The 56,790-nt window shown below is 62.7% G+C and carries 53 protein-coding genes (1 of these 53 running past the window's edge); 38 read left to right on the plus strand and 15 right to left on the minus strand.

All coding sequences use genetic code 11. The features are described 5' to 3' along the window. Positions 1-33: 33 nt before the first annotated feature. The 6 genes from QMY55_RS10890 to QMY55_RS10915 all read left to right on the plus strand — a co-directional run bounded on the left by QMY55_RS10890 (position 34) and on the right by QMY55_RS10915 (position 5,602). Positions 34-1,023: an MBL fold metallo-hydrolase gene (locus QMY55_RS10890; protein ID WP_283488605.1), complete on the plus strand. Its 990-nt coding sequence runs from the start codon at positions 34-36 to the stop codon at positions 1,021-1,023. 30 nt (positions 1,024-1,053) lie between these two features. Further along, positions 1,054-1,971, plus strand: coding sequence for an amidohydrolase family protein (locus QMY55_RS10895; protein ID WP_283488606.1), 918 nt, complete (start codon positions 1,054-1,056; stop codon positions 1,969-1,971). Positions 1,972-2,053: 82 nt separating this feature from the next. Beyond that, on the plus strand, positions 2,054-2,512 hold the full coding sequence (gene ligA / locus QMY55_RS10900) for a protocatechuate 4,5-dioxygenase subunit alpha (RefSeq protein ID WP_283488607.1): 459 nt from the start codon (positions 2,054-2,056) through the stop codon (positions 2,510-2,512). A gap of 3 nt (positions 2,513-2,515) precedes the next feature. Next, a complete protein-coding gene (locus QMY55_RS10905) occupies positions 2,516-3,385 on the plus strand; it encodes a class III extradiol dioxygenase subunit beta (RefSeq protein WP_003075873.1) in 870 nt (289 codons plus the stop codon). Between the two features lie 88 nt (positions 3,386-3,473). Beyond that, complete coding sequence (locus QMY55_RS10910) at positions 3,474-4,430, plus strand: Gfo/Idh/MocA family oxidoreductase (RefSeq protein WP_283488608.1); 957 nt, start codon at positions 3,474-3,476, stop codon at positions 4,428-4,430. A 149-nt stretch (positions 4,431-4,579) separates the two neighbouring features. After that, positions 4,580-5,602, plus strand: a complete 1,023-nt coding sequence (locus QMY55_RS10915) for an aldo/keto reductase (protein WP_283488609.1) — start codon at positions 4,580-4,582, stop codon at positions 5,600-5,602. 26 nt (positions 5,603-5,628) lie between these two features. Here the strand turns inward: QMY55_RS10915 and QMY55_RS10920 are convergent, their stop codons facing one another. Continuing rightward, a complete protein-coding gene (locus QMY55_RS10920; RefSeq protein WP_283488610.1) occupies positions 5,629-6,519 on the minus strand; it encodes a CaiB/BaiF CoA-transferase family protein in 891 nt (296 codons plus the stop codon). 286 nt (positions 6,520-6,805) lie between these two features. Here QMY55_RS10920 and ygiD point away from each other — a divergent pair, with 286 nt between their 5' ends. After that, positions 6,806-7,732: a 4,5-DOPA-extradiol-dioxygenase gene (ygiD, locus tag QMY55_RS10925; RefSeq protein ID WP_283488932.1), complete on the plus strand. Its 927-nt coding sequence runs from the start codon at positions 6,806-6,808 to the stop codon at positions 7,730-7,732. A 191-nt stretch (positions 7,733-7,923) separates the two neighbouring features. Here the strand turns inward: ygiD and QMY55_RS10930 are convergent, their stop codons facing one another. Further along, positions 7,924-9,120, minus strand: coding sequence for an amino acid aminotransferase (locus QMY55_RS10930; RefSeq protein WP_283488611.1), 1,197 nt, complete (start codon positions 9,118-9,120; stop codon positions 7,924-7,926). 175 nt (positions 9,121-9,295) lie between these two features. On the opposite strand from QMY55_RS10930, the gene uvrB reads away from it, so the two are divergent. The 10 genes from uvrB (at position 9,296) to QMY55_RS10980 (ending at position 18,988) form a co-directional block, all read left to right on the plus strand. Continuing rightward, a complete protein-coding gene (gene uvrB / locus QMY55_RS10935; RefSeq protein WP_283488612.1) occupies positions 9,296-11,362 on the plus strand; it encodes an excinuclease ABC subunit UvrB in 2,067 nt (688 codons plus the stop codon). 228 nt (positions 11,363-11,590) lie between these two features. Then, the gene (gene iscR / locus QMY55_RS10940) at positions 11,591-12,127 is read left to right on the plus strand and encodes a Fe-S cluster assembly transcriptional regulator IscR (protein WP_066481443.1); all 537 of its coding nucleotides are present in this window, start codon (positions 11,591-11,593) and stop codon (positions 12,125-12,127) included. A 168-nt stretch (positions 12,128-12,295) separates the two neighbouring features. After that, a complete protein-coding gene (locus tag QMY55_RS10945; RefSeq protein ID WP_283488613.1) occupies positions 12,296-13,516 on the plus strand; it encodes an IscS subfamily cysteine desulfurase in 1,221 nt (406 codons plus the stop codon). Positions 13,517-13,550: 34 nt separating this feature from the next. After that, a complete protein-coding gene (gene iscU, locus QMY55_RS10950; protein ID WP_283488614.1) occupies positions 13,551-13,946 on the plus strand; it encodes a Fe-S cluster assembly scaffold IscU in 396 nt (131 codons plus the stop codon). Between the two features lie 4 nt (positions 13,947-13,950). Further along, the gene (gene iscA / locus QMY55_RS10955) at positions 13,951-14,274 is read left to right on the plus strand and encodes an iron-sulfur cluster assembly protein IscA (RefSeq protein WP_283488615.1); all 324 of its coding nucleotides are present in this window, start codon (positions 13,951-13,953) and stop codon (positions 14,272-14,274) included. 146 nt (positions 14,275-14,420) lie between these two features. Then, positions 14,421-14,939, plus strand: coding sequence for a Fe-S protein assembly co-chaperone HscB (gene hscB, locus QMY55_RS10960; RefSeq protein WP_283488616.1), 519 nt, complete (start codon positions 14,421-14,423; stop codon positions 14,937-14,939). A 94-nt stretch (positions 14,940-15,033) separates the two neighbouring features. Then, the gene (gene hscA, locus QMY55_RS10965; RefSeq protein WP_283488617.1) at positions 15,034-16,896 is read left to right on the plus strand and encodes a Fe-S protein assembly chaperone HscA; all 1,863 of its coding nucleotides are present in this window, start codon (positions 15,034-15,036) and stop codon (positions 16,894-16,896) included. 15 nt (positions 16,897-16,911) lie between these two features. Continuing rightward, positions 16,912-17,250 carry an ISC system 2Fe-2S type ferredoxin gene (gene fdx / locus QMY55_RS10970; RefSeq protein WP_283488618.1) on the plus strand — a complete coding sequence of 113 codons (339 nt, stop codon included), beginning with the start codon at positions 16,912-16,914 and terminating at the stop codon, positions 17,248-17,250. A gap of 173 nt (positions 17,251-17,423) precedes the next feature. Next, a complete protein-coding gene (gene dnaQ, locus QMY55_RS10975) occupies positions 17,424-18,152 on the plus strand; it encodes a DNA polymerase III subunit epsilon (RefSeq protein WP_283488619.1) in 729 nt (242 codons plus the stop codon). Positions 18,153-18,532: 380 nt separating this feature from the next. Next, on the plus strand, positions 18,533-18,988 hold the full coding sequence (locus QMY55_RS10980) for an Lrp/AsnC family transcriptional regulator (protein ID WP_283488620.1): 456 nt from the start codon (positions 18,533-18,535) through the stop codon (positions 18,986-18,988). A gap of 176 nt (positions 18,989-19,164) precedes the next feature. Here the strand turns inward: QMY55_RS10980 and QMY55_RS10985 are convergent, their stop codons facing one another. From QMY55_RS10985 to QMY55_RS10995, 3 genes are all read right to left on the minus strand, one after another. After that, positions 19,165-20,535, minus strand: a complete 1,371-nt coding sequence (locus tag QMY55_RS10985; RefSeq protein WP_283488621.1) for a DUF1329 domain-containing protein — start codon at positions 20,533-20,535, stop codon at positions 19,165-19,167. Between the two features lie 170 nt (positions 20,536-20,705). Next, positions 20,706-22,175, minus strand: coding sequence for an amino acid permease (locus tag QMY55_RS10990; protein WP_283488622.1), 1,470 nt, complete (start codon positions 22,173-22,175; stop codon positions 20,706-20,708). Positions 22,176-22,620: 445 nt separating this feature from the next. Beyond that, positions 22,621-23,535 carry a LysR family transcriptional regulator gene (locus QMY55_RS10995; protein ID WP_283488623.1) on the minus strand — a complete coding sequence of 305 codons (915 nt, stop codon included), beginning with the start codon at positions 23,533-23,535 and terminating at the stop codon, positions 22,621-22,623. A 113-nt stretch (positions 23,536-23,648) separates the two neighbouring features. Here QMY55_RS10995 and QMY55_RS11000 point away from each other — a divergent pair, with 113 nt between their 5' ends. The 13 genes from QMY55_RS11000 to QMY55_RS11060 all read left to right on the plus strand — a co-directional run bounded on the left by QMY55_RS11000 (position 23,649) and on the right by QMY55_RS11060 (position 35,778). Then, a complete protein-coding gene (locus QMY55_RS11000; protein ID WP_283488624.1) occupies positions 23,649-24,812 on the plus strand; it encodes an MFS transporter in 1,164 nt (387 codons plus the stop codon). 281 nt (positions 24,813-25,093) lie between these two features. Next, a complete protein-coding gene (gene dkgB / locus QMY55_RS11005) occupies positions 25,094-25,900 on the plus strand; it encodes a 2,5-didehydrogluconate reductase DkgB (RefSeq protein ID WP_283488625.1) in 807 nt (268 codons plus the stop codon). Positions 25,901-25,913: 13 nt separating this feature from the next. Next, on the plus strand, positions 25,914-26,894 hold the full coding sequence (locus QMY55_RS11010; protein ID WP_283488626.1) for an LLM class oxidoreductase: 981 nt from the start codon (positions 25,914-25,916) through the stop codon (positions 26,892-26,894). Then, complete coding sequence (locus QMY55_RS11015) at positions 26,887-28,011, plus strand: alkene reductase (protein WP_283488627.1); 1,125 nt, start codon at positions 26,887-26,889, stop codon at positions 28,009-28,011. Before QMY55_RS11010 ends, QMY55_RS11015 begins: the two co-directional genes overlap by 8 nt. Positions 28,012-28,014: 3 nt before the next feature. Continuing rightward, entirely contained in the window at positions 28,015-29,040 is a 1,026-nt protein-coding gene (locus QMY55_RS11020) for an aldo/keto reductase (RefSeq protein WP_283488628.1), read from the plus strand. A 68-nt stretch (positions 29,041-29,108) separates the two neighbouring features. Next, positions 29,109-29,444: a MoaF-related domain-containing protein gene (locus QMY55_RS11025; RefSeq protein WP_283488629.1), complete on the plus strand. Its 336-nt coding sequence runs from the start codon at positions 29,109-29,111 to the stop codon at positions 29,442-29,444. A gap of 299 nt (positions 29,445-29,743) precedes the next feature. Further along, the gene (locus QMY55_RS11030) at positions 29,744-30,751 is read left to right on the plus strand and encodes a thiamine pyrophosphate-dependent dehydrogenase E1 component subunit alpha (protein WP_283488630.1); all 1,008 of its coding nucleotides are present in this window, start codon (positions 29,744-29,746) and stop codon (positions 30,749-30,751) included. Between the two features lie 26 nt (positions 30,752-30,777). Further along, the gene (locus tag QMY55_RS11035; RefSeq protein WP_283488631.1) at positions 30,778-31,815 is read left to right on the plus strand and encodes an alpha-ketoacid dehydrogenase subunit beta; all 1,038 of its coding nucleotides are present in this window, start codon (positions 30,778-30,780) and stop codon (positions 31,813-31,815) included. Beyond that, positions 31,812-32,057, plus strand: coding sequence for a lipoyl domain-containing protein (locus tag QMY55_RS11040; protein ID WP_283488632.1), 246 nt, complete (start codon positions 31,812-31,814; stop codon positions 32,055-32,057). Before QMY55_RS11035 ends, QMY55_RS11040 begins: the two co-directional genes overlap by 4 nt. Further along, a complete protein-coding gene (locus QMY55_RS11045) occupies positions 32,054-32,776 on the plus strand; it encodes a dihydrolipoamide acetyltransferase family protein (RefSeq protein ID WP_283488633.1) in 723 nt (240 codons plus the stop codon). The genes QMY55_RS11040 and QMY55_RS11045 overlap by 4 nt, the downstream gene beginning before the upstream one ends. An 8-nt stretch (positions 32,777-32,784) precedes the next feature. Beyond that, a complete protein-coding gene (locus QMY55_RS11050; protein ID WP_283488634.1) occupies positions 32,785-33,498 on the plus strand; it encodes a lipoate--protein ligase family protein in 714 nt (237 codons plus the stop codon). An 86-nt stretch (positions 33,499-33,584) separates the two neighbouring features. Then, positions 33,585-34,166 (plus strand): gluconate 2-dehydrogenase subunit 3 family protein, encoded by a 582-nt coding sequence (locus QMY55_RS11055; RefSeq protein ID WP_283488635.1) that lies wholly within the window; start codon positions 33,585-33,587, stop codon positions 34,164-34,166. Between the two features lie 31 nt (positions 34,167-34,197). After that, positions 34,198-35,778 carry a GMC family oxidoreductase gene (locus QMY55_RS11060; RefSeq protein WP_283488636.1) on the plus strand — a complete coding sequence of 527 codons (1,581 nt, stop codon included), beginning with the start codon at positions 34,198-34,200 and terminating at the stop codon, positions 35,776-35,778. 22 nt (positions 35,779-35,800) lie between these two features. On the opposite strand, the gene QMY55_RS11065 is transcribed toward QMY55_RS11060, so the two are convergent. After that, a complete protein-coding gene (locus tag QMY55_RS11065; protein ID WP_283489066.1) occupies positions 35,801-35,971 on the minus strand; it encodes a hypothetical protein in 171 nt (56 codons plus the stop codon). Between QMY55_RS11065 and QMY55_RS11070 the strand changes: the two genes are divergently transcribed. Beyond that, positions 35,900-36,664, plus strand: a complete 765-nt coding sequence (locus tag QMY55_RS11070) for an alpha/beta fold hydrolase (protein WP_283488933.1) — start codon at positions 35,900-35,902, stop codon at positions 36,662-36,664. The genes QMY55_RS11065 and QMY55_RS11070 overlap by 72 nt on opposite strands. On the opposite strand, the gene QMY55_RS11075 is transcribed toward QMY55_RS11070, so the two are convergent. Beyond that, positions 36,606-37,625 (minus strand): NAD(+)/NADH kinase, encoded by a 1,020-nt coding sequence (locus QMY55_RS11075; protein WP_283488637.1) that lies wholly within the window; start codon positions 37,623-37,625, stop codon positions 36,606-36,608. The two genes, QMY55_RS11070 and QMY55_RS11075, sit on opposite strands and share 59 nt — an antisense overlap. A gap of 193 nt (positions 37,626-37,818) precedes the next feature. On the opposite strand from QMY55_RS11075, the gene QMY55_RS11080 reads away from it, so the two are divergent. Together QMY55_RS11080 and QMY55_RS11085 are read left to right on the plus strand one after the other, a co-directional pair. Next, positions 37,819-39,777, plus strand: coding sequence for a sigma-54-dependent Fis family transcriptional regulator (locus QMY55_RS11080; RefSeq protein WP_283488638.1), 1,959 nt, complete (start codon positions 37,819-37,821; stop codon positions 39,775-39,777). Between the two features lie 163 nt (positions 39,778-39,940). Further along, positions 39,941-40,852, plus strand: coding sequence for a tyrosine-protein phosphatase (locus QMY55_RS11085; RefSeq protein WP_283488639.1), 912 nt, complete (start codon positions 39,941-39,943; stop codon positions 40,850-40,852). A 151-nt stretch (positions 40,853-41,003) separates the two neighbouring features. On the opposite strand, the gene QMY55_RS11090 is transcribed toward QMY55_RS11085, so the two are convergent. The 4 genes from QMY55_RS11090 to QMY55_RS11105 all read right to left on the minus strand — a co-directional run bounded on the left by QMY55_RS11090 (position 41,004) and on the right by QMY55_RS11105 (position 46,136). Then, entirely contained in the window at positions 41,004-41,798 is a 795-nt protein-coding gene (locus QMY55_RS11090) for an ABC transporter ATP-binding protein (RefSeq protein ID WP_283488640.1), read from the minus strand. Positions 41,799-41,819: 21 nt separating this feature from the next. After that, the gene (locus QMY55_RS11095) at positions 41,820-42,704 is read right to left on the minus strand and encodes an ABC transporter permease (RefSeq protein ID WP_283488641.1); all 885 of its coding nucleotides are present in this window, start codon (positions 42,702-42,704) and stop codon (positions 41,820-41,822) included. A gap of 115 nt (positions 42,705-42,819) precedes the next feature. Further along, on the minus strand, positions 42,820-43,788 hold the full coding sequence (locus QMY55_RS11100; protein ID WP_283488642.1) for an ABC transporter substrate-binding protein: 969 nt from the start codon (positions 43,786-43,788) through the stop codon (positions 42,820-42,822). A gap of 644 nt (positions 43,789-44,432) precedes the next feature. Beyond that, a complete protein-coding gene (locus tag QMY55_RS11105) occupies positions 44,433-46,136 on the minus strand; it encodes an electron transfer flavoprotein-ubiquinone oxidoreductase (protein ID WP_283488643.1) in 1,704 nt (567 codons plus the stop codon). A 262-nt stretch (positions 46,137-46,398) separates the two neighbouring features. Between QMY55_RS11105 and QMY55_RS11110 the strand changes: the two genes are divergently transcribed. From QMY55_RS11110 to QMY55_RS11120, 3 genes are read left to right on the plus strand one after another with little or no spacing between them, the layout of a single operon-like run. Beyond that, the gene (locus QMY55_RS11110; RefSeq protein ID WP_283488644.1) at positions 46,399-46,821 is read left to right on the plus strand and encodes an acyl-CoA thioesterase; all 423 of its coding nucleotides are present in this window, start codon (positions 46,399-46,401) and stop codon (positions 46,819-46,821) included. A gap of 42 nt (positions 46,822-46,863) precedes the next feature. Then, positions 46,864-48,723, plus strand: coding sequence for an ATP-binding protein (locus QMY55_RS11115; protein WP_283488645.1), 1,860 nt, complete (start codon positions 46,864-46,866; stop codon positions 48,721-48,723). Then, positions 48,720-49,880: a sigma-54-dependent transcriptional regulator gene (locus tag QMY55_RS11120; RefSeq protein WP_283488646.1), complete on the plus strand. Its 1,161-nt coding sequence runs from the start codon at positions 48,720-48,722 to the stop codon at positions 49,878-49,880. The genes QMY55_RS11115 and QMY55_RS11120 overlap by 4 nt, the downstream gene beginning before the upstream one ends. A gap of 80 nt (positions 49,881-49,960) precedes the next feature. On the opposite strand, the gene QMY55_RS11125 is transcribed toward QMY55_RS11120, so the two are convergent. Beyond that, positions 49,961-50,521 carry a hypothetical protein gene (locus QMY55_RS11125; RefSeq protein ID WP_283488647.1) on the minus strand — a complete coding sequence of 187 codons (561 nt, stop codon included), beginning with the start codon at positions 50,519-50,521 and terminating at the stop codon, positions 49,961-49,963. Positions 50,522-50,671: 150 nt separating this feature from the next. Between QMY55_RS11125 and QMY55_RS11130 the strand changes: the two genes are divergently transcribed. Further along, on the plus strand, positions 50,672-52,075 hold the full coding sequence (locus QMY55_RS11130) for an RtcB family protein (protein WP_283488648.1): 1,404 nt from the start codon (positions 50,672-50,674) through the stop codon (positions 52,073-52,075). A 64-nt stretch (positions 52,076-52,139) separates the two neighbouring features. Here the strand turns inward: QMY55_RS11130 and QMY55_RS11135 are convergent, their stop codons facing one another. After that, the gene (locus QMY55_RS11135) at positions 52,140-52,736 is read right to left on the minus strand and encodes a hypothetical protein (protein ID WP_283488649.1); all 597 of its coding nucleotides are present in this window, start codon (positions 52,734-52,736) and stop codon (positions 52,140-52,142) included. 93 nt (positions 52,737-52,829) lie between these two features. Continuing rightward, positions 52,830-55,211 (minus strand): 5-methyltetrahydropteroyltriglutamate--homocysteine S-methyltransferase, encoded by a 2,382-nt coding sequence (gene metE, locus QMY55_RS11140; RefSeq protein WP_283488650.1) that lies wholly within the window; start codon positions 55,209-55,211, stop codon positions 52,830-52,832. 101 nt (positions 55,212-55,312) lie between these two features. Here metE and QMY55_RS11145 point away from each other — a divergent pair, with 101 nt between their 5' ends. Then, the gene (locus tag QMY55_RS11145; RefSeq protein ID WP_283488651.1) at positions 55,313-56,203 is read left to right on the plus strand and encodes a LysR family transcriptional regulator; all 891 of its coding nucleotides are present in this window, start codon (positions 55,313-55,315) and stop codon (positions 56,201-56,203) included. A 94-nt stretch (positions 56,204-56,297) separates the two neighbouring features. Here the strand turns inward: QMY55_RS11145 and QMY55_RS11150 are convergent, their stop codons facing one another. Then, positions 56,298-56,790: the final stretch of a DEAD/DEAH box helicase family protein gene (locus QMY55_RS11150; RefSeq protein ID WP_283488652.1), read on the minus strand. It continues 3,011 nt past the right edge of the window; 493 of the gene's 3,504 nt are visible here — the last part of the coding sequence; its start codon lies off the right edge, out of view; the stop codon is at positions 56,298-56,300.

Genomic DNA, 56,790 nt, shown 5'->3' on the forward strand with positions numbered 1-56,790 from the left:
GTCCTCAAAAATCATTACAACAGGAGCAACCGCATGTTCTCTTCCTTCAAATCCTCCGTGAACCTCTCGCGCCGCCACTGCCTCGCCGCTGCGGCCAGCCTGGCCGGTGTCGGCGCACTGGGTCTGGGCACTGCCGGCAATGCGCTGGCGCAGGCCGTCAAGGCCGCTGCCGGGAACAAGGGCACGCAACTCGTGCTGCTGGGCACCAAGGGCGGCCCGCGCGTGGGCGGCGAGCGCTCCAACCCGGCCAGCGTGCTGCTGATCGACGGCGAGCCATTTGTCGTCGATTGCGCCTATGGCGTGGCGGCCCAGCTGGTCAAGGCCGGCATTGCGCTGCCGCGTCTGAGCAAGGTGTTCATCACCCATATGCACTCGGACCACAACCTGGAATACGGCCCCTTGCTGTATTCGGCCTGGGCTGCCGGCCTGCGCAATCAGGTCGATGTCTGGGGGCCGCCGACGCTGGATGCGATGACCAAGGCCTTCATGGAATCCATGAAGTTCGACATCGATATCCGCATCCCCGACGAGAGCAAGCCCGATCTGCGCAAGATGGTGAACACGCACGAGTTCTCCAAACCCGGCGTGATTCTGGAGAACGACAAGGTCAAGGTGACGGCGGTGCGCAATATTCATCCGCCCATCGCGGACTCGTTTGCGCTGCGCTTCGACACCAAGGACCGCTCGGTCGTCTTCTCGGGCGACACGACCTACTGCCCGGCCGTGGCCGAGCTGGCCAAGGGCGCCGATGTGCTGGTGCACGAGGTGATCTATGTGCCCGCCGTGGACGCCATGGTCAAGCGCGTGCCCAATGCCGCCACGCTCAAGGAGCATCTGCTGGCCTGCCACACCACCTCGGTGGATGTGGGGCGCATCGCTGCGGCCGCCGGCGTCAAGAAGCTGGTGCTCTCGCACATCGTGCCGGGCGACGACCCCAGCATCACCGACGAAATGCTGCTGTCCGATGTGCGCCAGCACTTCAAGGGCGAGGCCGTGGTGGGCAAGGATTTGATGGTGATCTGATCACTCTTTCAAGATAAGGACTGGATTGATATGAGCCAATTTGAAAAGACCCCCGGCTGGCTGGACTGGTATGCCAACCCCAGCAAGCCCCAGTTCAAGCTGCCTGCCGGCGCTGTGGATGCGCACTGCCATGTGTTCGGTCCCGGCAACGAGTTCCCCTTCGCCCCCGAGCGCAAGTACACCCCCTGCGACGCCAGCAAGGCCCAGCTGTATGCGCTGCGCGACCACCTGGGTTTTGCGCGCAATGTGGTGGTGCAGGCCACCTGCCACGGTGCGGACAACCGCGCCATGGTCGATGCCTGCAAGTCCTCGGGCGGCAAGGCCCGCGGCGTGGCCACGGTCAGGCGCTCCATCAGCGATGCCGAACTGCAGGAGCTGCACGACGCCGGCGTGCGCGGTGTGCGCTTCAACTTCGTCAAGCGTCTGGTGGACTTCACGCCCAAGGACGAGCTGATGGAGATCGCCGGCCGCATCGCCAAGCTGGGCTGGCATGTGGTGATCTATTTCGAAGCCGTGGATCTGCCCGAGCTGTGGGACTTCTTCACCGCGCTGCCCACCACCGTGGTGGTCGACCACATGGGCCGCCCCGACGTCACCAAGGGCGTGGACAGCGAAGAGTTCGCCCTGTTCCTGAAGTTCATGCGCGAGCACCAGAACGTCTGGAGCAAGGTTTCCTGCCCCGAGCGCCTGTCCGTCACCGGCCCCAAGGCGCTGAATGGCGAGCAGAACGCCTACCAGGACGTGGTGCCGTTCGCGCGCCGCGTGGTCGAGGAGTTCCCCGATCGCGTGCTCTGGGGCACGGACTGGCCGCACCCCAACCTGAAGGACCACATGCCTGACGACGGCCTGCTGGTGGACTTCATTCCCCATATCGCTCCCACAGCAGAGCTGCAGCAAAAGCTGCTGGTGGACAACCCCATGCGTCTGTACTGGCCCGAAGAGGTCTGACGGAGTTCCGGCGACACATACACCCGGAAACAGGCCGCAGCCTTGTCGCATGGGCTGCGCCATCCGTAAACGAGGAGAATTTATGGCTTTGGAAAAACCGTATCTGGACGTGCCCGGCACCATCATTTTCGATGCCGAGCAGTCCCGCAAGGGCTACTGGCTCAACCAGTTCTGTATGAGCCTGATGAAGGCAGAGAACCGCGAGCGCTTTCGCGCCAACGAACGTGCCTATCTCGACGAGTGGGCGATGACCGAGGAGCAAAAGCAGGCCGTGCTGGCGCGCGACCTGAACTGGTGCATGCGCACGGGCGGCAATATCTACTTCCTGGCCAAGATCGGCGCCACCGACGGCAAGAGCTTCCAGCAGATGGCCGGCTCCATGACCGGCATGACCGAAGAAGAGTACCGCGCCATGATGATGGGCGGCGGCCGCTCTGCCGAAGGCAATCGCTACGTGGGCGAGGACGGTGATGCGCAGGCACACCATCAGCCACAAGGCAGTGCTCGCAGCGCAGGCAACCAGAACAAGGAAGGCAACTAAGACATGGCACGCATCACCGCATCCGTTTTCACCTCGCACGTGCCTGCCATCGGCGCCGCCATGGACATGGGCAAGACCCAGGAAGCCTACTGGGCGCCCCTGTTCAAGGGTTATGACTTCTCGCGCCAGTGGATGAAGGACAACAAGCCCGACGTGGTCTTCCTGGTCTACAACGACCACGCCACGGCCTTCAGCCTGGACTGCATTCCCACCTTCGCCATCGGCACGGCTGCGGAATTCCAGCCCGCCGACGAAGGCTGGGGCCCGCGCCCCGTGCCCAAGGTGGTCGGCCATCCCGACCTGGCCAGCCACATTGCCCAGTCCGTGATCCAGCAGGACTTCGACCTGACCATCGTCAACAAGATGGACGTGGACCATGGCCTCACGGTCCCGCTGTCGCTGATGTGCGGCGAGCAGGACCCCAAGACCGGCTCCTGGCCCTGCCCGGTGATCCCCTTCGCCGTGAACGTGGTGCAGTATCCCGTGCCCACCGGCCAGCGCTGCTTCAACCTGGGCCGCGCCATCCGCAAGGCCGTGGAGAGCTACGACCAGGACATCAACGTCCATATCTGGGGCACGGGCGGCATGAGCCACCAGCTGCAGGGCGCGCGCGCGGGCCTGATCAACAAGGAATGGGACAACCAGTTCCTGGATCTGCTGATCGAGAACCCCCACGGTCTGGCGCAGATGCCCCATATCGACTATGTGCGCGAAGCCGGCTCGGAAGGCATCGAGCTGGTGATGTGGCTGATTGCGCGCGGCGCCATGTCCGATGTGGACGGCCCCGCACCGCTGCCCAAGGTGGCGCACCGCTTCTACCATGTGCCCGCATCGAACACCGCAGTGGGCCATCTGATCCTCGAGAATCAGTAAACGTTTCACCACGTTCGCTGCTTCGCGTATTCACTGCCCCCTGTGGGGGGCTTCGCCTCCTTGAGGCGGCTCTACGGAGATCCCAATCATGAGCAAGACCATCAAAGTAGCGCTGGCTGGCGCAGGTGCCTTCGGCATCAAGCACCTGGACGGCATCAAGAACATCGACGGCGTGGAAGTCGTCTCCCTGGTCGGTCGCCGTTTTGACCAGACCAAGGAAGTGGCCGATAAATACGGCATCAAGCATGTGGCAACCGATCTGGCCGAAAGCCTGGCGCTGCCCGAAGTCGATGCCGTGATCCTGTGCACGCCCACGCAGATGCACGCCGAGCAGGCCATTGCCTGCATGAAGGCCGGCAAGCATGTGCAGGTCGAGATCCCTCTGGCCGATGCCCTGAAGGACGCCCAGGAAGTGGCCGAGCTGCAAAAGCAGACCGGTCTGGTGGCCATGGTGGGTCATACCCGCCGCTTCAACCCCAGCCACCAGTGGGTGCACAAGAAGATAGCTGCCGGCGAGTTCAACATCCAGCAGATGGATGTGCAAACCTACTTTTTCCGCCGCACCAATATGAACGCGCTGGGCCAGGCTCGCAGCTGGACCGACCACCTGCTGTGGCACCATGCCGCCCACACTGTGGACCTGTTCGCCTACCAGGCTGGCAGCCCCATCGTCAAGGCCAACGCCGTGCAAGGCCCCATCCACAAGGATCTGGGCATCGCCATGGACATGAGCATCCAGCTCAAGGCCGCCAACGGTGCAATCTGCACTTTGAGCCTGTCGTTCAACAATGACGGTCCTCTGGGCACCTTCTTCCGCTACATCGGCGACACCGGCACCTACCTGGCCCGTTACGACGATCTGTACACCGGCAAGGACGAGAAGATCGACGTGTCCCAGGTCGACGTGTCCATGAACGGCATCGAGCTGCAGGACCGCGAATTCTTCGCCGCCATCCGTGAAGGCCGCGAACCCAACTCCAGCGTGCAGCAGGTGTTCAACTGCTACAAGGTCTTGCACGATCTGGAGCAGCAACTCAACGCCTAATAAGTTCCGGTGATCGATTGAGACAGACAAAGGCCGGGGCATGCTCCGGCCTTTGCTGGTTTTGCTTTGAAATTTATAGCTGTAAACGCTCTGTTCATATGGGCTATAGGCTATAAATGCCTTAAATTTGCCATCCTCAAGGAGCATCCGTGCAAAACCGACCACTAGGCCCATTCAGCGTCGCCAATGTCGCGCTGGGCTGCATGAATTTCTGCCATGCCTACGGCAACCCCGTCTCTACCGAGCAATCGCACGCCGTGCTGCATGCGGCACTGGACGCGGGCGTCACGCTGTTCGACACTGCCGCGCTCTATGGCTTTGGCGCCAGCGAATCGCTGATCGGACCCGTGCTCAAGCCCCACCGCAATCAGATCACCCTGGCCAGCAAATGCGGCATGGCGGGCGTGCGCGGCGAAGACGGCGTGATGCGCCGCGTCATCGACGGTCGTCCCAAAACCCTGCGCCAGAACTGCGAAGACAGTCTCAGGCGCCTGGGCACCGATGTGATCGATCTCTACTATCTGCATCGCTGGGACAGGAACGTGCCCATCGAGGAGTCGGTGGGCGAGATGGCGCGCCTGAAGGAAGAGGGCAAGGTTCGCGCACTGGGCCTGTCGGAAGTGGGCGTCGATGCGCTGCGCCGCGCGCACAAGGAGCACCCGATTGCCGCGCTGCAAAGCGAATATTCGCTGTGGTCGCGCAATGCGGAGCTGGGCACGCTCGCCGCCTGCAAGGAGCTGGGCATTGCCTATGTGGCCTTCAGCCCCATGGGCCGGGCCTTCTTCAGCGGCAAGCTGCAGCAGGTGGACAACCTGGTCAAGGGCGATATCCGCGCCACCATGCCGCGTTTTGCCGGCGATGCCTATGCGCAGAACCTGCGCCTGCTGACGCCCATGCAGGCCGTGGCGGAAAAGGCTGGCTGCACGCTGGCCGAGCTGGCCATCGCCTGGGTGTTGCACCAGGGCGAGCATGTGATCGCCTTGCCCGGCACCACCAGCGTGGAGCATCTGCACGAAGACATTCGCGGCGGCAGCGTCAGGCTCGACGCCGGGCTGCTGGCCGAGCTCGATGACATCTTTAAGCCCGAAGCCATTGCGGGCGACCGCTATGCGCTGCAAGGCCAGGGCGAGGTCGATACCGAGAAGTTCGCGTTTGAACAGCGCCCCGCCTGAGGCGGATGGCTGATCGCTCTGGTGGCTTAGGCGGGCAGGGCGTGCAGCGGAATGTCCCTGTCCTGCGCCAGCTGCATCAGCTGCGCGCAGTTGCGGGCGGCCAGAAACCGGGCCACGCCCTGATGGATCTCGGGCTTGCGCATGTCGGTTGGGTGGCTGAACAGAAGGTCTGCCGCTTCGCACAGGCGCTGTGCAAAGTGAGGCTCCAGCGCGGCCACGGCCACGATGCCGTCGGCACACGGGTAGATGCGGTAGCCCGCATGGGCGCCGCCGACATCGCCCGCGGGCTGGGTCAGGCCCCAGTGCCAGGGCAGGGCCAGCCATTGCGCGGCCTGGGCCAGACCGACCTCGCGCACTATGCCGTGCCCGCTGCGGCTGCTGACAAGCACGGCCTGGAGCACGGCTTCGCTGGCCATCAGCGCCCCCGCCATATCGGCAAACAGGCTGGGGGGCAGGGCGGTGCTGTGCACGAGGCCCGCTTCGGCCTGATAGGTGAGGTCGTGGCCGGGGACATCGGCCAGCTCGCCCGCGCTGCCGACCACGCGCACCAGCGACAGCCTGGGGTAGCGCTGCTGCAGGGCTTCCCAGCCCAGGCCCAGCTTGCTCAGGGCCGATGGACGGAACGAGGTCAGCAGCACATCGGTTTGCGCTAGTTGCTCATGCAGACTGGCCTGGCCTTCGGCGGTCTTGAGATCGGCCTGCAGGGTCTGCACCTTGTCATGCATCTGCGCGTAGGCATCGGGGCAGTAGAGGCCCATGGGGTCGGCGCTGCGGCCTGAACCGGGGGCCAGAGGCTCGAGCTTGCGGCAATCGGCTCCCATGCCGGCGCAGCGCCACAGTGCGGCGGGGCCGGGCAGGTTCAGAGCCAGGCTGAGTATGCGAATTCCTTGCAGGGGTTGAATGGCGGTGCTGGGCATGAGTGGGAGTATTCCTTGTCTGGACTTGTGCAAGCCAGGGTGGCATCAGGATGGCTTGCTTGAAGCGAAGCCCTTGCCTGAGCCTGATTGGCGTGAGTCGTGCTTGCTCAACTGCTTGCGCAACTGCGGTTGTAGTGCAAGCCGGGCCCCAGCCCTGGCACTTTCAGGACAGTCTGTTGCGCTGACGATGCTTTCATGCTCTGTTGCGCTGTGGCAAGCTTGCCCTATCTGTAAAAAACGCCCCTTGGGGCGTGTTCGATCGACCGAGATGCGTAGACGTACGCTTTTGTCCCTGGGCGCAGCCTCCGTGCTGGCCGCCGGCGGGGGCTGGAAGGCTTTTTCCATGAACTCCACTTCTTCTTCCCTGTTGCCCGAGCAACTGTTGCAGCAACTCAAGCCTTCGCCACGCATGCCGGTGATGTTCCTGGGCCATGGCAGTCCCATGAATGTGATCGAAGACACGCACTGGCGCCAGAGCTGGAAGGCCCTGGGCCAGGAACTGACGGCCAAGGGCATTGCGCCGCAGCTGATTCTCTGCGTTTCGGCCCACTGGCTGACCGAGTCCGACTGGGCGCTGACCGGCATGGCCCAGCCGCGCACGATTCATGACTTCGGCGGCTTTCCGCAAGAGCTGTTCGATCAGCAATATCCGGCCCCCGGCGCGCCCGAGGTAGCCAGGCAGCTGGCGGCCGAGCTGCATTCGCCGCTGGACGGGTCAGCCCTGCTGCTGGACCAGAAATGGGGTTTTGACCACGGCACCTGGTCGGTGCTGCTGCCCATGTTCCCCGAGGCGAAGATTCCCGTCATGCAGCTGAGCATGCCCTATGGGCTGGCGCCCGAAAAGCATTTCGAGATGGGCCGCCAGCTGCGTGCGCTGCGCGACCGCGGCGTGCTGATCGTGGGCAGCGGCAATATCGTGCACAACCTGCGCGCCATGCAGCGCGGTGCCAGCGACAACCAGGCCTATGACTGGACGATCCAGTTCGACACCGAAGTGCAGCAGCGCCTGGACAGCGGCAATCTGGCCGATCTGAGCACCTTCCTGGACTGGGGCCCGCAGGCCCGTCTGGCCCATCCGACACATGACCACTATCTGCCCCTGCTGTATGCGGCAGGGGCCGTGCAGGAGGGCGAAGCGCCGCGCGTGTTCAACACGGCCTACCAGTATGCGGCGCTGTCCATGCGCTCGGCCATTTGGGGATTGAGCACCTGATCAAGATTTTGATAGCTTGCTACGCTTGTTGTACAAAGTTTTCAGATGCTTTTCTGCCTGAAAACGATATGGGTGATGCGCTAGCAGCTATCAAATATTGAACAGGCAATGAAGCAGCCATAAAAAAAGAGCAACGGATTAAAAGTCCGTTGCTCTTTTTGCTTTCAGGGATCAGGCCCTGAATCGTGAACTTAGATCACGGCGGCGATGGCCTTGCAGACATAGTCGATGTTCTTGCTGTTCAGCGCAGCCACGCACATGCGGCCGGTGTCGGTACCGTACACGCCGAACTCGGAGCGCAGGCGCACCATCTGGTCCTTGGACAGGCCGGAGTACGAGAACATGCCGATCTGGGTGGTGATAAAGGACATGTCTTGCTGCACGCCGGCAGCCTTCAGGCCGTCAACCAGCTTCTGGCGCATGGCCTTGATGCGCACGCGCATCTCGCCCAGCTCCTTTTCCCACAGAGCGTGCAGCTCGGGGTTGTTCAGCACGGCTGCCACCACGGCACCGCCATGGGTGGGAGGGTTGGAGTAGTTGGTGCGGATGACGATCTTCAGCTGCGACAGCACGCGAGCGGCTTCTTCCTTGTCGGAGGCCACCACGGACAGGGCGCCCACGCGCTCGCCGTACAGGCTGAAGCTCTTGGAGAAGGAAGTCGAGACAAAGATGTCCAGGCCGGCGGCCACGAACTTGCCGATCACGGCGCCGTCTTCGGCGATGCCGTGGCCAAAGCCCTGGTAGGCCATGTCCAGGAAGGGGATCAGGCCCTTGGCCTTGACGACGGCAATCACTTCATCCCACTGGGCGGCAGTGATGTCGTAGCCGGTGGGGTTGTGGCAGCAGGCGTGCAGCACGACCACGGTGCCGGCAGCGGCCGCATTCAGGTCGGCCAGCATGCCGGCGAAGTCGATGGAGCGGGTGGCTGCGTCGTAGTAAGCGTAGGTGCCGACTTCAAAACCTGCGTTGGTGAAGATGGCCTTGTGGTTTTCCCAGCTGGGGTTGGAGATCAGGACCTTGGCGTTGGGGTTGAGCTTCTTGAGGAAGTCGGCGCCGATCTTCAGGCCGCCGGTGCCGCCGATGGCTTGCACGGTGGCCACGCGGCCGGACTTGACCACGTCGGACTCGGCACCGAACACCAGGGCCTTGACGCCGTTGTCATAGGCGGCGATACCGTCGATGGGCAGATAGCCACGGGCGGTGGGCTTTTCCATCATGGCCTTCTCGGCGGCCTGCACGCACTCCAGCAGGGGCAGCTTGCCGTTGTCGTCGAAGTACACGCCCACGCCCAGATTCACTTTGTTGGGGTTTGCGTCAGCAGCAAATTGCTCGTTCAGACCCAGGATGGGGTCGCGGGGGGCCATTTCGACGGCGGTAAACAGAGACATGAAAAAATCCTTGAGGGATGGAAATAAGTCAGGTCACCCCCAGCTATTGCTCCGAGCGCGTTAGACGGGCAGGGCATTGCCCGGTGCTCGAAAAAACGCATCAGCCTAGGTTAGGCTTGAGGGTTGGGCTGCCATTCTACTCCGCGCTTACCCTATGCGTCATGGACATGAGATCATGCAAGAACAAAATATGAATGCCGAGCCGCAAGGCCGTTTCGTGCAATACCCTGACTCGCCGTTCGAGCTGTTCCAGCCCTATCCACCGGCGGGCGATCAGCCTGTGGCCATCGAAAAACTGGTTGAAGGCGTCAATGACGGCGAGTCTTTTCAAACGCTGCTGGGCGTGACCGGTTCGGGCAAGACCTTCACCATGGCCAACGTGATCGCGCGTCTGGGCAGGCCCGCCATCGTGTTTGCGCCCAACAAGACTTTGGCGGCACAGTTGTACTCCGAGTTCAGAGAGTTTTTCCCAAAAAATGCGGTCGAGTACTTCGTCAGCTACTACGACTACTACCAGCCCGAAGCCTATGTGCCCCAGCGCGACCTGTTCATCGAAAAGGACAGCGCCATCAACGAGCACATCGAGCAGATGCGCCTGTCCTGCACCAAGAGCATCATGGAGCGGCGCGATGTGGTGATCGTGGCCACGGTCTCGGCCATCTACGGTATCGGCGAGCCCGAGAGCTACCACCGCATGATTATGACGCTGCGCGCGGGCGACACGCTCAACCAGCGCGACGCGATCGCGCAGTTGATCCGCATGCAGTACCAGCGCAACGACCAGGATTTCTCGCGCGGCACCTTTCGCGTGCGCGGCGACACCATCGATGTGTTCCCCGCCGAGCATTCGGAGCTGGCCGTGCGCATCGAGCTGTTCGACGACGAGGTCGAGAGCCTGCAGCTGTTCGATCCGCTCACGGGTCGGGTGCGCCAGAACATTCCGCGCTTCACCATCTATCCCAGCAGCCACTATGTGACGCCGCGCGACAAGGTGCTGGCAGCCGTGGAAACCATCAAGGAAGAGCTGGCCGAGCGCCTCAAGCAGCTGGTGGGCATGGGCAAGCTGGTGGAGGCCCAGCGCCTGGAGCAGCGCACGCGTTTCGATCTGGAAATGCTCAGCGAAGTGGGGCACTGCAAGGGCATCGAGAACTACACGCGCCATCTCTCGGCCTCCAAGCCCGGTGATCCGCCCAGCACGCTGACCGACTATCTGCCGCGCGACGCCATCATGTTCCTCGACGAGAGCCATCAGATGATCGGCCAGCTCAACGCCATGTACAACGGCGACCGGGCGCGCAAGACCACGCTGGTGGAATATGGCTTTCGCCTGCCTTCGGCGCTGGACAACCGCCCGCTCAAGTTCGAGGAGTTCGAGCAGCGCATGCGCCAGGTGGTCTTCGTCTCGGCCACGCCCGCCGAATATGAAAAGACTCATGCCGGGCAGGTGGTGGAGCAGGTGGTGCGCCCCACCGGCCTGGTCGATCCCGAGATCGAAGTGCGGCCCGCCATCCATCAGGTGGACGACGTGCTGCAGGAGATCCGCCAGCGTGTGGAGCTGGAGGAACGCGTGCTCATCACCACGCTGACCAAGCGCATGGCCGAGCAGCTGACCGAATACCTGACCGACAACGGCGTGAAGGTGCGCTATCTGCACTCCGACGTGGATACGGTGGAGCGCGTGGAAATCATCCGCGACCTGCGTCTGGGAGCCTTCGATGTGCTGGTCGGCATCAACCTGCTGCGCGAAGGCCTGGATATTCCCGAGGTCTCGCTGGTGGCGATCCTGGATGCCGACAAGGAAGGCTTTCTGCGTGCCGAACGCAGCCTGATCCAGACCATCGGTCGCGCGGCGCGCAACGTCAATGGCAAGGCAATCCTGTACGCGGACCGAATCACCGAGTCCATGAAGAAAGCCATAGGCGAAACCGAAAGACGCCGCGAAAAACAGATGGCTTTCAACGAAGCCAATGGAATCGTGCCAAAACAGATTGTCAAGAGGGTGAAAGACCTGATTGATGGTGTCTACAGCGAGAAGAGTGGCAAAGAGGCCGAACGTCTGCAGGAACAGGCTTTGCAGCAGGCGCGTGTCGAGGAAATGTCAGAAAAGGACGTGGCCAAGGAGATCAAGCGTCTGGAGAAGCTGATGCTGGACCATGCCAAGAACCTCGAGTTCGAGCAGGCAGCGCGGGTGCGAGACCAGCTTTCGTTGCTCAAGCAACAGCTATTTGGAGCAGCCTCATAGGGAGAAATCATGAATTTCCAAGGGTAACTACGTGAGTTCATGCTGTTACCCGACAAAATTAATGGGGAATGTGATATACTCGCCTCAAACACTCAACAACAAACTTCCCTCACAGAAGGGCTCTGAACCTTAATACAGGACGGAGTAAGGGCGGAGACTGTGCTCGTCTAGGAATGAACGACCAGGCGAGTGTTTCTGTAACGAACAATCCTGACTGAAGGAGCTCGTATGCGTCTTACGACCAAAGGCCGCTTTGCGGTCACCGCGATGATCGACCTGGCACTGCGCCAGAACAATGGCCCTGTGACCCTGGCTGCCATCAGCCAGCGTCAGCAGATTTCGCTGTCCTATCTGGAACAGCTGTTTGGCAAGCTGCGTCGCCACGAACTGGTGGAATCCACCCGTGGCCCCGGCGGCGGCTACACCCTGGCACGCAAGGCGGCGGATATCACCGTGGCCGACATCATCGTGTCCGTGGATGAGCCCATTGATGCCACGCAGTGCGGGGGCAAGGAAAACTGTCTGGGCGAAGCCGGTCGTTGTATGACCCATGAGCTGTGGGCAGCTCTGAACCAGCGCATGGTGGAGTTCCTGGACTCCGTCACCCTGCAAAAGCTGGTGGACGAGCAGTTGGCCAAGGGCATCCAGATCGAGGACAAGCCCGTGGTGCGCCGCGCCATTTCGACTGCTCCCGTGGTCAAGCCCATTCGTGTGAATGCACCGAACTCGGTGTTCGCACTGGGCAACGCCTTCGCCAAGTCCTGATCCTCACGCTGCTTCGGTTTGAAGCGGCGCGACGGACTGCCTTAGCCCGACACCGATGTCAGGGCAGGGGACATGCATGGCTGTGCGGCATGTTTCTCCGCCCCGACGGCACCTCAAGGTGCATCGATTTCCTCACGATTTGTCAGCCAAAAACAAGACGAGCCAGTCATGGACATGACCCCGCACTTTCCCATTTATCTCGACTACGGTGCAACCACTCCTGTGGATCCCCGCGTGGCGGACGCCATGATCCCCTGGCTGCGTGAACATTTTGGCAATGCCGCATCGCGCAGCCATGCCTGGGGCTGGGAAGCCGAAGAAGCTGTCGAGAAGGCCCGCAAGCAGGTGGCCGATCTGATTGGCGCCGACCCACGCGAAATCGTCTGGACCAGCGGCGCGACCGAGTCCGACAACCTGGCCATCAAGGGTGCAGCGCATTTCTACCAGGGCAAGGGCAAGCACCTGATCACCGTGAAGACCGAGCACAAGGCTGTGCTGGACACCATGCGTGAACTGGAGCGCCAGGGCTTTGAAGTCAGCTATCTGGACGTGCAGGAAAACGGTCTGCTGGACATCGAGGTGTTCAAGGCGGCGATCCGCCCCGACACCATCCTGGCCAGCGTGATGGCCGTGAACAATGAAATCGGTGTAGTCCAGGATCTGAACGCTATCGGTGCGATCTGCCGTGAGAAGGGCATCATCTTCCACGTCGACGCCGCCCAGGCTTCGGGCAAGATGGATCTGGACATGCAGACCATGCCCATCGACCTGATGAGTCTGGCTTCGCACAAGACCTATGGCCCTAAGGGCATCGGTGCGCTGTACGTGCGCCGCAAGCCGCGCGTGCGCCTGGAAGCCCAGATGCATGGCGGTGGTCATGAGCGCGGCATGCGCTCGGGCACATTGGCCACGCACCAGATCGTGGGTATGGGTGAGGCCTTCCGCATCGCCAAGGAAGAAATGGCCAAGGATCTGGCGCACGCCCGTGCACTGCGCCAGCGTCTGCTCGACGGTCTGAAGGATCTGGAGCAGGTGTTCGTGAACGGCGATATGGAGAACGGCGTTCCCCATTACCTGAACATGAGCTTCAACTTCGTCGAAGGCGAGTCGCTGATCATGGGCATCAAGGGTCTGGCTGTGTCCTCGGGTTCCGCCTGCACATCCGCCAGCCTGGAGCCCAGTTATGTGCTGCGCGCCCTGGGCCGCAGCGATGAGCTGGCACACAGCTCGCTGCGCATGACCTTTGGTCGCTTTACCACCGAAGAAGAAATTGATTACGCGATCAAGTCGATCCGCGAAAACGTGCTGAAGTTGCGCGAGCTGAGCCCTTTGTGGGAAATGTACAAAGACGGCATTGACCTCAGCACTATTCAATGGGCTGCACACTAAGCACAGATTACAAAGAGTTCAAGAGGTAGACACCATGGCTTACTCCGACAAAGTTGTTGACCACTATGAAAACCCCCGCAACGTGGGCTCGTTCGACAAGAGCGATGACTCCGTAGGCACGGGTATGGTGGGTGCGCCCGCCTGTGGCGACGTGATGAAACTGCAGATCAAGGTCAACCCCGCCACCGGCGTGATCGAAGATGCACGCTTCAAGACCTATGGCTGCGGCTCAGCCATCGCTTCGTCTTCGCTGGTGACCGAATGGGTCAAGGGCAAGACGCTGGATGAAGCCGCTGCTCTGAAGAACAGCCAGATCGCTGAAGAGCTGGCACTGCCACCCGTCAAGGTTCACTGCTCCATCCTGGCCGAAGACGCCATCAAGGCAGCCGTGAACGACTACCGCGCAAAGCGCACCACAGCGGAAGCTTGAGGCCATGGCTATTTCAATGACCGAGGCAGCTGCCCGTCATGTGAATCGCTACCTTTCGCGTCGCGGCAAGGGCGTTGGCGTGCGTTTGGGTGTCAAGACCACAGGCTGCTCCGGTCTGGCTTACAAGCTGGAGTACGTGGACGAGATTCAGGCCGATGACGTGGTTTTCGAAGACCACGGCATCAAGGTGTTGGTCGACCCTAAGAGCCTGGCTTATATCGACGGCACCGAGCTGGACTTTGTTCGCGAAGGCCTCAATGAGGGCTTCAAGTTCCACAACCCCAATGAGCGTGATCGCTGTGGTTGTGGCGAAAGCTTCAGGATTTGACTCCCCCTGAGTCGCTTCGCGCCTTCCCCCCAAGGGGACGACACCTTCGCTGCGAGGCGGCTCTTGCTCGGTGTCCCTGGCGTGTGTAGCGCCCAAGCGTAAGAACGGAACCGCCTCAGCTTTGCTGCAGGCGGTTTTTTAATGCCATGAATCTGCAATCTGACGACTTTGAATTGTTTGGTCTGCCGCGCCAGTTCGCGCAGGATCGTAGCCAGATCGACGCGCGCTGGAAGGAACTCCAGCGCGAGGCCCATCCCGACCGTTTTGCCGCACAGGGCGCGGCCGCGCAGCGCGTGGCCATGCAGTGGTCTGTGCGCATCAACGAGGCTTATCAACGGCTCAAGGACCCGCTCAAGCGCGCAGCCTATCTGTGCGAGCTGCTTGGAGCCCCTGTTCGTGCCGAAGACAATACGGCCATGCCGACGGTATTTCTGATGCAGCAGATGGAGTGGCGAGAGACGCTGGAAGATGCATCATCCGAGTCGCAGCTGGATGCACTCGATGATGAGGTGCTGCAGGCCAGAAAGCAGATGCTGGCCGAGTGCGGGCGCCTGCTGGACGAGATGCATGACGCCGCAGCGGCAGTGCAGCAGGTGAGAGCCCTCATGTTTGTTGCGCGATTTGCGCAGGATGTGGAGCGTCGCCGCGATCAACTGGGACAATGAGTACCAGAGCACCGTTCCCGGCATTGCCCGAGGAACGTATCCATCTTGAAAAGGCCAGCCCTGCTGGCCTCTGATATTTCAAAAGAAGAATTTCATGGCGCTTTTGCAGATTTCCGAGCCCGGCCAATCCCCCGATCCCCATCAGCGGCGCATAGCCGTAGGTATCGACCTTGGTACGACGCACTCTCTGGTCGCTGCCGTGCGCAACGGGGTGGCTGAATGCCTGCCTGATGACCAGGGCCGCGTACTGCTGCCCTCGGTAGTGCGATACATGGAAATGGGCCGCCGTCAGATCGGCTTTGATGCCAAGGACGCGCAGGCCCAGGATGCCGCCAACACCATCAGCTCCGCCAAGCGCTTCATGGGGCGCAGCCTCAGCGATATCGAATCGCCCGAGAAGCTGCCTTATCGCTTCAAGACCGATGGCGACAGCAGCGTGATCTCCATCGAAACGGTGGACGGTGCCAAGACGCCCATGGAAATCAGCGCCGAAATTCTGGCGACCCTGCGTTTTCGCGCTGAAGACACGTTTGATGACGAGCTCTATGGCGCCGTCATCACGGTGCCCGCCTATTTCGACGATGCCCAACGCCAGGCCACAAAGGATGCCGCCAAGCTGGCAGGCATCAACTTGCTGCGCCTGATCAACGAACCTACGGCCGCTGCGATTGCCTACGGCCTGGACAATGCGGCAGAGGGCGTTTACGCGGTCTACGACCTGGGGGGGGGCACTTTCGATATCTCGGTGCTGCGCCTGGCGCAAGGTGTGTTTGAAGTCATTGCCACGGGCGGCGACTCGGCTCTGGGTGGTGACGACTATGACGATGCGCTGGCTGCATGGGTTGCCGAAAAGACCGGCACTCAGCTGCAAAGTGCTGCGGACAAGACCACCTGGCGCCTGGCTGCCCGTGAGTGCAAGCAAGCATTGACGAATGCAGAAACGGTAGCGTTTACCGCTGAACTGTCCTCGGGTTCCGTGGTGTTTGATGTCAAACGTGAGGAATTCACTGCGCTGACTGCTCACTTAACCAATAAGAGCCTGTCTGCCGTGCGCCGTGCGCTCAAGGACGCGGGTCTGAGCAAGGGAGATGTGCAAGGTGTGGTCATGGTCGGCGGCTCCACCCGCATGCCCCAGGTGCTCGAGGCCGTGGCGGACTTCTTTGGCCGTGAGCCCCTGACCAACCTCAATCCCGATGAAGTTGTGGCCCTGGGCGCCTCCATTCAAGCCAATCAGCTGGCGGGCAACAACACGGCTGGAGATCTGTTGCTGCTGGATGTGATCCCGCTGTCGCTGGGCGTGGAAACCATGGGCGGCCTGTCCGAGCGCATCATCACGCGCAACGAGACCATTCCCACGGCCCGTGCCCAGGATTTCACGACGTACAAGGACGGCCAGACAGCTCTGGCCATTCATGTCGTGCAGGGTGAGCGCGATCTGGTGGCCGACTGCCGCTCGCTCGCCCGTTTCGAGCTGCGCGGCATTCCTCCCATGGCGGCCGGTGCGGCGCGCATTCGCGTGACCTTCACGGTCGATGCCGACGGCCTGCTGTCCGTCAGCGCCAAGGAGCAGACCAGCGGCGTCGAAGCGCATATCAATGTCAAGCCTTCCTATGGCCTCTCTGACGATCAGGTGGCGGCCATGCTCAAGGACGGTTTTGCCACAGCTAAGGAGGACATGCAGGCCCGCGCCCTGGTGGAGGCTCGCGTGGACGCCGATCGCATGATTTTGGCCACGAATAGTGCCTTGCAGGCCGATGGCGATGTGCTTAGCGCCGCAGAGCGCGAACATATCGATGCGCTGATGGCCGCACTCAGCGTGTCTGCCAAGAGCGATGACGCCGCTGCCATCGAAGCAGCGACCCAGGCCTTGGCCAAGGGCACGGAAGCTTTTGCCGCCGAACGCATGAACCGCAGCATCCAGCAGGCTCTGGCTGGGAAAAACCTCAATTCCATTTAATTCATAAGCAGAACAATGCCCGTCATCAAAATTCTTCCCCACGCCGAGTACTGCCCCGAGGGCAAGGAAATCGAAGCTTCCGTCGGTACCTCGATCTGCGAAGCCCTTTTGGACAATGGCATCAATATCGAGCATGCCTGCGATATGAGCTGCGCCTGCACGACCTGCCATGTCATCGTCAAGGAGGGCTTCAATTCTCTGAACGAGGCGGAGGAAGAGGAAGAAGATCTGCTGGACAAGGCCTGGGGCCTGCAGCCTCAGTCACGCCTTTCCTGCCAAGCCATTCTGGCGCGTGAGAATGTGACGGTGGAGATTCCCAAGTACTCCATCAATCACGCCAAAGAGAATCATTAAGCACCCCCTGAGGCGCTTTGCGCCTTCCCCCTCTCTCTACGCGCTTCGCGCTAGGGGAGGGGGACGACACCCTCGGTGCGCGGCGGCGCTTCCTTGATGTCCTGGCTTTGGTGCGCGCTTGTTTTAGAAATTGTTGGGCGATGTGAGCGCCGTAGGTAATTGGGAGAAATTGAATGTCGCGCCAAATTGTTCTGGATACGGAAACGACCGGCTTGTCGGCCATTGATGGCGATCGTCTGATCGAGCTGGGCTGTGTGGAGCTGGTCAATCGCAAGCTCACCGGCAACAATCTGCACCTGTACTTCAACGCGGGTCGAGACAGCCATCCTGACGCTCTGCGCGTGCACGGTATCACCACGGAGTTCCTGAAGGACAAGCCGCGCTTTGAGGAGAAGATCGACGAGATCTGGGAGTACCTGCAGGGCGCTGAGCTGATCATCCACAATGCGCCGTTTGACCTGGGGTTTCTGAACAACGAGCTCAAGCTGGCCAAACGCCCGCCGCTCAAGCAATGCGTGGGCAATGTCATCGACACCTTGGTCATGGCCAAGGAGATGTACCCAGGCAAGCGCAACTCGCTGGACTCGCTGTGTGATCGTCTGGGCGTGGACAATTCCAACCGCACGCTGCACGGCGCTTTGCTGGATGCGGAGTTGCTGGCGGATGTCTATATCAACCTCACGCGCGGCCAGGACGCGCTGTTGATGAGCGAGGAACCCAGCGACTCACCAGCCACTGGTGCGATTGCTGTTCCGTCGCTGGATCTGAAGTCCATCAAGCTGCCGGTCTTGCGTGCCAACGAGCAGGAATTGGAGGCGCATCAGGATGTGCTCAAACAGATGGACAAGTCCAGCGGAGGCAAGGTGGCATGGCGCGGCTTTGAACCTGAAGCTGCGGCCTGACCGCTGCAGCAAGAGCACCATTGCTTATCACACCAAGGGCCTGAACCTGTTTCAGGCCCTTGTTTTTTGCTATGCGTAATCTCAGTCGCCTAGCGGTGACAGCGCGCACCGGTCATAACCAGCTCCCCCAAAAGCAACAGGCCGCACCACTGCGCTTAAGTGGTGCGGCCTGTTTGCAATTGCGGGCTGCAGATCAACCAACCGGATGCTGACGGTAAACAGCGGGGCATGTTGAATGGGGTTGCTGCGTTGGTAAACGTGCTTCCATGGACTCAAGTGTGCATGTTGCGGTGCAGAAAAGGTTTCTACAGATTCTGCAAATAGCGGCTTGCTACAGAATATTTTTCTGTTTAGATAAGAAAAGCGATAAATTCAGAGGTATGGATACCTTGGATAAAAAGATTCTTGCTGCTCTACAGGCCAATGCGCGCGCCAGCCTGCAGGAAATCGGGGCGGCCGTGGGCCTGAGTGCCTCGCCATGCTGGACGCGCATCAAGAAAATGGAAGAGATGGGCGTGATCGAGGGCTATACGGTGCGTCTCAACCCCCAGGCTCTGGGTCTGGCCGACTCCGTGCTGGTGATGGTCACTCTGGATAGCCATTCTGACAACACGTTGGAGAAATTTGGCGAGGTATTGGCCACGATCCCCGAAGTGGTGGAGGCACATCTGGTCTCGGGAGAGTACGACTATCTGCTGCGCGTTGTGGTCAAGGACACGCGCGACTACGAGCGCTTGCTGCGCGAGAAACTCTACAAGATCAAGGGCATACGCCATAGCCAGTCATGCTTTGTGCTGCGCACCCTGAAGCGAGCCGAGTTGCCGCTGGGCGTTTGAAAGCACTTGCAGCCTGGTGTGCGTAGAAACGTTGGCTTGTGCCAGGAGCTGGGTATGAATCGGAGCACCGCAATCCTGGTGTGGTGTGTCGCGCATGAAAAAGAGAGGCCATGGGCCTCTCTTTCCACCTTGCGGTGTAGTGCGCGCAGTGATGAACCACCGCTTTTATAGTGTGATCAATTGCCCAGATTGCGAACGGCTTCTGGCGTGAACTGGCTGGGCTTGAAGTTGTCCTTGCCCAGAATGGGGCCCTTGGGGCGTTCCTGAACCAGATTCATGCCGACATAAGAGCCTGAGCTCAGGTCGTAATAGAACGAGGTGCCTGCATGCCACTTCTTGATGTCGTAGGCATAGTAGTAGTTGATCTCGCCGTGCTGCCACAGCTGACCACGTGCATCGTAGAAGTCACCCGAGACCGCGTGGCCTGTGTCTTCGTCGATGAACATCACGCGCTTGGAGTAGACGTGGCGGTAGCCGGGCTTGAGTTTGCCTTCCAGCACCCAGACGCGGCGCAACTCATAGCGTGTGTAGGCGGGGTTGGGGTGGCCTGGCTTGAGCAGGTCGGCGTACTTGATCTGTTGATTGATGCGGAAGGTGTTCGCAGGGATGAACATCTCGCGCTTGCCCTGCATGCTCCACTCGTAGCGCTCGGAGCCACCGTTGAACAGGCGCTCGGAGTCTATGGTTACCTTGCCGCTGGTGCCGGGCGAGGGCTGGTCATAGCCGAACTCGGGCAACTGGCGCACGCGGCGCGTGCCGGGGTCGTAGTTCCAGGCAAGGCGCTTGTCGGTGCCAAAGTTCATCGGCTCGATGGAAAGGATCACGCCACCTTTTTCGCGCTCGGGCAGGATGGAAAAATTGGTCACATAGGCGTATTTGCCATCGTTGGGCTTGCCCAGGTTTTCCTTGGAGTCATAGCGGCTCATCTGGATGTAGTTGGTGCGGCCCCAGGCGATATCGCCATTGGAGCCCACCAATGCCATGTCGCGCTCCACCTCTTCGGTGCTGGCGCGGCTGGGCAGCAGGTTGTTCCACAGCAGTTCTAGGCCTGTCTTGGGGATGGGGAAGGGAATGGCTCCCATGAAACCCTTGACGCCATTGCCGTCGTTGACGACTTCGGCCTCCAGCGCATTGTGCTTGATCACGGCGCAGATTTCGTCGTCATAGCGGAAGTCGCGGTGACCCGGGTAGACGGTGATGCGCATGGAGTTGGGAAACTTCTTGAGCAGGGCCTTCTGGCCGTCGCTGAGCTTGTCGCCATACTGAGCCATATTGGCTGCCGTGATTTCAAACAGCGGCTTTTCGTTGGCGTAGATGTCGGGCTGAAACTGACCTGCCGACTTGGTGAACTTCACGCCGGGTGGTACGCCCAGAATCTTGCCGGTGAAAGCAGGGATGCTGCCATCGGCATTGCCAGCCTTGATGGCTCCAGTGCAGGTCAGTTCCTTGCCCAGCTTGTCGGCTTCGGCTGCAGGCACTTTGGCAATGGCCGCGCCTGCGGCCAGCAGGCTCAGCAAGAGGGCGGTGCTCAGAGTCTTTTGCTTCATCTCTCTTGTATACAGATAAGTCGGTGAAGATCATTCTTGGGATATTGGCTTAATCAAGAATCGTCTATTAAGACTAAGCAGTCTGTGCATGCCTTCATCGGTCTTGAAGCGCATAAAAAGGGCAGTACCGTTGCCGGTACTGCCCTGCGGGTCGAGATAGGAGAGGATGCTTAGCGGCTGCCGCTGACGTCCATATCCTTATAAGCCACGACCTTGCTGCCCTTGACCCATTTGTAGCCGAACCAGATGGCCAGAAACAGTGGCAGGCCGATATAGGTGGCGATGGCGCCGACCCAATCGATCTTGTCGGAGAGGAAGTTCTCGTAGTTCTGTCCCAGGGTGATGATCAGGCACAGCACAAAGGCAAAGATGGGGCCGAAGGGGAAAGCTGCGGCGCGATAGGGCAGCTTGTTGAGGTCGTAGTTCTGCGCTTCGCAGCCTTTGCGGAAGCGGTAGTGGCTGACGGCGATACCCAGCCAGGCCACAAAGCCGCACATGCCCGAGAGGTTCAGCAGCCAGATATAGACCACCTTGGGGCTGAAGATATTGGTCAGAAAGCACAGGGCCGCGATGGCTGTGGTGGCCAGCAGGGCCAGAATGGGCACGCCACGCGCGTTGACACGTGCAAAGATGCGGGGTGCCATGCCCTGGGTGGCCAGTGCATAGAGCATGCGGGTTGAGGCATACATGCCCGAGTTGCCTGCCGACAGTACCGAAGTCAGCACCACGGCATTCATCACGGCGGCTGCCCCCAGCAGGCCGGCGCGTTCAAACACCAGGGTGAAGGGGCTGACGGCGATGTCGCCCAGGTCGTTTCTCAGCAGCTTGGGATCGGTATAGGGGATCAGCAGGCCGATGATGAGGATGGCGAAGACATAGAACAGCAAGATGCGCCAGAAAACCTTGCGCACGGCACGTGGCACGTTCTTGGCGGGGTCTTCCGATTCACCGGCGGCGATACCGATCAGCTCGGTGCCCTGGAAGGAAAAGCCAACGACCATGGCCACGCCGATCAGGGCCGCAAAGCCCCCGGCGAAAGGTGCATCACCGGTGGTGAAGTTGGCGATATTGCCCCACACGCCTTCGGGTGCGCCGCCTTGCAGGATGCCGAAGATCATCATCACACCGATGGCGATGAAAACCAGCACCGTGGTGACCTTGATGGCCGCAAACCAGAACTCGGACTCGCCAAAGCCGCGGGCGGACAGGGCATTCAGGCCGAACATCAGAGCCAGGAACAGCGCACTCCAGAGCACGCCGCTGGTACCCGGAAACCAATAGGCCATGACCAACTGGGCCGCGACCAAGTCTACGGCGATGGTGACCGCCCAGTTGTACCAGTAGTTCCAGCCCAGTGCGAAGCCAAAGCCTTCGTCCACATACTTGGCGCCATAGGTGGCGAATGAGCCGGAAACCGGCATATGTGCGGCCATTTCGCCGAGGCTGGTCATCAGGAAGTAGACCATCAGGCCGACGATGACGTAGGCCAGCAGGGCGCCGCCCGGCCCAGCCTGCGAGATGGTGGCGCCCGAGGCGACAAAAAGCCCGGTGCCGATGGAGCCACCGATGGCAATCATCGACATGTGACGGGCCTTGAGGGACCGGTGCAACTGGCCGGCTTCTGCAGTGGATTCGCTCATGAATACGAAAATTTCTGGCAGGACATGACGGGGAAAACAGGCTGGCTAAGGCCTTTGTCATGGCTTGCATTATTGTGGTTCGGCACGGCCAGCACTTGGATAACAACGCGGCGTGCGCGATCGGCGATGACATGCATTGCCGTTCAGTGGGTGCAGATTGTGAGCGATTTATAAGAGGTGCGTGCGCTTCGGGTTGTCCTGAAGTGCAGCGAATCTGCTGCCGTTTATTCCAAGTATTTGTTTTGTATAGTTTTATTGCCTATGGTCGAGGCTCAATAGTTATTGTTCGCAATGCGGTGCAGGGGCAACTGGCTGCCAGATGGTGGCATGAACGCAACGGATTGAGGCAAGGCTGCAGTTGGCGTTTGCCTGGAAGACACTGGCCTATTCCAGAAAGTTTGAACGGACGCGTCCATGGGACTTGCTAGGACGGTGTCCATCCAACCTATTCGTTGAATGACCGCTGGCCCAGCACCTCGATCACATAGTCCACAAAGCAGGTGATGCGCGCAGCCAGCGCGGTATTGCGGTAGTAGACCGCGTTGATCGACTGGCGCACGTCCAGCGTCTGGCCGGCAAACAGCTGCACCAGTTGGCCGCTGCGGCGGTCCTCGCGTGTCATGAAGTCCGACAGGCAGACGATGCCGAGACCCGCCAGTGCCATGTGGCGCAGCGTTTCACCGCTGGAGGAGGCAATTGTCGGCTGGATGCGCAGGATATTGCCAGCTGCATCGCGTAGTGGCCAGTCGTTGAGCGACTCGGGCTGGGTGAAGCCCAGCAATGCGTGTTGCCCTGCATGCTGGGCGAGTTGTCCCGGCTCAGTCGGTGTGCCATGGCGCTTGAGGTAGGCGGGGCTGGCCAGAACACGGACCTGGCTGGTGCCCACGGGACGGGCGTGCAAGGTGGAGTCCTTGAGCACGCCGATGCGAAATGCCACGTCGGTGCGCTTTTCGATCAGGTCAATGATGCCTTCGTTCGAATTCAGCTCCAGTTCCACCTCGGGGTAGCGCTCGCGAAATCCGGCTATCAGCGGCACCAGCACATGCAGCATGAAGGGGGTGGCCGCATCGACCCGCAGCCGACCGGCTGGCCGCAGCCGCCTGGCCGCCATCTGCTCCTCGGCCTCATCGACCGAAGCCAGGATGGCACGGGCATGCTGGAGGAAGGTGGAGCCTTCCTCGGTCAGTTCCAGTCGGCGTGTGGTGCGGCGCAGCAATGTGGTCTGAAGCTTCTCCTCGAGCCGGCCCAATGTGCGGCTGGTGGCCGAGATCGTGAGATCCAGCAGCTCCGAAGCGGCCGTGATGGAACCGGTGTCCACGACAGCCACAAAGGCCTGCAATTCGTCGAGGGTGGTCTTCATTATTGAATTTAATTCAAGAGAATTTGTTTGATACAGGGCTTAATCTGCAAATATTAACCGAGGACACTGCAGCCATTCCTTATTCACCAATATTCCATTCGAGAAAGACTGCAATGAAACCCGCTGCTGCTTTGTCTGCCCTGGCGATCGGCGCATTTGCCATCGGCACCACCGAATTCACCCCCATGGGCCTGCTGCCCGTCATTGCCGACGGCGTGCAGGTCAGCATTCCCACGGCGGGCATGCTGGTCTCGGCCTACGCCATCGGCGTGATGGTCGGCGCGCCGATCATGACTTTGCTGTTCAGCCGCTTCGGCAAGCGCGCGGCGCTGATGGGGCTGATGGTCCTGTTCACTGTCGGCAATCTGCTGTCGGCGTTAGCGCCTGGCTACACCACGCTGCTGCTGTCGCGCTTGATCACCAGCCTCAACCATGGTGCCTTCTTCGGCATCGGTGCCGTGGTGGCGGCCAGCGTGGTACCCAAGGACAAGCAGGCCAGCGCCATCGCCATGATGTTCATGGGCCTGACCATTGCCAATATCGGTGGCGTGCCTGCGGCTACCTGGATAGGCCAGCAGGTCGGCTGGCGCGTGGCCTTCGGCGGCACGGCCGTGCTGGGCCTGGTCACCATCGCCGCGCTGTGGCTGGCCCTGCCCAAGGGCGAGCCGGGTACGCGCCCCGACGTGCGCCGTGAACTCAAGGTGCTGACCCGCCCCGAAGTGCTGCTGGCCATGGGCACCACGGTGCTGGGTGCCGGCGCCATGTTCACGCTCTACACCTATGTGGCTCCGGTGCTGGCCGAGATCACCCACGCCAGCCCCGGCTTCGTGGCCTTTGCCCTGGTGCTGATCGGCATAGGCTTCACGCTGGGCAACAGCATTGGCGGCAAGCTGGCCGACTGGTCGCTGGATGGGGCAACCAAGCTCATCCTCGGCGCGCTGGCGGTGGTCATGGCCGTGCTGCCCTTTTTGATGAGCACGCAGGTCGGTGCAGCCATCGGCCTCGTGGTCTGGGGCGCGGCTGCCTTCGGCATCGTGCCTCCGGTACAGATGCGCGTCATGCAGGCTGCTTCTCAAGCTCCCGGCCTGGCCTCATCGGTCAACGTCGGCGCCTTCAATCTGGGCAATGCCGTGGGAGCAGCCTTGGGCGGTGCCGTCATCGGCCAAGGCCTGGGCTATGCGGTCGTACCGTTGGCTGGCGCTGCCTTGGCGGCGGGTGGTCTGGGCTTGGTCTGGCTGGGCAGCAGCCGTCGCCAAAGCGCGGTGCAGGGCGCCTGAGCAAGGCTGATCAAAGGCAATCTACTCAAAGGCCAGTCCATGGGACTGGCCTTTTTTGTTTTTATGCATCAAATGGGTTGAGGGCCTTGGTGGAAAAGCGCTGGAAGCTATCAAAAAAGGACATTGAATTCAGCTGCGTGCAGCATGTATCAGCTTTTATATTTGATTTAATTTCAAAAGAATTTGTTTTATACAGGGCTTAATTTGCAAATATGAAAAGCGCAAACTTCAGTCATCGGGAAAGCAATTCCCGCCTTTCACATCAACCCAGGAGTCCTTTCATGAGCAATATCCCAACTTTCGGCGTCGGCACCTTCCGTTTGAACGGCCAGGTCGTGATCGACTCGGTGCGCAATGCACTGGACGTGGGCTACCGCGCTGTCGATACCGCACAGATCTACGGCAACGAAGCCGAAGTCGGCCAGGCGATTGCCGAGAGCAGCGTGGCACGTGGCGATCTGTTCGTCACCACCAAGATCTGGGTCGAGAACTACAGCAAGAACAAGCTGGCGGCCAGCCTGCAGGACAGCCTGAAGAAGCTGCGCACCGACTATGTGGACCTGACGCTGATCCACTGGCCCGCACCCGGCAATGGTGTCGAGTTGTCCGAGTACATGGAGGCCCTGGCCGGTGCCAAGGCCCAGGGCCTGACCCGCCAGATCGGTATCTCCAACTTCAACATCGAACTGACCAAGCAGGCCATCGCCGCCGTGGGCAAGGACCAGATCGCCACCAACCAGATCGAGCTGAGTCCCTATCTGCAAGGCCGCAAGCTGACGGCCTTCCTCAAGGAGCAGGGCATTCAGGTCACTTCCTATATGACCCTGGCCTACGGCAAGGTGCTCAAGGACCCGGTGCTGGCCCGGATCGCTGACAAGCACCAGGCCACGGTGGCGCAAGTGGCGCTGGCCTGGGCGCTGCAGCTGGGGTATGCGGTGATTCCGTCGTCGACCAAGCGCGAGAACCTGGCCGGGAATCTGCTGGCGCGCGACCTGAAGCTGGACGCCGACGACATGGCGATGATCGCTGCGCTGGAACGCAACGGCCGCGAAGTCAGCCCCGAGGGCCTGGCTCCTATCTGGGATTAAGGGAGAACCGGCAATGACTGCTTCTCTGGCTCGCTTGACGGATGGAGGCTTCAGCATCGGCATCGAAGCCCCTCTGGACAATGACTGGACGCCTGCGGGCGACCAGGCGCGGCGCGAGGCTGGCCGCCTGCCCGGCGAGCCGGACCTGCGCCGCCACGCCGAACTGGCCCAACTGGCCGACCGCCTTGGTTTTCGCGCCCTGTGGGTGCGGGACGTGCCGTTGTACGACCCGTCCTTCGGCGATGCGGCCCAGGTGTTCGAGGTGTTCTCCTATCTGGGCTACCTGGCTGGTGTCACGCAGAATATTCTGCTGGGCACGGCCGCTGTGGTGCTGCCCATCCGTGAGCCGCTCCTCACGCTCAAGTCGGCTGCCACCGTGCAGCGCCTGAGCGGCAATCGCCTGCTGCTGGGTGTGGCCAGCGGCGACCGCCCGGTGGAGTACCCGCTGTTCGGTCGCGACTTCGAGGGCCGTGGCGCGAACTTCCGTGAGCAGGTGGAGCTGCTGCGCGAAGGTGCGCAGGCCCGCTTGCCGGGCGGACTTGATGTGCTGCCGCACATGGAGTCGCCCTTGCCGTTGCTGGTGGCCGGCCTGGCTCAGCAAACCCCCAACTGGGTGGCTGAAAACATGGACGGCTGTCTGGCCTACCCGGGCAGGCCCGAGGACCATGCACGCCGCGTGGCCGCATGGCGCGCCGTGGCGGTTGACAAGCCACACACCAAGCCGTATGTCAGCTTCATCCATCTGGACTTGACCGAAAACGCCGATGAGCCGCTGCAACGCTGGCGCTTCGGCATGCGCGGCGGCCGCAAGGCCCTGATCGAAGAGCTGCAGGCGCTGCGTGCAGCCGGTGTCGATCACGTCGGCCTGCACTTGCGCCGCAACCAGCGCCCGCTGGACGAGACCTTCCATGAGCTCGCCGAGCATGTGCTGCCCATTTTTCATCGTTCATCGGCCAAGGTGACTGCACCAGCCGAGGAGACTTGCAATGTCTGATACCCAAGATTTCCTGTTCAAACCGTACTCCATGGGTGGCCTGGAACTGCCCAACCGTATCGTCATGCCCCCGATGACGCGCTCGCGCGCCAGCCAGCCCGGCGACGTGCCCAGCGCCTTGATGGCCGAGTACTACGCCCAGCGCGCCAGTGCCGGCCTCATCATCAGCGAAGGCACCTGGATCTCGCCACTGGGCAAAGGCTATGCCTGGACGCCCGGCATCCACACCGCGGAGCAAGTCGCTGGCTGGCGCCTGGTGACCGATGCCGTGCATGCCGCAGGTGGCCGCATCTTCGCCCAGCTCTGGCATGTGGGCCGTTTGAGCCATACCAGCCTGCTGGGCGGCCAGCGGCCGGTGTCGTCATCGGCCATCCAGGCCCAGGGCGTGAACGTGTTCGTGGCCGATGCCGACGGCAAGCCCGGCTTTGCCCAAGCCTCCATGCCGCGCGCTTTGAGCGTCGACGAAATCCATGCCATCGTCGATGACTACCGCCAGGCCGCACGCAATGCGATGGAAGCCGGCTTTGACGGTGTCGAGCTGCACGCCGCCAACGGCTATCTGCTCAACCAGTTTATCGACTCCAACGCCAACAACCGCACTGATGAATACGGTGGCGTACTGGCAAACCGCCTGCGCTTCCTGGGCGAAGTGACCCATGCGCTGGTCGAAGGCACGGGCGATGCCGGCCGAGTCGGCATCCGCCTGGCGCCGCTGACCACACTCAACGGCTGCGAGGACGCGGACCCCGAAACCACCTATCTCGGCGCTGCCAAGCTGCTGGCCGACATCGGCGTGGGCTACATCCACATCGCCGAGGCCGACTGGGAGCAGGCTCCGCACATGCCGGTCGAGTTCAAGCAGCGCCTACGTGAGTCCTTCCCCGGCACCATGATCTACGCCGGTGCCTATACGGCAGAGCGCGCCCGCGAGGCCGTGGCGCAGGGCTGGGCCGACCTGGTCGGCTTTGGCCGCCCCTTTGTCGCCAATCCCGACCTGCCAGAGCGCCTGCGCATCGGTGCGCCGCTGGCCCTGCATGAGCGCGAAACGCTGTTCGGCGGCGGCGAGCGCGGCCTGACCGACTATCCCGCGCTGGCAACTGAATCCGCAGAGGCCTGAACCATGAGCAATATGACTTCCACCACCGCCCCCAGGCGCATTTCCGCGCCCACGGCCATCGGCTTTGGCACGGCACCACTGGGCAATATGTACCGCAACATTCCTGAGCAGGAGGCGCTGGAGACAGTCGATTCGGCCTGGCAGCAAGGCATACGCTATTTCGATGCCGCACCGCTGTACGGTGCGGGCCTTGCAGAGATGAGACTGGGCGAAGCGCTGCAGCACCATCCTCGCAATGAATACGTGCTGACCACCAAGGTGGGCCGCCTGGTTCTGGACGAGCTGGAAGACACCACTACCCGCGACCTGGGCGAAAAAGGGGGGCTGTTTGAGTTTGGCCGCCCCAACAAAATTGTCTACGACTACACGGCCGACGGCACCATGCGTGGCATTGAAGCCAGCCTCAAGCGCCTGAAGACCGACCGCATCGACCATGTCTTCATCCACGACCCGGCCGTCGATTTCCACGGCGACCGCTGGAAGGAGGTTTTCCAGGTGGCCATGGACGGCGCAGCCAAGGCCTTGACCCGCCTGCGCGAGCAGGGCGTGATCAAGGGCTGGGGCCTGGGCGTGAACCGCGTCGAGCCCTGCGAGATGGCGCTGGAGCAGTCCGATCCCGACGGCTTTCTGCTGGCGGGCCGCTACACGCTGCTTGACCACGCCGATGCACTGCGCAAGCTGATGCCGGCCAGCCTGGAGCGTGGCGTGGGCATCGTGGTCGGTGGCCCATACAACTCCGGTGTCCTGGCCGGGGGCGCGCACTACGAGTACCAGGAGGCCACGCCGGAAGTCCTGGCTCGCGTCGAGCGGCTGCGCGAGCTGTGTGCCGAGCACCGGGTGGATATCCGCGCGGCGGCGCTGCAGTTCTCCCTGGCCCACCCGGCTGTGATCGCCGCCATTCCTGGCGCCAGCCGGCCCGAACGCATTGCCGAGAACCTGGCGCTGGCCAAGGCTCCGATTCCTGCAGGGTTCTGGAGCGCGCTGCGCGAGCAGGGCCTGGTATCTGCCGACGCGCCCTTGCCTGTTTAAGCCACGAAGCACCACCTGTCCTGAAAAGGACAGGTGGTGCTGCCCATCTCTCTCTCCTGCGATCGATCATGAGTTCCACGAACGTTCACCAGCCGCCGTTTGCCGGCCGCAGCTTTCGCGTCGACTACGACGGCCTCTCGGCACACAACATCTATTCGGAAGACGGCACGACGATCCGCTACGCCATCGTCTCCGGCCCTTATGCCGGAGCCAGCGGCGAGGCGCACTGCCAGTGGCAGCAGGTCGGCGAGGGCGTCTATGCAATCTCGTGGCAGGAGGCAGGCGGTGCCACGGTCGTGCATATCGACGACTTCATCCGGGGCCGCTCGCAGGCGTTCTTCACGGCTGCCGACCTGAGCTTTCACCGCATGCAGGGGCCGCTGACGGAGCTGGCCCGTCTCTAGCCCTGAGACAACTGTCACACCTACCACAGCCCGATGCGACACCTGTCGCATCGGGCTGTTGCATTTGTCGCAGGCGCCCGGGGTGAGACAGCCCGGTTTCGCCGGCTGCCAGGGTAGGGCGATCCCGAAATCCGGGCTGGCATGCCGGAATTTCCTGGGATTTACCCGTACTGGTGGGTGATGGCACGGCGGTTGGCACACCGCTTGCGCTGAAGGGTGCGTGGACGCGATGGCGTGCATGCAGGGCCCGGCCGGTGCAACCGGCGGGCCGCAACCCAACGACAGACGGAGACATCACCATGAATCCAAGCACCGAGCGCAAGCTGTGGATGTACGAGAAGATGATCGAGATCCGGGAATACGAAGAGACCATGGCCCGGGTCTACATGGAAGGCAAGCTGCCGCCGCATATCCAGAAAGGCCTGGCCTTCGACATCGGTTCCGGCCCCGTGCCGGGCGAGATGCACCTGGCCGCGGGGCAGGAGCCCGTGGCGGTGGGCGTATGCGCCCACCTGCATGACGACGACACCGTGGTCGGCTCGCACCGCCCGCACCACTTCGCCATCGCCAAGGGCGTGCCGCTCAATCCGATGACGGCCGAGATGTTCGGCAAGGACACCGGGCTGGGGCGCGGCAAGGGCGGGCACATGCACCTGTTCGATCCGGCGCACAAGTTCAGCTGCAGCGGCATCATCGGCGCCAGCATGCCGCCGGCCTGCGGCGCGGCGCTGGCCGCCAAGAAGCGCGGCAAGGACTGGGTGGCCGTGGCCTTCTTCGGCGAGGGAGCTACCAACCAGGGCGCCTTCCACGAGTCGATGAACCTGGCCGCGCTGTGGAAGCTGCCGGTGCTCTTTGTCTGCGAGGACAACAAGTACGCGATCTCGGTGGAAAAGAGCGAGTCCACCTCGGTGGCCTGGAATGCCGACCGCGCCGCCGCCTACGGCATGCCCGGCGTGCTGGTGGACCAGAACGATGCGCTCGCGGTCTACGAGGCCGCCGGCGTGGCCATAGCGCGCGCGCGCCGCGGCGAGGGGCCGACGCTGATCGAGGTCAAGACCGACCGCTACCTGGGCCACTTCCAGGGCGACCCCGAGACCTACCGTCCCAAGGGCGAAGCAGCCGAGCTGCGCAAGAACGACCCGATCCCGCGCCTGGCCGAGCATCTGCGCCGCGCCGGCCTGCTCGACGACGCGGCCGACCAGGCGCTGCGCCAGCGTGTCAACGCGCGCATCACCGAGGCCTACGAGTACGGCCGCAGCAGCCCGTACCCCAAGCCCGAGGACGCGCTGCTGCACGTCTTCTGCTAACGCCCCACGAACTTCGGAGACCCAGCATGACAACCCGCAAATTGACCATGGCCCAGGCCGTGTCGGAGGCCATCGGCCAGGAAATCGAGCGCGATCCCAATGTCTTCGTGATGGGCGAGGACATCGGCAAGTACGGCGGCATCTTCGGCGCCACCGGCGGCCTGCTGGCCAAGCACGGCAAGGACCGCATCATGGACACGCCGATCTCGGAAACCGCCTTCATCGGCACCGCCATCGGCGCGGCGGCCGAGGGCATGCGCCCCATCGCCGAGATCATGTTCGTCGACTTCTTCGGCGTGTGCATGGACATGATCTACAACCACATGGCCAAGAACATCTACATGGCCGGCGGCAACATCAAGATGCCTATGGTGCTGATGGCGGGCATAGGCGGCGGCTACAACGACGCGGCCCAGCACTCGCAGTGCCTGTACGGCACCTTTGCCCACATGCCGGGCATGAAGGTGGTGGTGCCGTCCAACGCCTATGACGCCAAGGGCCTGATGACCCAGGCCATCCGCGACGACAACCCGGTGGTGTTCCTGTTCCACAAGGGCATCATGGGCCTGCCGTGGATGTCGTACTTCGAGGGCAGCACCAACGAAGTGCCCGAGGAGCAATACACCATCCCCTTCGGCCAGGCCAAGGTCGTGCGCGAGGGCGCCGACGTGACCATCGTCACGCTGAGCCAGATGGTGCAGAAGACCGTGCTGGCCGCGCAAAAGCTCGCCGATGCAGGCATAGACGCCGAGGTGATCGACCTGCGCACCATCGTGCCGCTGGACCGCGAGGCGGTGCTCAGGTCGGTGCGCAAGACCGGCCGCCTGCTGGTGGCCGACGAGGACTACCTGAGCTTCGGCCTGTCGGGCGAGATCGCCGCGCTGGTGGCCGAGAACCTCGACAGCGTGCGCCTCAAGGCCCCCGTGCGGCGCCTGGCCGTGCCCGACGTGCCCATTCCCTTCAGCCGCCCGCTGGAGCAGTTCGTCATTCCCCAGGTCGACGCCATCGTTGCCGCCGCGCAGCAGCTCGTCGCCGCACCGCAACTCGAAGGAGCCCTCGCATGAGCACCGACATCATTCTTCCGCAAGACGCCTGGCAGGACGTGGAGCCCGGCACCGAGGCCCTGGTCGAGGACTGGCTGGTGCAGGTGGGCGACAGCGTCAAGGCCGGCCAGCCGCTGGCCAGCGTGGTCGTGGTCAAGTCCAGCCACGAGGTGCTGGCGCCCGCCGATGGCGTGGTCGAGTCCATCCTCGTGCCGGCCGAAGGCACCTTCAAGCCCGGCCAAAGCTTGGGCACGCTGGCATGAGCACCGCCGCCGCCACTGTTGCTGCTGAAGCCGGCGTTGCCAACGCCAGCGCTTCGGGCATCCCGCTCAAGGGCCTGCGCGGCGCCATCGCGCGCAACATGGCCGTGGGCTGGCAGGCGCCGCGCGTGGCCATGGGCGTGGATGTCGATGTCTCGGCCTGCCAGGCCTGGCTGCGGGCGCACCCGATGGCGGAGGGCGGGGCCAAGCCCACCATCACCGCCTGTGTGCTGCGCGCCACCGCGCTGGCGCTGGCCGGGCACCCGCGCATGAACGCGTTGCTCAAGGACAACGTCATCGAGTGCCAGGGCGCCGTGAACCTGGGCCTGGCCGTGGCGCTGGACGAGGGGCTGATGGTGCCGGTGATCCGCGATGCCGAGACCAAGCCAGTGGCGCAGCTCGCGCAGGAAACGCGCGAGCTGGCGGCCGGCGCCCGCGCCGGCCAGCTGTCGCCCAAAGCCTACCAGGGCGCGACCTTCACGGTCACCAACCTGGGCATGACCGGCATCGACTGGTTCACCCCGGTGCTGAACGCGCCGCAGGTGGGGATCCTGGGCGTGAGCAGCGTGCGCGAACGCGCCGTGGTGCGGGACGGAAAGCTGGGCATCGCCGCGATGACGACGCTGACCCTGGTGTTCGACCACCGGGCCATCGACGGTTACCCGGCCGCGCAGTTCCTGCAGGCCGTCAAGGCCCACCTCGAAGCCCCCGATTCGCTGTAAGGCCCGCCATGACTGCATCCCTCCCATCGTTGACACCGCCCGAGGCCGTGCGCGAGCAGCTGTGGAACGAGCAGCAGCTTGCCCAGCCGGTGGCGGTGCCCGGATTTCGCCTCTGGCGCTACCGGGAGCCGGCCATCGTGCTCGGCTGCTCGCAGCGCAGGCTGCTGGCGCAGGCGGATGGTTCCGTGCCGGTGCTGCTGCGCCAGTCCGGCGGCGGCGCGGTGCTGACCGGGCCGTGGATGCTGGGCCTGTCGGTGGCGCTGCCGCCGGACCACCCGCTGGCCTGCCAGGGCCTGGTCGCCAGCTACCGCTGGCTGGGCGAGGCCATGGCCCAGGCGCTGCAGCAGGGCGGCGTGGACGCCCAGGCCCTGGCGCCCGAGGTGCTGCGCGCCATGCCGGCCGAGCGGCGCACGGCGGTGGCCTGGGCCTGCTTTGGCGGCCTGTCGCCCTGGGAGGTGCTGGCCGGCGTCCGCAAGATCGCCGGCCTGGCCCAGGTGCGCCGCGCCCACGGCGTGCTGCTGGTTGGTGGCGTGCTGCTGCAGCCATCGCCCTGGCAACTGATGTGCGAGGCCCTGGGCTGCGCGGCGGCCGATGCCCAGGTCCTGGCCGCCACCACCATCGGCGCCGGGGAAGCCATTGCGCATTTCGATGCCCATGCCTGTGCCTCGCGGCTGGAACAGGTGCTGGCCGCGACCCTGGAGCCGCAGGCCTGTCCCCCCTGAACATGAACTTCAAACCCTGGCCGCGGCCGGCGGCCAACCCGCATTGATTCCATCGAGACAGCAATCACAACACGAAGGAGACGACGATGAACCACCCGAAAGACGATTCAGTCCCCGGCACCATGCGCGTGCTGGACAAGCGGCCCACGCTGCAGAGGCGCAGCTTTCTGCGCGGCGGCGGCCTGGGAGCCATCGGCATCGCGGTCATTCCCGCAGCCAGCCTCGCGGCCGCCAAGGATGTGGCGGCCCGGCAGAGCTTTCGCCACCTGGGTGCGGCGACCGGCAAGACCCTGGTGCGCATGGCGCGCGATATCTACCCGCACGACAAGCTGGCCGAGAGCTTCTACGTCGAGGCCGTGGCGCCGTACGACGCGGCGTCCGTGAAGGACAAGGGCGTGAAAAAGCTGCTGACCGAGGGCATCAAGGACCTGGACCAGCGTGCCACACAGCGCTACGGCGTGCCTTATGCCGAGGTGAAGACCGAGGACGAGCGCGTGGCCCTGCTCAAGGACATCGAGGCCATGCCGTTCTTCAAGAAGGTGCAGGGCGACCTGGTCACCGGCCTCTACAACAACAAGAAGCTGTGGCCGCTGTTCGGCTACGAGGGTTCGTCCTGGGAAAAGGGCGGCTATGTGAACCGCGGCTTCGATGACATCGACTGGCTCTGAGCGCCGGCACAACGACAAGGAGACAAGCATCATGACCGATCAGGCAAAGTTCTCTCTCAACGACGACAGCGTCGTCGTGATCGTGGGCTCGGGCGCGGGCGGAGGCACACTGGCCAACGAACTGGCGCAGCGCGGCGTCAAGTGCGTGGTTCTGGAGGCGGGCAAGCACTACACGCAGGCCGACTTCGAGAACGACGAATGGGCGATGTTCAACAAGATCTCGTGGCTGGACAAGCGCGTCTCGGCCGGCGGCTGGCACCACACACAGACCTATCCGAACCTGCCGGCCTGGATCGTCAAGGGCGTGGGCGGCTCCACGGTGCACTGGTCCGGCGTGGCCCTGCGTTTCCAGGAGCATGACTTCCACACCAGGACCACCTACGGTGCTATCGACGGGGCCAACGTGCTTGACTGGCCGATCACGCTGGCCGAGCTGTCGCCGTACTACGAGCTGGCGGAGAAGAAGATGGGCGTGGCCGGCACCAAGGCCAGCGGCCTGCCGCCCATGCCGCCGAACAACCACTACAAGGTGATCGATGCCGGTGCCCGCAAGGTGGGTTACAAGAACATCGTGCGTCCGGCCGCATCGAACAGCCAGGTCTATGACGGGCGGCCCGCCTGCCAGCAGATCGGCTTTTGCATGCAGGGCTGCAAGATCGGCGCCAAGTGGTCCACCCTCTACACCGAGGTGCCGCGCGCCCAGGCCACGGGCAAGGTCGAGCTGCGGCCCGAGTCCATGGTGCTGCAGATCCAGCACGACAAGCAGGGCCGCGCCAACGGCGTGCTCTACGTGGACGGCAAGGGCCGCAAGCAGCTGCAGAAGGCGCGCGTGGTCTGCGTGGCGGGCAACTCCATCGAGTCGCCGCGGCTGCTGTTGAATTCGGCCTCCAGCATGTTCACCAACGGCCTGGCCAACTCCTCGGGCCAGGTGGGCAGGAACTACATGAACCACGCCACGGCCGCGGCCGTGGCCATCCACAAGAAGCCGGTCTACATGTACCGCGGTTTCGACATCGCGGCCGTGGTGGCCGACGAGGTGCCTCTGGACACCAGGCGCGGCTTTGTCGGCGGCTACTACCTCGAGGGGCTGGCCATCCACCTGCCGTACACGGCGGCGTTCATGAAGCCCGGCGGCTGGGGCCGCGACTTCACCTCGGCCATGGAGATGTACGACCATATGAGCTGCGTCTGGGTCTGCGGCGAGGACCTGGCGCGCGAGCAGAACTCCATCATGCTGCACCCCACGGAAAAGGACCAGTACGGCCTGCCCGTGCCCATCGTGACCAAGACCTACCACGCCAACGACGACAGGATCACCGCCCACGGCCTGGTGCAATGGCGCAAGCTGTCCGAAGCCGTGGGCGCCACGCGGGTGATCGACATGCCGGCCTATCCGGCCAGCCACAACATGGGCACCAACCGCATGAGCGCCAAGGCCAGCGACGGCGTGGTCAACAAGTGGGGCCAGGCGCACGATGTGAAGAATCTCTTCATCTCGGACGGCAGCCAGTTCACCTCCAGCTCGGCGGCCAACCCCACGCTGACCATCGTGGCGCTGGCGATCCGGCAGGCCGAGTACATCGCCGGGGCCATGCAGCGGCGGGAGCTGTAAGCGGAGGCCGGGCATGGAGCTGTCATGCCGTAACTACCCCGGCGCCGGCCATGCGGCCGGAACCGGGGCGCCGCTGGTGCTGCTGCACGGCCTGTTCGGCAGCGCCGCGCAGTGGCACCACATCGCGGCGCCGCTGTCGGCCCGTACGCGCGTGCTGGCGGTGGACCTGCGCAACCACGGCCTGTCGCCGCATGCCGACGCCATGGACTACGAAAGCATGGCCGAGGACCTGCGCGAACTGCTCGACGCCCAGGGCATTGCACGGGCCCGCATCGCCGGCCACAGCATGGGCGGCAAGGTGGCCATGGCCTTTGCGCTGCGGTACCCCGGGCGCACCGAGGCGCTGGCCGTGCTCGACATCGCCCCGGCCCGCTACCATGACCATTTCTCGGCCCTGGTCTGCGCCGCGCTGCGGCTGGACCTGGGCGCCGCCCGTTCGCGGGAAGAGGCCGACCGGCAGCTCGAGCGCTTCGTGCCTTCGGCCCGGCTGCGGGCCATGCTGCTGCAAAACCTGGTCTGGCGGGACGGGCGTCTGGCCTGGCGCATCCACTGGCTGGGCATAGGCGGCTCCATGCCGCAGCTGCTGGGTTTCCCTGCCGGGCTGCAGCGCGCGCCGAGCGCCATCGACGCGCTGTTCGTGCGCGGCGGGGCCTCGGACTATGTGCTGCCGCGCCACGAAGATACGATCCAGCGGCTGTTTCCACACTCGCGCATCGTGGAGCTGCCGGACGCCGGCCACTGGCTGCATGCCGACCAACCCACCGCGCTGGTGCAGTTGTTGGGCGAGTGGATGGCAGCGCCGGCCGCCGCCGAGTTGCCAACGTGCCTCAGCCCAGGTGCAGCCGGTTGGCCACCGCGGCATGCCGCAGCACCGCTTCGACCATGACGGTGCGCGGGCCTTTGCCGTCCAGCGTCACCGTCAGCGGCGCATGGGCGGCGATCTCGATGCTGCGCTCGCCATCGAGCGCCAAGGTTCCCCGGGTGGCCGCGATGGCCACCGGCGCGCCGGGCTGCAGGCGGGCCAGGCTGCCCACGCCCACCTCGGCCACCATGCCCGGCATCAGCGAGGCGTGCACGGAGCAAGGCGCGCCGGGCGCCATGCGCAGGTGCAGGCCATGGGTGCAGTCGCGGCCGGTGGGCTCCAGCAGCGCGGCGATGGATGCCAGCCCGATCACACCGGGCTCGCAGAAGCTCACGAACAGCTCCTGCAGGTCCTGGGCGCAGTCCACCGCGCCGGCGCCCGTGGCGTCCTGCCGCGAGACGGCGACATCGACCAGCGCCATGTCCTCCAGCCCCGGGCCGCGCACCAGCAGCCGTTTGTTGCGCCGCACGCCCACGTCCTCGCACACGCGGCCCGTCGCTACCAGCGCCGCCGCCATGCCGGCCAGCGTGGCATCGAAGCGCTCGGGAAAGGCGTTGTTCGTGCCGGTCGAGAGCGTGGCCAGCGGCACCTCGCCGCAGCCCCGGGCCACGGCCCGGTGCGTGCCGTCGCCACCCAGCACGGCGATGGCGCTCATGCCGCGTTCGGCCATCAGCGCGGCGGCGAGCGTGCTGTCCCGGGCGCTGTCGGTCAAGGCCATTTCCAGCAGCCGCACTTCGGGCATGCTGGGCTGGCGCAGGCGTGCCTGCTGCGCGCGCGTTTGCACTTCGCGCGCCAGGCCCGAGGTGTCGGGCATCAGCCAGGCCTCCTGGATGCCCAGCGCACCGGCCGAGGACAGCAGCCGCAGCACGGCATTGATCTTCTCGGCTATGGAAAAGGTGCTGCCCCAGGAGAACAGCCGCCGCAGGTCGCGGCCCGAGGAGGGGTTGGCAATGATGCCGAGGCAGGCGGCTGGAGTCGGATTCATCGTATGCGGGCCGTTGTGTGGGATGGTGAAGGGTGGAACCCAGGCCTGCTTCTCAATGCAAGAACAATGCCAGCTTCACGCATGCCGGCGGCGAAGCAGGCGATTATCATGGCCGGTGTGAGGCGGCAGCCTCCATCCCATGGCAAGCGCGACCCGCTCGACATCTGAAAGAGTGCGGCGACAGGAGACGACAATGCAGTGGATGGCATCGAACATGCCCGCAGAGGCAGGCGGGCCGGCAGGCCCGGGGACGGATTTCTCGATGATTGAGCGCTCGCGCCAGCGCTCGTTCGAGTTGTATCGCCTCGATCCCGGGCGCGGCGAGCCGCCGCGCGTGCTGACCACCAGCGCTCTCAAGAACCATCGCGAGCCCATGGAGCGCTTCATGCGCATCGCGCGCAGCGGCATGGAGGTGTTGTTCGGCCAGATCCGTGAGGCCGGCTATGTGGTGCTGCTGACCGACACCCATGGCGTGGCGGTGGACTTCATCAACAACCCCTTGTTCGATCAGGACTGGCGCCGCGCCGGCCTGTGGCTGGGCAGTTGCTGGACTGAAGAGAAGGAGGGCACTTGCGCGGTGGCGCTGGCCAATCTGGAGCAGCGGGCCATCACCGTGCATCACGAGGAGCATTTCCGCGCTCCGAACAAGAAGCTGACCTGCAGCGCCGTACCGATTTTCGGGACCGACGGACGCATGCTGGCCGTGCTCGATGCCTCGGCCATCGAGTCGCCCGACGACAAGCGCAGCCAGCATCTGGTGCTGCAGATGGTGCGGTCCGCGGCGCGCATGGCCGAGGATGCGAATTTCCTGCATGAGTTCGAACACCACTCTGTGCTCCGGCTCGCGCGACGGCGCGATTTTCTCGAAGTCTCGGCCGACGGCATGGTCGCGCTCGACGAGGCCGGGCGCATCGTGGCCATCAGCCAGTCGCTGCGCGAGCAGGGTGCGCTGCTGCCCGCCCTGGGCCATTGCATCGAGGAGGTGTTCGACCTGCGGTTCGAGCAGGTGATGCAGGCCGCACACCAGGGCGGCTATCCGCTGACCACGCGCCATCTGGCCACGGGAACGCAGTGCTTTGCATTGGTGCGGCCGCCGCGGCGCAGGCCGTCGGCGCCAGCGGCACCTTCGGCGGCCGCGCGGCGCGAGGTTCCGCCCGAGGCCGGTGCCGATGCGCTGCAGGTCATTGCCGGGCTGGACCCGCAGATGCAGACCAATGCCCAGCAGGCTCTGCGTGTGCTTGACAAGGGCTTGGCCATCCTGCTGCATGGCGAATCGGGTTCGGGCAAGGAGGCTTTTGCGAAAGCCATGCACGAGGCCAGCGCACGCCGTGCCCAGCCCTTCGTGGCCGTGAACTGCGCGGCGATTCCCGAGACCCTGATCGAGAGCGAGCTGTTCGGCTACCGCGAAGGGGCCTTCACCGGCGCCCGCTCCAAGGGCGCGCGCGGCAAGATCGCCCAGGCCCATGGCGGCACGTTGTTCCTCGACGAGATCGGCGATATGCCGCAGGCCATGCAGACGCGGCTGCTGCGCGTGCTGGCCGAGCGCGAAGTCACCCCGCTGGGCTCGGAGAAGCCCATCGCCGTCGATGTGCAACTGATCTGCGCCACGCACCGCGACCTGCGCGAGATGGTGGCCCAGGGCCAGTTCCGGCTCGACCTGTACTACCGCCTCAACAGCGTGACGCTGGAGCTGCCGGCGCTGCGCGACCGCGCCGACAAGAACGCGCTGATTGACAGCCTGCTGCGCGAGGACGGTCGGCAGCTCTACAGCCGTGCCGTGGCCATCACCGCGGCCGCGCGCGACCTGCTGCTGCGCCATGACTGGCCTGGCAATATCCGGCAGCTCAAGAACGTGCTGCGCACGGCCATGGCGCTCAGCGGGGGCGAAGCCATTGCTCCCGAACATCTGCCGGCAGAAGTCCACGGCGGCCAGCCGCCTGTGCTGCCGCCCGAGCGCATGCTGTCCCTGGGCAGCATGCAAGAGGTCATGGTGGCGCAGGTGCATGACGAGCGCACGGCTTTGCTGCAGGCGCTGAAGACGCATCACTGGAATGTGACCGAGGCCGCGCGCAGCCTGGGGCTGAGCCGGGCCACGGTGTATCGGCATATGCAGAGATGGGAGATCGTCAGCCCCAACCGGCTGGGTGATTGAGCAAGCTCTTCCATCGGTGCCAGCTCCGGCACCTAGGCTTGTACCTAGACCAATCGGACTAAGGTGTACAGCCAGTAAGTAAAGTCAACCATCGCTGATAGCCTGCGCCTGCCAATGATCCACGGAGGGTGGATACATGGCCTTTACTCATAAAGGAGCAGGCATGAAGGGTGTGACAGGAGTGGTTTCATTCGCGGAGATCGATGGCAACATGGACAGGCGCAGGGTCTTGCGCCTGGGGCTGCTGGGACTGGTATCCACGGGTGCTGGCGGGCTGTTGGCCGCCTGCGGTGGCGGCGATGGCATGGAGCCGAAAGCGGCCACGCCCAGGTTGTCGTCCATGCTCAACTTCCGCGACGTGGCCGGGGTGGACGATGCATCGGTCTACCGCAACGCTGCCGGGCAGCCACTGAAACGCGGTGTGTTCTATCGCTCCAATGCGGTAGTGCCCAATGCGGCCGATGCAGTGACGCTGGGCAACCTGGGTATTAGCACGGCCTACGATCTGCGCACCACGAACGAGGCGGCCAAGGACCCGGACCGCTTGCCGCCGGGGATCCGCTATGTGTATATGAACATCTTCGGCACGGCCGACCCGGTGTTTTCGCCCATTCATACGCCCAAGGAGGCCGAGACCGCGATGGAGGAGATGGGCCGCGTGATGGTACGCGACGCCGGCATGCGCGCTCGCATGGCGCAGTTGCTCAGGACCATGGCCTCCACGGCCGATGCGCAACTGTTTCACTGCACCGCCGGCAAGGACCGCACGGGCTGGGTGACGGCGCTGCTGCACACCATTGCCGGCGTACCACGCGAAACCATTCTGAAGGACTACCTGCTCACCAACACCTACACCGAGGCCTGGATGCAGGCCACCTACCAGCAGATGATGGCGCACAACGGCAAGGATGCGGCCGATCTCTACTGGCCCCTGCTGGGCGTGCAGCGCAGCTACCTGGAGGCGGAGTTCGACGAGGCGGAGCGTGGCTTCGGCTCGATGGAGCGTTACCTGACCGAGGGGCTGGGCCTGAGTGCGGATGAGCTCGCACAGCTGCGCGGCAAGCTGCTGGGCTGAGGCGGCTGCTCTCGATTGAGGAGCTGCCAGCGCTTGATATATCTGGATTTCAGATATGAATCCATCAAATATATACAACTGCCAAGCGCTGGCAGCTATCAAAAAAGAAAGTCCGCCAGCGGCGGACCTTTTGTAGGGATCGGGCCGGGTTTCAGCTCAGCAGCAGTGCATCGTCGGCCAGCTTTTCGCCGCGCACCTTCTCGAACATATGCAGCAGGTCGGGCACGTCCATCTTGGCGCGCTCTTCGCCGCTGACGTCCAGTACCACCTGGCCCTGATGCAGCATCACGGTACGTGTGCCCACGTCCAGCGCCTGGCGCATGCTGTGCGTGACCATCATGGTGGTCAGCTTGGCTTCATCGACGATGCGGGCCGTCAGCTGCAGCACAAAGTCTGCGGTGCGCGGGTCCAGGGCGGCGGTGTGCTCGTCCAGCAGCAGGATGCGCGAGGGCTGCAGCGCTGCCATCAGCAGGCTCACGGCCTGGCGCTGGCCGCCAGAGAGCAGGCCGATGCGGTCGGTCAATCGGTTTTCCAGGCCCAGGCCCAGCGTGGCCAGACGTTCGCGGTACAGATCGCGGTTGGAGGCCTTCACGGCCTTCGAGAGGCCGCGGAAGTTGCCGCGCTCGTGCGCCAGCGCCATGTTCTCCTCGATGGACAGGTCTTCGCAGGTGCCTGCCATGGGGTCCTGGAACACGCGGGCGACCTGCTTGGAGCGCTCCCAGACGGGCATGCGTGTCATGTCGGTGCCAGCGATCTCGATCTTGCCCTTGTCCACGCTCTGGTCGCCAGAGACGCAGTTGAGGAAGGTGGATTTGCCGGCGCCGTTGGAGCCGATGACGGTGACGAACTGACCGTCGGGTATGGCCAGCGAGAGGCCGCGCAGCGCGCGTGTCTCGATGGGCGTGCCGGGGTTGAAGGTCAGTTCCAGGTTTTGTGCGTTCAGCATGGTGTTCTCCGCATTTCTTTCTTATTTGCGCTTGCCGAGCTTTTTCTTGATTTGCGGAATCACCAGGGCGATGGTCACCAGCACGGCAGTCACCAGGTTCAAGTCCTGTGCCTTGAGTCCGATGGCATCGATATTCAGGGCCGCGGCAATGAAGAAGCGATAGACCACGGCGCCCAGCACCACGGCCAGCGTGGCCCAGATGATCCGGCGCGAGGGCAGGATGGTCTCGCCCACGATCACGGCAGCCAGGCCGATGACGATGGTGCCGATGCCCATGGAAATGTCGGAGCCGCCCTGGGTCTGCACGAACAGTGCGCCGGCCAGGCCGACCAGGCCGTTGGAAATCGCCATGCCCAGCAAAATCATGGCGCCGGTGTTCACGCCCTGGGCGCGGGCCATGCGGGCGTTGGAGCCCGTGGAGCGGATGGCCAGACCGCGCTCGGTGGCGAAGAACCAGTCCAGCGCCAGCTTGGCCACGATGACAAAGCCCAGCATGATGATGGGGCGCATCACATAGTCGGGAACGCTGTCGGGCTGCAGCATGGTGAACAGCGTGGGGTCATTGATCAGCGGCACATTGGGGCCACCCATGATGCGCAGATTGACCGAGTACAGGCCGATCATCATCAGGATGGAGGCCAGCAGGTCCATGATCTTCAGCCGCACATTGAGCCAGCCGGTGATGAGGCCGGCAACGGCGCCAGCCGCTGTGCCGGCCAGCGTGGCCAGCCAGGGGTTGGTGCCCGTGGAAATCAGAACAGCGCAGACGGCTCCCCCCAATGGAAAGCTGCCGTCGACCGTGAGGTCGGGAAAGCGCAGCAAGCGAAAAGAGATGAAGACGCCCAGCGCCACCAGGCTGAAGATCAGGCCAATTTCAATGGCACCGAGTACGGAAAATAAAGACATAGAGAGAGCGACAGGCGCGGCAAACGTCTAAAAAAATCGGCAGGGCCATGTTGCCACGGCACCTGCCGCTGTGCTGGCGCTGCAGGCGGGGCTGCAGCACTAGCCACAGACAGGGTTACTTGACCACGGTGGCAGCAGCCTTGACCAGGGCGTCAGACAGCTTCACGCCTTGCTTTTCAGCGGCGCCGGGGTTCACGAACAGCTCCATCTTGGTGCTGACTTCGGGCTTGATGTCGCCGGGCTTTTCACCCTTGAGGATGCGCACGACCATGCGACCGGTCTGCTCGCCCAGATCGCGGTAGTTGATGCCATAGGCGGCCACGGCGCCGCGCTTGACGGAGTCGGTGTCAGAAGCGACCAGGGGGATCTTGGCATCCTGGCCGACCTTGACCAGCGACTCATAGGCCGAGACCACGTTGTTGTCGGTGTTGGTGTAGATCACGTCCACCTTGCCCACCAGCGAACGGGCGGCGCTGGAGACGTCCACCGAGCGGGGCGCGGCGGCGGTCACCAGGGTCCAGCCCATCTTGGGCAGCAGGGCCTGCAGTTCCTTGACGACCACGGCAGAGTTGGCTTCACCGGGGTTGTAGACCATGCCCACGCGCTTGGCATTGGGCACGACCTGCTTGACCAGATCCATCTGCTTGTCCAGGGCCAGCAGATCGGACACACCGGTCACATTGTTCTTGGAAGGCTCCCAGCTGGCGACCAGCTTGGCAGCCACGGGGTCGGTCACGGCAGAGAACACCACGGGCACCGTCTTGGTGGCGGCGATCACGGCCTGGGCAGAGGGAGTGGCGATGGCAACGATGGCGTCAGGCTTGTCGCCCACGAACTTGCGGGCAATCTGGGCAGCGGTGCCGGTATTGCCCTGGGCGCTCTGGTACTGCCACTTCAGGCTCTTGCCGTCTTCGTAGCCGGCAGCCTTCAGAGCATCCTTGACACCGTCACGCACGGCATCAAGTGCCGGATGCTCGACGATGGCGGTCACGGCCACCGATTTGGTGTCGGCCGCATAGGCGCCGGTGACGGCGGAAATTGCCAAGGCCACTGCACCCAGACGGGCCCAAGACTGATGCTTCATGTGTATCTCCAGCGTTTGTTATCTATTCCAGATGAATTAAGGCGACTGCGTTTGGATACACAGCGCCTTGCGGCAAAGTCTACTGCACCGATCTGCTTGTCTCGTCGCTGCGTATAACCCGGTTTATCCCTATATAGCAATTGCCAAAAAATGGCATGAAAGCTGCGCAAACCAAGTTTTTTATGAATAAAGCATGCAGTAATTTATGGAAATTTCATGCAATTTTGCGTCTCGAATACATGCTTACAGAGTATTGAATGCACTTTTCCTGCGTGTTGATGGGGTGGAATGGTGAATTCCTTCCTGTCTGCCCGTTTTTTGATCGCCAGGGGTATCGCGCTTCTCAAAGTTCTGTTCGTCGCTCCCGGGTCCTGAGGCTCGGGTTTCAGGCCTTCACCCATCAATCATTGCGAGGTCAATAAGCAACGGAATGGGTGCAGGCCAGGGGCGCCGCGAGATCGAGAAAGGGCTTGAGGCTGGAGCGGCCGTGGCGCAGGACATGAAAAGTGGCACCCCAGGCCCCCACTGCGTGTGGATCGTTGCCCCTTCGAGAGTTGACTTTTCATCCTAGGGCCGTCCGGCGATGAAAAAAGCCTGTGCCGCACAAGCTGGCACAGGCTTTTCAATGAGGCGGCTAAGGCAGATTACATGCCCGAGTAGTTGGGGCCGCCACCGCCTTCAGGCACCACCCAGACGATATTCTGCATGGGGTCCTTGATATCGCAGGTCTTGCAGTGCACGCAGTTTTGCGAGTTGATCTGCAGTCGCTGCTTGCCAGCATGAGCCTCATCGTCCACGAACTCATAGACGCCGGCAGGGCAGTAGCGCTGCTCGGGGCCCGCGAACCGGGTCAGGTTGATGTCCACGGGAACGCTGGCATCCTTGAGGGTCAGGTGCACAGGCTGGTTTTCCGCATGGTTGGTGCTGCTGATGAAGACGCTGGAGAGGCGGTCAAAGGTCAGCTTGCCATCGGGCTTGGGGTATTCGATGGGCGTGCACTCGGCAGCGGGCTTGAGATAGGCATGGTCGGGTTTGTTGCGGTGCAGCGTCCAGGGGATGTTGCCGCGCAGCACGAACTGCTCGATGCCGTTCATGACGGTGGCCGTGGTCAGGCCCTTCTTGAACCAGGCCTTGAAGTTGCGGGCCTTCCACAGTTCGTCGTAGAGCCAGCTGTTTTCGAAGGCGTGGGTGTAAGTGTTCAGTTCGTCATGCTGACGTCCGGCCGCCAGGGCGGCATAAGCGGCTTCGGCTGCCAGCATGCCGGTCTTGATGGCGGCGTGGCTGCCCTTGATGCGGCTGACGTTGAGGAAGCCCGCTTCACAGCCCACGAGCACGCCGCCGGGGAAGACAAAGCGCGGCAGGCTGGAGATACCGCCCGCCGTGATGGCACGCGCGCCGTAGCTGATGCGCTTGGCAGGCTTGATGCCCTGGGCTTCGTCGCCTTCCAGATACCAGCGGATATTGGGGTGGGTCTTCCAGCGCTGCATCTCCTCGAACGGAGACAGATAGGGGTTGGAGTAATCGAGGCCGGTGATGAAGCCCAGCGTGACCAGATTGTCTTCGAGGTGGTAGAGGAAGGCACCACCGTAGGTGTCGCTCTTCATGGGCCAGCCGGCGGTGTGCACCACCATGCCGGGCTTGTGGCGGGCAGGGTCGATTTCCCACAGTTCCTTGATGCCGATGCCGTAGGTCTGAGGATCGCGGTTGGCATCCAGCGAATACTTGGCAATCACCTGCTTGCCCAGGTGGCCGCGCGCGCCCTCGGCAAATACCGTGTACTTGGCGTGCAGTTCCATACCCAGCTGGAAGTCACCGGTGGGCTCGCCATCCTTGCCCACGCCCATATTGCCGGTGGCCACGCCCTTGACGGAGCCGTCTTCGTTGTAGAGCACTTCGGCAGCGGCAAAGCCGGGGAAGATTTCCACGCCCAGGGCTTCGGCCTGCTCGGCCAGCCACTTGGTGAAAAATCCCAGGCGAACGATGTAATTGCCTTCGTTGTGGAAGCACTTGGGCAGCAGCCAGTTGGGCGTGCGCAGCGAGCTTTTCTCGCCCAGGAAGACCATGGCGTCTTCGGTCACGGGCTGGTTCAGTGGCGCGCCTTTTTCCTTCCAGTCGGGGATCAGCTCGGTCAGGGCGCGCGGGTCCATGATGGCGCCGGACAGCGTATGAGCGCCAGGCTCGGAGCCTTTTTCCAGCACGACAACGGAAACATCCTGTCCTTTTTCTGCGGCCAGCTGCTTGAGGCGGATGGCCGTGGCCAGGCCGCCGGGGCCGCCGCCCACCACCACCACGTCGTATTCCATGGCTTCGCGCGGGCCGTATTGGGCCAGGATTTCTTCGTTTGTCATCGGGATAGTCTCGCTTGAATAATGAATTGGGAAAGCTGGCCTGTGCGGTCTTGTTGCTGATGCGTTGCAAATACCGCAATGCGGGCAATTCTATGCTGTGCAATTCGCACGATCGTGCAGAAAAGGCGACAGCCCGCGACTTGCAATTGCGGCAAAGTCCCTAGGCTAGTGGGCCCCAAGAGGGGTGCCATCCCTCAAAACAACTAGAGCGGGCTGAGTATGTGGAATTCATGCAGGCCAATAGACAAGGAGATATGTTGCTATGAAAATTGAAATTCCCGAGCGGAAAAAGCTGGTCTATGAGACACGGTTCGTGGTGCGTTGGGGAGACATGGATGCCATGGGGCATGTCAACAACACTCAGTACTTTCGCTATATGGAGTCCGCGCGCATTGACTGGATGACGGCTAGTGGAATCAACCCGGACCCTGGTGGAACAGGGCCGGTCATCGTCAACGCGTTCTGCAATTTCTATCAGCAGCTCAGCTATCCGGACGAGGTGCTGCTCAAGATGTATGTCAGCGATGCGGCTCGCACCACCTTCGAGAGCTGGACCACGATGGCCCGGGTATCGGCACCGGAGGTGATCTGTGCCGCAGGAGGCGCCACGGTAATCTGGGTCGATTTCCCGCGTCAGAAGGCGACCGAGCTGCCGAACTGGTTGCGAGATCATGTCATGCAGTAGGTGCGCAAGCCGAGGCAACTCACTGCTACCATGGTGCGCACCATGCGTTTGCTGCCCTCTCGTCCGCTGAACTCTTACCTGCTGATCGCGCTGTGGTTGGCTGTCAGCGTGCTGGGAGGCCTGCTGGCCTATCAGGGCTTTGTGAAATGGGGGCTCGGCGATGCGCGGGATGCGGGCGACAGCCGGTTGGAGCGGTATGCCGCCAGCTTGCTCAGCGAGGCGGATCGTTTCGCCTTTGTGCCTGCATTGGTGGCATTGCAGCCCGAGGTGCAGCAGCTTTTGCGCACTCCTCAGAACCGTGCACTGCAGCGCAAGGCCAATCAATATCTGGAAACGCTCAATAGCCAGATCGGCACGCTCAACGCCTATGTGCTCAATCGCAAAGGGCATGTGCTGGCCGCCAGCAACTGGCAGCAACCCGACAGCTTTGTGGGCGAGGATCTGAGCTTTCGTCCCTATGTGCAGCAGGCCCTGAAGCAGGGGAAAGGGCGCTATTTCGGTATCGGCACCATCCGGGGAGAGCCCGGCTACTACCTGACATCGCTCTGGGGAGAGGGGGCGCAGCAGGGCATCGCCGTGGTCAAGGTCGGGCTTGCGCAGCTGGAGCAGTTCTGGAGCCATGCGGAGTCCCCGGTGCTGGTGAGCGACGAAAACCAGGTCGTCATTCTCAGCAATGTGGAAGCCTGGCGCTTTGCCACATTGCAGCCGCTGGATGAAGCGCGGCGCGGGGCGCTGGAAGTTTCGCTGCAGTACAACGGCCGGGTGCTAAAACCACTGGACTGGCATTGGCAGCAGGGGCCTGAGGGCTTTCAGTTGCTGCGTTTGCCTCCGCAGGCGGCCGACCCCCAGGGCAAGTCCCAGGCGGGTGACCTGTTTCTGGTTCAGTCACGGCCATTGGCGGGTACACCCTGGCAGATCACCGTGCTGTCGCCGCTGTCACGTACCTTGCAGCTGGCCCGCAGCCGTGCCTGGCTGGCTGCTGTGATGACGGCGCTGGCATTGCTGACGCTGCAGATCGCGGTGCAACGCCGCCGCCACCAGCAGGCTCTGGAGCAGGCTCGTCAGGGGCTGGAAATCAAGGTACAGCAGCGTACGGCCGATTTGCTGACCGCCAACACGGCATTGCAGCAGGAGGTGGCGGAGCGCATACAGACCGAGCAGACGCTACGCGCAGCCCAGGATGAACTGGTACAGGCGGGCAAGATGGCCGTCCTCGGTCAGCTGTCCACGGAGATGGCGCATGAGCTCAACCAGCCTTTGACGGCATTGCGCACCCTGGCAAGCAACAGCCAGCGCTTTCTGGAGCGTGGTCAGACCGATGTGGCGCAGCGCAATCTGCAACGCATGGTGGAGCTGACCGAGCGCATGGGATTCATGACGGGTCAGTTGCGCAACTTTGCCCGTAAATCGGCAGGTGATGCACGGGCTGTGCTGGTTGCCAGCCTGCTCGACGGTGCGCAGGATGTGCTGGAGGTACGCATCGCGCGCAGCGCTGCGGTGGTGGTCAGTGCATTGACCCCGCCGGATCTGCAGGTCTGGTGCGATGCCAACCGGGTGCAACAGGTGCTGGTGAACCTGATGGCCAATGCGCTGGATGCCATGCAGGGCCTGAGCCAGCCCAGGCTGGAAATAGACTGCCAGGCTTCGGGGCAATGGGCCCGGATCATCGTGCGTGATCATGGGCCGGGATTGAGCGAAGATGCCCGCAAGCGTCTGTTCGAGCCTTTTTTCACGACCAAAAGCGAGGGCCTGGGCCTGGGCCTGTCTCTTTCAGCGGACATCGTGCGCGCCAGCGGAGGCAGTCTTCAGGCCAGCAACCATCCCAAGGGCGGCGCCGTCTTTCAGCTTTTGCTGCCCATGGTGGATACTCTGCAGGTCGCCGATGTCCGCATTCCCCTATGAACTCAGCCCTCCATGTTCTGATCGTTGAAGATGATGCCGATGTCGCCATGGCATGCGAGCAGGCGCTGCAGCTCGAAGGCTTCGAGTGCGGCTGCATCAGCAGTGCCGAGCTGGCGCTCAAGCATCTTTCCGCTGAATTTGCGGGTGTGGTGATCAGCGATATCCGCCTGCCTCGCAAAAGCGGTCTGGAGCTGCTGGCCGATATACGCGTCATGGATGCAGAGCTGCCCGTGATTCTGATCACCGGTCACGGCGATATTTCAATGGCTGTGCAGGCCATGAAGGATGGTGCTGCGGACTTTCTCGAAAAGCCTTTTGCCCCCGAACGACTGATCCAGGCCGCCCGCCGTGCGCTGGAGCGCCGCCGTCATGTCATGGAGGCCCGCATCCGGGAGGAAAACAGGCAGACGGCGGCTGCACAGGACTGGCCTTTGCTGGGTCAGTCGCCCGCCATCAAGCTGCTGCGGCGCACCTTGCAAAGTTTGGCAGGCAGCGAAGCCGATGTCCTGGTGCAAGGGGAGGTGGGCTCTGGAAAAACGCTGGTGGCGCGCTATCTGCATGACGCTAGCCCGCGCGGGTCCGGCAATTTTGTGGTGCTGGACTGCAGCGAGCTGATGCAGCTTGGCGGCGAATGCTGGGGCATTGGCCGCGATTTCGGCGGTCTCATCGATCAGTGCCTGGAGCGAATCATGCAAGCCCATGGCGGCACCTTGTTGATCGCCGATATCGAAGAAATGCCGCAGCCCATGCAGGACCAGCTGCTGCATGTGCTGCGGGAGCGCGTGCTGGTGAGGCCTGGCAGCAGCGATGTGGCCGTGGTCGATTGCCGCGTGATTGCTACAAGCCATGCCGATCTGCTGGCGCTGAGCCGTCAGGGGCTGTTCCGTCCGGAGCTGTATTACCGTCTCAGTCTGGTCACCGTGAACCTGCCACCGCTGCGTGAGCGCAGGGAGGATATCGCTCCGCTGTTTCAACACTTTGCCAGGCAGGCTGCACACAGCCTTCAGCGGCCTGCGCCGGAGCTTACGCTTGAGCGCATGCAGGTGTTGCTGGCCCATGACTGGCCCGGCAATGTCCGGGAGTTGCGGAAAATGGCAGATGGTCTGACTCAAGGCCTGGAGATCAGCCTGAGCAATGAAGCCGCGCCGCAGGACTGAATATGGCGGCCTGAGGCATGTGTAGAAAATGCCATTTCCCCAATACTGGCAAGCGCTGAATGCTCTCTAAAGAATAGTCTTCAAGCCTCGAAGTCCGGTGCGGGTGGAGTATCGAGCAGCGCGAAATACTTGTCCTGCAGCTCGGCAAAGCGCGCAAGTGTGGGCGGCACGGGCTTCATGTTGAGCGCCCTGCGCAGCAGCGGCAGTTGCTGGCTGCCGATTTCGCTGAACGTGGGGCTGGGCTGGCAAAAATATGGCTCGCCTTCTTCCTCGTCGTAGTGAAGCTGCTCCAGACTGAACCAGCCCACGTGGTAGCCATAGTCAAAGAACTCCTGAAAGCTCTCGGCAATCACCATATTGAGTGAGGACGCGCAAGGCAGGGTCATGACGATGGGGCACACACCCTCGGGCAAGCGCTCATCGACGAGGTAGCTGTAATGCACGCTGTCGCCACCCGTGGTGGCGAAAGTCATCACATTGCGCGGCGTACACCAGTCAATCCAGTCACGCACCGGCGGAATCTCCAGGATCAGGCCGCTGTAGTCAAACACGGCCTCGGGCGAGAGATCGAACTGCGGGCCGGCGGCCACGGCCGCGTCATACAGAGCCTGCAGCGCGGCAGGGATGGGGGTGTGTTGCATTGCAGCATCTTAGCAACGCTGTGCTTGGAGTCTGCGGGCGGTCTGGTTAGAATTCGCCGCTTATCTCCTTCTTGAAGCTGCTGCTCGAAGGTACCTGGCTTCCCGCCTCAAACGGGAGGCTGCATTTGCGTACCTCAGCATTTCAGCATCATGTCGAATACAAGCGGGAAGCTTTCCCGACTGCAAAAAGCCCTGTCTCGTCAGGGCATCCAGGTCTCGTTTCAAGACAACATCTATCAAATCCATAACGAGCAGGCCGCCGCTACCATCTTGCTGCCGGACAGCTTGCCGCTGGAGCACAAGGCAGTCAGCCAGTTGCTGGACTTCGCCTCCGTGGCCGACCCAGGCGGTCATGGTGTGGTCTGCAAGGCCTGCGCCACGCCGGACTTTCACCCGGGCAGCATTGCGCCTGTAGGCTCTGTCGTGGCCACCTCGCCCGACTTTGTGATTCCCGCCGCCATTGGCACGGACATCAACTGCGGCATAAGGCTGATGACCACGGGCCTGAATCAGGCGCAGGCCGAGCTGCACAAATCCACCATCGTCGATCGCCTGACGCAGGCCATCTTGAAGAACGGGCGCGATGTGCCTGTGCGAACGGCGGGCTTCAAGGCCTTGTTCGATGATGGTCCGTCGGCCTTTGTTGACGAGCTGCCGGCGCTGGGCCTGTGGCAGGGCGTGGACCGTGATCGTCTGCAGGCCGAGCTGTCTGCCTGCGTGGGCCTGCAGGACTTTGGTGGCCAAAGCCGCTACGCTCCAGAAGCGCTGCTGCAGCAGCGCGAAGTGGTGCGCCCGCCGTCGGCGGCCGATCTGGGCAGCGGCAACCACTTTCTGGAGTTCTGCGTGGTCGATGAGATCTACGACCGCCACGCGGCCTATGCCGCAGGGCTGAGGAAAGGCGATGTGACGGTGATGATTCACACCGGCTCGCGCGATGTGGGCTTTTATGTGGGCCGTCGCTGGATGGACCTGGCCAGACAGCAATGGCCGCAAGGCGTCAAGCACCCACAGCATGGCTTGTACGGATTGAGCGGCGCGCTGGCCCGGGACTATCTGCAGGCCATGGGCGTGGCCGCGCGCTATGCCTGGTTCAACCGCATGGCCCTGGCCGAACTGGTGCGCCAGCAACTGGCCGATATGGCGCCGCCCGATGCGTCCAGGCTGATCGTCGATGTACCGCACAACGTGGTGATGAGCGAGGGCGAGTTCAATGTGCACCGCAAAGGCTCGACCCCCGCTCATGCCGACCAGTGGGCGCTGATTCCAGGCTCCATGGGCGACTACTCGTTTCTGGTCAAAGGTCTGGGCAACGAGGATTGGCTGCAATCGTGCAGCCACGGCGCGGGCCGCCAGGTGCGCAGGCAGGACACACGCCGCATGAAGCAGCCGCTGGTCGAATCGGTCTGGCAGTGCATCACCTTGCGCGAGGAGCGCTTGATCGAAGAAGCCCCCAGCGCCTACAAGCCCGTGGGCCCGGTGCTGCAGGCCCAGGAGGAAGCAGGGCTGATTCGCGCCAGCGTGAGGCTCAAGCCATGGCTGACATTCAAGGCTTGAATTGAAGCCAGGCAGGCTGCCAGCGTTTGATCAGAAAGCGCTGGCAGCTATGTTTTTGAGAGTTCTAGCCGATCGACTGCCCGGCCGCTTCGGCAGCCATGACTTCCAGAATGCGCGCGGCATCATGAAAGTCATGGGCGATCAACTCGGCAACGGGCTTGAGCTCTGCCGTGCTCTTGACGAATACGGCAAAGAAGTAAGGGTCTATCTGGCTTGTATGCGTGAGGCGCTCAAACGGCGCTTCAACGGTTTGTCCGCTGCCTGCATGCACAAACTGGCAATGCTCGCCGTGGTCGTCAACCGTCCATTCCTGGGACAAAACATCTGCCTCGTACTTGCCGATCAGTTCTGCACATGTCTGGGCATAGGCCCTCATCGCCTGATGAATTGCTTGGCGGTGCGCCTGAATCCTGGCTTTGCTCACGAGCGGCAAGATCGTGATCCATTGACTGTCTGAACCAAAGCGGCTCTGAAAAATCGCATGTTCATCCAGTTCGCGTGAAAGTCTGGAGATCAGGGCAGTGCTCTCATCGCTGCCGAGGGCGGAGAAGCGCAGCACAAGCTGCCCGCTTTCGGCTTGCCCCCGCAACTGTTCGATAGGACAGAGATCTGAAGCCGTCTGGCAGTCAAGGAATCTGGGGGTGGACGTGGCGTGGTTCATGTTCGCCTCTGATTGTCCGTCAACGCAATGGCGCTTGCTGCTTGCCTCTTGATGCAGCAGGCGCCATTTTTATGGGTTGATGTGGCTAGCTGCTTACGCTGTTGCATCCTCCGGCATCTGCAGCTGTGGCTCCATCTGCGCGCGCAGTTGCCGAGCCGCGGCCACCATGTTCTGCAGTGCAGGAATGACTTCGACCCACTGGCGTGTCTTGAGGCCGCAGTCCGGGTTGACCCAGAGGCGCTCTGCGGGAATGCGCTCCGCTGCCTTTTCCATCAGGCTCACGATCTGCTGGACGGTCGGGATATTGGGTGAGTGGATGTCATAGACGCCGGGGCCGATCTCGTTGGGGTACTGGAAGTTCTCGAAGGCATCGAGCAACTCCATGTCCGAGCGTGAGGTCTCGATGGTGATCACATCGGCGTCCATATCGGCAATCGAGGCGATGATGTCGTTGAACTCCGAATAGCACATATGGGTGTGAATCTGGGTTCCGTCGGCAACGCCGTTGGCGGTGATGCGAAAGGACTCCACGGCCCAGTGCAGATATTGCTGCCACTGGGACTGGCGCAGTGGCAGGCCTTCGCGCAGTGCGGCTTCATCAATCTGGATGATGGGCACACCGGCTTTTTCCAGATCCAGCACTTCATCACGAATGGCCAGGGCCAGCTGATGGCAGGAGACGGAGCGCGGCTGATCGTCGCGCACAAAGGACCAGTTCAAGATGGTCACGGGGCCCGTCAGCATGCCCTTCATGGGTTTTTTCGTAAGCGACTGGGCGTAGGCGATCCACTCCACGGTCATGGGCCGGGGGCGGCTGATGTCGCCGAACAGAATGGGCGGCTTGACGCAGCGCGAACCATAGGACTGCACCCAGCCAAATTGGCTGAAGGCATAGCCATCCAGCTGTTCGCCAAAGTATTCGACCATGTCGTTGCGCTCGGCCTCGCCATGCACCAGCACATCCAGGTCCAGCGCTTCCTGCTCGCGCACGCTGCGCTCTATTTCGGCATGCATGGCTGCCCGATAGCTGGCGACATCCAGGTGCCCGGCCTTGAAGGCGCTACGGGCCTGGCGGATTTGCGCCGTCTGCGGGAAGGAGCCAATGGTGGTGGTGGGGAAAGAAGGCAGTTTCAGCAAGGCAGCCTGCCTGGCGGCGCGAACGCCGTAGCTGCTTTGGCGCTGGCCCAGTTGGGCGGTGATCTGTGCCACGGCGGCGCGCACAGCGGGGTTGTGCACGCGCGTTGAGTTGCGGCGTGCCGCCAGCGCGGCGGCGTTTTCTGCCAGTTCGGCCTTGACGGCACCGCGGCCCAGCGTCAGCGCCTTGCCGAGCACAAGCAACTCATCGAGCTTTTGCAGCGCGTAGGCCAGCCAGGATTTGACCTCGGCGTCGAGCTTTTCTTCGCTGTTCAGGTCTACGGGCACATGCAGGAGAGAGCAGGTCGGCGCAATCCAGAGGCGCTTGCCCAGGCGCTCGGCCAGCGGCTCCACCCAGTCCAGTACGGCGCTCAGATCGGTCTTCCAGATATTGCGACCGTTGATCACGCCCAGCGACAGCACCTTGTGTGCGGGCAGCAGACCCAGCAGCGGCTGTACATCAGCCTGACCGTTGATGGCATCGATATGTAGACCGGCCACGGGAAGATTGGCAGCCAGATATTTGTTTTCGGCCAACTCGCCAAAATAGGTGGCCAGCAGAATCTTGATTCTGGCGGTCTTGAGGTGGTGGTAGGCCGTGTTGAAAGCATGTTGCCAGTCGGCGCCCAGCTCGGTCACCAGAATCGGCTCGTCAATCTGCACCCATTCGGCTCCCTGCGCGGCCAGCGTGTCCAGCAGTTCGGCATAGATGGGCAACAGACGCTGCAACAGATCGAGCTTGCTGGAATTGTCCTTGGCCTTGCCCAGCGACAGATAGGTCACGGGGCCAATGATGACTGGCTTGGCTTTCACGCCTTGAGCCCTGGCTTCGGCCAGTTGCGCCACCAGGCGGGAGGCATCCAGCTTGAACTCGGTGGCAGCGGTGAACTCGGGCACGATGTAGTGGTAATTGGTATCGAACCACTTGGTCATCTCTGCAGCCGCCACGCCGCCACCGCAGCAGTGGGGGTGGTCGGCGTTCCGGGTGGAGGGGCTGTCTTTGGAGGCGGCCGCCGAGCGGCTGACCTTGGACCCGGCCGCCGAGCGGCCGCGGGCCACGCGGAAGTAGTTGTCCAGCGCATCGCCCTCAAAGCCTTGCACGCGCCCGGGCAGATTGCCCAGGGTGAAGCTCATGTCCAGCACCTGATCGTAGAACGCGAAGTCGCCCACGGGCACCCAGTCCAGGTCTTGCTGGTGGGCCCAGTGGCGTGCGCGCAGTTCGGTGCCCAGGTTCTTGAGCGCATCGCGCGAGGACTCGCCCTTCCAGTAGGACTCCAGTGCGAACTTGAGTTCACGCTTCGCGCCAATGCGCGGAAAGCCGAGATTGTGAATGGTGGTCATGGAAATTCTTCTCCTGTCAAAGCAACAGGAACGGATGCTAGAGATTCAAATTCATGAAGTAAAATGGTTAAATATCACATATCCATGAGCTGTATTCATAAATGCTAGAGCGCATCCATCTCGCCATCATTCAAGAGGTAGAAAAACAAGGCTCGTTGACGGCCGCCGCCGATGTGTTGTGCGTCACTCAGTCGGCGCTGAGCCACAGCATGAAAAAGCTCGAAGGTCAGCTGGGCACCGATATCTGGTTGCGTGAGGGCCGCAGCCTGCGCTTGACGCAGGCCGGCCAGTATCTTCTGGCCGTGGCGGGCCGTGTGTTGCCGCAGCTGGAGCTGGCCGAATCCCGGCTCAGGCAGTTTGCCCAGGGCGAGCGTGGCGCGTTGCGCATAGGCATGGAGTGCCATCCCTGCTACCAGTGGCTGCTGAAAATCGTCTCGCCGTATCTGGCTGCCTGGCCCGATGTGGAAGTGGATGTGAAGCAGAAGTTCCAGTTCGGTGGCATTGGTGCGCTGTTCGGCTACGAGATCGATTTGCTGGTCACGCCCGACCCGCTCTACAAACCGGGGTTGGAGTTTGTACCGGTGTTCGATTACGAGCAGGTGCTGGTTGTCTCCAACCTGCATGCGCTGGCCCAGGCCGACCATGTGCAGCCCAGACACCTGAGCGGCGAGGTGCTGATCACCTACCCGGTAGCGACCGACAGACTCGATATCTACAACCAGTTTCTGCTGCCTGCAGGCATTGCGCCGCGCCGCCACAAGACCATAGAAACCACGGACATCATGCTGCAGATGGTAGCCAGCGGCCGCGGCGTGGCCGCGCTGCCACGCTGGCTGGCGCTGGAGTACGCCGAGAAGATGCCCGTGACGCCTGTGCGCCTGGGCAAGAAAGGTATTGCCAAGCAGATCCACCTGGGTGCGCGTGAGGCGGATCTGGAGACGGATTATCTAAAGGCCTTTATCGCGCTGGCGCGCGGGCCCTTGGCTGCGTGACGGACGTTGAGGCACTATTAAAAAAAGAGCTGTCAGCGCTTGCTGGATAAGCGCTGGAAGCTATTTTGAGCGAGGTTTTTAGACGTGAGCAGTTTCAGGCGACCAAGCGTTGCATCTCATTGACGGTTTCCGCCAGCGCGTCCGCATCCTGCTGGTTGAACGCGCCGTCTAGCCCCTCCTGATGAATCGCTGTGAACGGCGGGTCGTACAACTGGCCCACCGTCACTTCGCCGTGTGCTGTCAGACGCTCGATGATCATTTCGACAAAGCGGATCTGCTGGCTGCTGTAGCGGTTGGCGTCCAGAAAGCGTGCAAAGGCTTTCTGCGCTTCGGCGCGGTCCATGCCCACCAGGGAGCGGATGAACTGCGGCAGCGGCTTGTCGCCATAGCTTTGCGCAAAACGCTCGCGCCCTTCCACCTCGGGCGCTTCGTAGACAAAGCGCTCCAGCTCGATCAGGTCGGTGGGCGTCAACGGTTTGTTCAGACGCAGTTTGGCAATGGCCACATGGGCGGCATTGGCTCGGATAAAGGCTTCCACCTTCTTTTTGTACTGCGCCAGGTTGATACCGGTATTGGTGTCCTTCAGC

The sequence above is a fragment of the Comamonas resistens genome (genome assembly GCF_030064165.1).
GTDB classification, from domain to species: domain Bacteria; phylum Pseudomonadota; class Gammaproteobacteria; order Burkholderiales; family Burkholderiaceae_C; genus Comamonas; species Comamonas resistens.

Coding starts and splice junctions, on each gene's coding strand:
- QMY55_RS11020 (WP_283488628.1), top strand. CDS start 28,015: ATGAGCAATATGACTTCCACCACCGCCCCCAGGCGCATTTCCGCGCCC.
- QMY55_RS10910 (WP_283488608.1), top strand. CDS start 3,474: ATGAGCAAGACCATCAAAGTAGCGCTGGCTGGCGCAGGTGCCTTCGGC.
- QMY55_RS11030 (WP_283488630.1), top strand. CDS start 29,744: ATGAATCCAAGCACCGAGCGCAAGCTGTGGATGTACGAGAAGATGATC.
- QMY55_RS11085 (WP_283488639.1), top strand. CDS start 39,941: ATGAAGGGTGTGACAGGAGTGGTTTCATTCGCGGAGATCGATGGCAAC.
- QMY55_RS11105 (WP_283488643.1), bottom strand. CDS start 46,136: ATGACAAACGAAGAAATCCTGGCCCAATACGGCCCGCGCGAAGCCATG.
- iscR (WP_066481443.1), top strand. CDS start 11,591: ATGCGTCTTACGACCAAAGGCCGCTTTGCGGTCACCGCGATGATCGAC.
- QMY55_RS11045 (WP_283488633.1), top strand. CDS start 32,054: ATGAGCACCGCCGCCGCCACTGTTGCTGCTGAAGCCGGCGTTGCCAAC.
- QMY55_RS11035 (WP_283488631.1), top strand. CDS start 30,778: ATGACAACCCGCAAATTGACCATGGCCCAGGCCGTGTCGGAGGCCATC.
- QMY55_RS11130 (WP_283488648.1), top strand. CDS start 50,672: ATGTCGAATACAAGCGGGAAGCTTTCCCGACTGCAAAAAGCCCTGTCT.
- hscB (WP_283488616.1), top strand. CDS start 14,421: ATGAATCTGCAATCTGACGACTTTGAATTGTTTGGTCTGCCGCGCCAG.
- QMY55_RS10990 (WP_283488622.1), bottom strand. CDS start 22,175: ATGAGCGAATCCACTGCAGAAGCCGGCCAGTTGCACCGGTCCCTCAAG.
- QMY55_RS11095 (WP_283488641.1), bottom strand. CDS start 42,704: ATGTCTTTATTTTCCGTACTCGGTGCCATTGAAATTGGCCTGATCTTC.
- QMY55_RS11115 (WP_283488645.1), top strand. CDS start 46,864: ATGCGTTTGCTGCCCTCTCGTCCGCTGAACTCTTACCTGCTGATCGCG.
- dkgB (WP_283488625.1), top strand. CDS start 25,094: ATGAGCAATATCCCAACTTTCGGCGTCGGCACCTTCCGTTTGAACGGC.
- QMY55_RS11065 (WP_283489066.1), bottom strand. CDS start 35,971: ATGCGGCGACAGGCCGTGGTTGCGCAGGTCCACCGCCAGCACGCGCGT.
- QMY55_RS10995 (WP_283488623.1), bottom strand. CDS start 23,535: ATGAAGACCACCCTCGACGAATTGCAGGCCTTTGTGGCTGTCGTGGAC.
- metE (WP_283488650.1), bottom strand. CDS start 55,211: ATGACCACCATTCACAATCTCGGCTTTCCGCGCATTGGCGCGAAGCGT.
- QMY55_RS11090 (WP_283488640.1), bottom strand. CDS start 41,798: ATGCTGAACGCACAAAACCTGGAACTGACCTTCAACCCCGGCACGCCC.
- QMY55_RS11080 (WP_283488638.1), top strand. CDS start 37,819: ATGCAGTGGATGGCATCGAACATGCCCGCAGAGGCAGGCGGGCCGGCA.
- QMY55_RS11110 (WP_283488644.1), top strand. CDS start 46,399: ATGAAAATTGAAATTCCCGAGCGGAAAAAGCTGGTCTATGAGACACGG.
- iscU (WP_283488614.1), top strand. CDS start 13,551: ATGGCTTACTCCGACAAAGTTGTTGACCACTATGAAAACCCCCGCAAC.
- QMY55_RS11120 (WP_283488646.1), top strand. CDS start 48,720: ATGAACTCAGCCCTCCATGTTCTGATCGTTGAAGATGATGCCGATGTC.
- iscA (WP_283488615.1), top strand. CDS start 13,951: ATGGCTATTTCAATGACCGAGGCAGCTGCCCGTCATGTGAATCGCTAC.
- QMY55_RS11040 (WP_283488632.1), top strand. CDS start 31,812: ATGAGCACCGACATCATTCTTCCGCAAGACGCCTGGCAGGACGTGGAG.
- QMY55_RS10905 (WP_003075873.1), top strand. CDS start 2,516: ATGGCACGCATCACCGCATCCGTTTTCACCTCGCACGTGCCTGCCATC.
- QMY55_RS11025 (WP_283488629.1), top strand. CDS start 29,109: ATGAGTTCCACGAACGTTCACCAGCCGCCGTTTGCCGGCCGCAGCTTT.
- QMY55_RS11135 (WP_283488649.1), bottom strand. CDS start 52,736: ATGAACCACGCCACGTCCACCCCCAGATTCCTTGACTGCCAGACGGCT.
- QMY55_RS10985 (WP_283488621.1), bottom strand. CDS start 20,535: ATGAAGCAAAAGACTCTGAGCACCGCCCTCTTGCTGAGCCTGCTGGCC.
- ligA (WP_283488607.1), top strand. CDS start 2,054: ATGGCTTTGGAAAAACCGTATCTGGACGTGCCCGGCACCATCATTTTC.
- QMY55_RS10980 (WP_283488620.1), top strand. CDS start 18,533: ATGGATACCTTGGATAAAAAGATTCTTGCTGCTCTACAGGCCAATGCG.
- QMY55_RS10890 (WP_283488605.1), top strand. CDS start 34: ATGTTCTCTTCCTTCAAATCCTCCGTGAACCTCTCGCGCCGCCACTGC.
- QMY55_RS11125 (WP_283488647.1), bottom strand. CDS start 50,521: ATGCAACACACCCCCATCCCTGCCGCGCTGCAGGCTCTGTATGACGCG.
- QMY55_RS11050 (WP_283488634.1), top strand. CDS start 32,785: ATGACTGCATCCCTCCCATCGTTGACACCGCCCGAGGCCGTGCGCGAG.
- QMY55_RS11010 (WP_283488626.1), top strand. CDS start 25,914: ATGACTGCTTCTCTGGCTCGCTTGACGGATGGAGGCTTCAGCATCGGC.
- QMY55_RS11075 (WP_283488637.1), bottom strand. CDS start 37,625: ATGAATCCGACTCCAGCCGCCTGCCTCGGCATCATTGCCAACCCCTCC.
- dnaQ (WP_283488619.1), top strand. CDS start 17,424: ATGTCGCGCCAAATTGTTCTGGATACGGAAACGACCGGCTTGTCGGCC.
- QMY55_RS10930 (WP_283488611.1), bottom strand. CDS start 9,120: ATGTCTCTGTTTACCGCCGTCGAAATGGCCCCCCGCGACCCCATCCTG.
- QMY55_RS11000 (WP_283488624.1), top strand. CDS start 23,649: ATGAAACCCGCTGCTGCTTTGTCTGCCCTGGCGATCGGCGCATTTGCC.
- QMY55_RS10920 (WP_283488610.1), bottom strand. CDS start 6,519: ATGCCCAGCACCGCCATTCAACCCCTGCAAGGAATTCGCATACTCAGC.
- QMY55_RS11055 (WP_283488635.1), top strand. CDS start 33,585: ATGAACCACCCGAAAGACGATTCAGTCCCCGGCACCATGCGCGTGCTG.
- QMY55_RS10895 (WP_283488606.1), top strand. CDS start 1,054: ATGAGCCAATTTGAAAAGACCCCCGGCTGGCTGGACTGGTATGCCAAC.
- QMY55_RS11015 (WP_283488627.1), top strand. CDS start 26,887: ATGTCTGATACCCAAGATTTCCTGTTCAAACCGTACTCCATGGGTGGC.
- uvrB (WP_283488612.1), top strand. CDS start 9,296: ATGCAAGAACAAAATATGAATGCCGAGCCGCAAGGCCGTTTCGTGCAA.
- QMY55_RS10945 (WP_283488613.1), top strand. CDS start 12,296: ATGGACATGACCCCGCACTTTCCCATTTATCTCGACTACGGTGCAACC.
- hscA (WP_283488617.1), top strand. CDS start 15,034: ATGGCGCTTTTGCAGATTTCCGAGCCCGGCCAATCCCCCGATCCCCAT.
- QMY55_RS11060 (WP_283488636.1), top strand. CDS start 34,198: ATGACCGATCAGGCAAAGTTCTCTCTCAACGACGACAGCGTCGTCGTG.
- fdx (WP_283488618.1), top strand. CDS start 16,912: ATGCCCGTCATCAAAATTCTTCCCCACGCCGAGTACTGCCCCGAGGGC.
- QMY55_RS11100 (WP_283488642.1), bottom strand. CDS start 43,788: ATGAAGCATCAGTCTTGGGCCCGTCTGGGTGCAGTGGCCTTGGCAATT.
- QMY55_RS11145 (WP_283488651.1), top strand. CDS start 55,313: ATGCTAGAGCGCATCCATCTCGCCATCATTCAAGAGGTAGAAAAACAA.